This is a genomic window from Neobacillus muris, assembly GCF_943193175.1.
Lineage (GTDB): Bacteria > Bacillota > Bacilli > Bacillales > Cytobacillaceae > Neobacillus > Neobacillus muris.
Window position 1 is genome coordinate 57,672 of the sequence record NZ_CALPDF010000013.1, and the last position, 46,193, is coordinate 103,864.

The 46,193-nt window shown below is 48.2% G+C and carries 49 protein-coding genes and 1 pseudogene (1 of these 50 only partly in view); 44 read left to right on the top strand and 6 right to left on the bottom strand.

The window, feature by feature from the left end; all coding sequences use genetic code 11:
• Both NFS43_RS11165 and NFS43_RS11170 read right to left on the bottom strand, forming a co-directional pair.
• Positions 1 to 111, bottom strand: the 5' portion of a protein-coding gene (locus NFS43_RS11165) for a phospholipase D-like domain-containing protein (protein ID WP_251551748.1). It extends 804 nt beyond the left edge of the window; 111 of the gene's 915 nt are visible here — the first part of the coding sequence; it begins with the start codon at positions 109 to 111; its stop codon lies beyond the left edge, outside the window.
• A 36-nt stretch (positions 112 to 147) separates the two neighbouring features.
• Complete coding sequence (locus NFS43_RS11170; protein ID WP_251551749.1) at positions 148 to 399, bottom strand: hypothetical protein; 252 nt, start codon at positions 397 to 399, stop codon at positions 148 to 150.
• Between the two features lie 180 nt (positions 400 to 579).
• Here NFS43_RS11170 and NFS43_RS11175 point away from each other — a divergent pair, with 180 nt between their 5' ends.
• From NFS43_RS11175 to NFS43_RS11220, 10 genes are all read left to right on the top strand, one after another.
• Complete coding sequence (locus NFS43_RS11175; RefSeq protein WP_251551750.1) at positions 580 to 2,670, top strand: (Fe-S)-binding protein; 2,091 nt, start codon at positions 580 to 582, stop codon at positions 2,668 to 2,670.
• A gap of 284 nt (positions 2,671 to 2,954) precedes the next feature.
• Positions 2,955 to 4,136, top strand: coding sequence for an acetyl-CoA C-acetyltransferase (locus NFS43_RS11180; protein ID WP_251551751.1), 1,182 nt, complete (start codon positions 2,955 to 2,957; stop codon positions 4,134 to 4,136).
• A gap of 3 nt (positions 4,137 to 4,139) precedes the next feature.
• Positions 4,140 to 4,991 (top strand): 3-hydroxybutyryl-CoA dehydrogenase, encoded by an 852-nt coding sequence (locus NFS43_RS11185; RefSeq protein WP_251551752.1) that lies wholly within the window; start codon positions 4,140 to 4,142, stop codon positions 4,989 to 4,991.
• 23 nt (positions 4,992 to 5,014) lie between these two features.
• Positions 5,015 to 6,142, top strand: coding sequence for an acyl-CoA dehydrogenase (locus NFS43_RS11190; protein ID WP_251551753.1), 1,128 nt, complete (start codon positions 5,015 to 5,017; stop codon positions 6,140 to 6,142).
• 261 nt (positions 6,143 to 6,403) lie between these two features.
• A complete protein-coding gene (locus tag NFS43_RS11195; protein WP_251551754.1) occupies positions 6,404 to 7,543 on the top strand; it encodes an acyl-CoA dehydrogenase in 1,140 nt (379 codons plus the stop codon).
• A 40-nt stretch (positions 7,544 to 7,583) separates the two neighbouring features.
• A complete protein-coding gene (locus NFS43_RS11200; protein WP_251551755.1) occupies positions 7,584 to 8,216 on the top strand; it encodes a TetR/AcrR family transcriptional regulator in 633 nt (210 codons plus the stop codon).
• A 5-nt stretch (positions 8,217 to 8,221) separates the two neighbouring features.
• Entirely contained in the window at positions 8,222 to 11,482 is a 3,261-nt protein-coding gene (icmF, locus tag NFS43_RS11205) for a fused isobutyryl-CoA mutase/GTPase IcmF (RefSeq protein WP_251551796.1), read from the top strand.
• Between the two features lie 194 nt (positions 11,483 to 11,676).
• Positions 11,677 to 11,874 (top strand): hypothetical protein, encoded by a 198-nt coding sequence (locus NFS43_RS11210; protein ID WP_251551756.1) that lies wholly within the window; start codon positions 11,677 to 11,679, stop codon positions 11,872 to 11,874.
• A gap of 208 nt (positions 11,875 to 12,082) precedes the next feature.
• Positions 12,083 to 12,673, top strand: a complete 591-nt coding sequence (gene rpoE, locus NFS43_RS11215; RefSeq protein WP_251551757.1) for a DNA-directed RNA polymerase subunit delta — start codon at positions 12,083 to 12,085, stop codon at positions 12,671 to 12,673.
• A gap of 357 nt (positions 12,674 to 13,030) precedes the next feature.
• Entirely contained in the window at positions 13,031 to 14,626 is a 1,596-nt protein-coding gene (locus NFS43_RS11220) for a CTP synthase (protein ID WP_251551758.1), read from the top strand.
• Positions 14,627 to 15,050: 424 nt separating this feature from the next.
• On the opposite strand, the gene NFS43_RS11225 is transcribed toward NFS43_RS11220, so the two are convergent.
• Positions 15,051 to 15,581 (bottom strand): DUF2529 domain-containing protein, encoded by a 531-nt coding sequence (locus NFS43_RS11225; RefSeq protein WP_251551759.1) that lies wholly within the window; start codon positions 15,579 to 15,581, stop codon positions 15,051 to 15,053.
• A gap of 239 nt (positions 15,582 to 15,820) precedes the next feature.
• On the opposite strand from NFS43_RS11225, the gene NFS43_RS11230 reads away from it, so the two are divergent.
• From NFS43_RS11230 to upp, 20 genes are all read left to right on the top strand, one after another.
• Positions 15,821 to 16,204 (top strand): response regulator, encoded by a 384-nt coding sequence (locus tag NFS43_RS11230; RefSeq protein WP_251551760.1) that lies wholly within the window; start codon positions 15,821 to 15,823, stop codon positions 16,202 to 16,204.
• A gap of 228 nt (positions 16,205 to 16,432) precedes the next feature.
• Positions 16,433 to 17,287: a class II fructose-bisphosphate aldolase gene (locus NFS43_RS11235; protein WP_251551761.1), complete on the top strand. Its 855-nt coding sequence runs from the start codon at positions 16,433 to 16,435 to the stop codon at positions 17,285 to 17,287.
• 146 nt (positions 17,288 to 17,433) lie between these two features.
• On the top strand, positions 17,434 to 18,084 hold the full coding sequence (gene fsa, locus NFS43_RS11240; protein ID WP_251551762.1) for a fructose-6-phosphate aldolase: 651 nt from the start codon (positions 17,434 to 17,436) through the stop codon (positions 18,082 to 18,084).
• Positions 18,085 to 18,382: 298 nt separating this feature from the next.
• A complete protein-coding gene (locus NFS43_RS11245) occupies positions 18,383 to 19,669 on the top strand; it encodes a UDP-N-acetylglucosamine 1-carboxyvinyltransferase (protein ID WP_251551763.1) in 1,287 nt (428 codons plus the stop codon).
• 112 nt (positions 19,670 to 19,781) lie between these two features.
• A complete protein-coding gene (gene glpX, locus NFS43_RS11250; RefSeq protein ID WP_251551764.1) occupies positions 19,782 to 20,741 on the top strand; it encodes a class II fructose-bisphosphatase in 960 nt (319 codons plus the stop codon).
• Between the two features lie 322 nt (positions 20,742 to 21,063).
• On the top strand, positions 21,064 to 22,329 hold the full coding sequence (gene rho / locus NFS43_RS11255) for a transcription termination factor Rho (protein WP_251551765.1): 1,266 nt from the start codon (positions 21,064 to 21,066) through the stop codon (positions 22,327 to 22,329).
• Between the two features lie 173 nt (positions 22,330 to 22,502).
• Positions 22,503 to 22,709 carry a 50S ribosomal protein L31 gene (rpmE, locus tag NFS43_RS11260; protein WP_251551766.1) on the top strand — a complete coding sequence of 69 codons (207 nt, stop codon included), beginning with the start codon at positions 22,503 to 22,505 and terminating at the stop codon, positions 22,707 to 22,709.
• 251 nt (positions 22,710 to 22,960) lie between these two features.
• Positions 22,961 to 23,572, top strand: a complete 612-nt coding sequence (locus NFS43_RS11265; RefSeq protein ID WP_251551767.1) for a thymidine kinase — start codon at positions 22,961 to 22,963, stop codon at positions 23,570 to 23,572.
• 106 nt (positions 23,573 to 23,678) lie between these two features.
• Positions 23,679 to 24,182 carry a hypothetical protein gene (locus NFS43_RS11270; RefSeq protein WP_251551768.1) on the top strand — a complete coding sequence of 168 codons (504 nt, stop codon included), beginning with the start codon at positions 23,679 to 23,681 and terminating at the stop codon, positions 24,180 to 24,182.
• A 294-nt stretch (positions 24,183 to 24,476) separates the two neighbouring features.
• Positions 24,477 to 25,550: a peptide chain release factor 1 gene (gene prfA, locus NFS43_RS11275; protein ID WP_251551769.1), complete on the top strand. Its 1,074-nt coding sequence runs from the start codon at positions 24,477 to 24,479 to the stop codon at positions 25,548 to 25,550.
• On the top strand, positions 25,510 to 26,403 hold the full coding sequence (prmC, locus tag NFS43_RS11280) for a peptide chain release factor N(5)-glutamine methyltransferase (RefSeq protein WP_277613936.1): 894 nt from the start codon (positions 25,510 to 25,512) through the stop codon (positions 26,401 to 26,403). Before prfA ends, prmC begins: the two co-directional genes overlap by 41 nt.
• Before the next feature lie 152 nt (positions 26,404 to 26,555).
• Positions 26,556 to 27,356: a stage II sporulation protein R gene (spoIIR, locus tag NFS43_RS11285; RefSeq protein WP_251551770.1), complete on the top strand. Its 801-nt coding sequence runs from the start codon at positions 26,556 to 26,558 to the stop codon at positions 27,354 to 27,356.
• Positions 27,357 to 27,470: 114 nt separating this feature from the next.
• Complete coding sequence (locus tag NFS43_RS11290; protein WP_251551771.1) at positions 27,471 to 27,917, top strand: GNAT family N-acetyltransferase; 447 nt, start codon at positions 27,471 to 27,473, stop codon at positions 27,915 to 27,917.
• A gap of 186 nt (positions 27,918 to 28,103) precedes the next feature.
• Entirely contained in the window at positions 28,104 to 29,147 is a 1,044-nt protein-coding gene (locus NFS43_RS11295; protein WP_251551772.1) for an L-threonylcarbamoyladenylate synthase, read from the top strand.
• Positions 29,148 to 29,407: 260 nt separating this feature from the next.
• Positions 29,408 to 29,965, top strand: coding sequence for a manganese efflux pump MntP (locus NFS43_RS11300; protein WP_251551773.1), 558 nt, complete (start codon positions 29,408 to 29,410; stop codon positions 29,963 to 29,965).
• A 116-nt stretch (positions 29,966 to 30,081) separates the two neighbouring features.
• Positions 30,082 to 30,531: a low molecular weight protein arginine phosphatase gene (locus NFS43_RS11305; RefSeq protein WP_251551774.1), complete on the top strand. Its 450-nt coding sequence runs from the start codon at positions 30,082 to 30,084 to the stop codon at positions 30,529 to 30,531.
• A 136-nt stretch (positions 30,532 to 30,667) separates the two neighbouring features.
• Positions 30,668 to 31,114: a ribose 5-phosphate isomerase B gene (gene rpiB, locus NFS43_RS11310; RefSeq protein WP_251551775.1), complete on the top strand. Its 447-nt coding sequence runs from the start codon at positions 30,668 to 30,670 to the stop codon at positions 31,112 to 31,114.
• 19 nt (positions 31,115 to 31,133) lie between these two features.
• Complete coding sequence (locus NFS43_RS11315; RefSeq protein ID WP_251551776.1) at positions 31,134 to 31,700, top strand: TIGR01440 family protein; 567 nt, start codon at positions 31,134 to 31,136, stop codon at positions 31,698 to 31,700.
• 129 nt (positions 31,701 to 31,829) lie between these two features.
• Entirely contained in the window at positions 31,830 to 33,071 is a 1,242-nt protein-coding gene (gene glyA / locus NFS43_RS11320) for a serine hydroxymethyltransferase (RefSeq protein WP_251551777.1), read from the top strand.
• A gap of 167 nt (positions 33,072 to 33,238) precedes the next feature.
• Entirely contained in the window at positions 33,239 to 33,868 is a 630-nt protein-coding gene (upp, locus tag NFS43_RS11325; RefSeq protein WP_251551778.1) for a uracil phosphoribosyltransferase, read from the top strand.
• A 338-nt stretch (positions 33,869 to 34,206) separates the two neighbouring features.
• Here upp and NFS43_RS24535 read toward each other — a convergent pair whose 3' ends face one another.
• A complete protein-coding gene (locus NFS43_RS24535; RefSeq protein WP_338150602.1) occupies positions 34,207 to 34,419 on the bottom strand; it encodes a hypothetical protein in 213 nt (70 codons plus the stop codon).
• Between the two features lie 162 nt (positions 34,420 to 34,581).
• Here NFS43_RS24535 and NFS43_RS11330 point away from each other — a divergent pair, with 162 nt between their 5' ends.
• From NFS43_RS11330 to atpG, 9 genes are all read left to right on the top strand, one after another.
• Positions 34,582 to 36,366, top strand: coding sequence for a S8 family serine peptidase (locus NFS43_RS11330; RefSeq protein WP_338150601.1), 1,785 nt, complete (start codon positions 34,582 to 34,584; stop codon positions 36,364 to 36,366).
• Between the two features lie 349 nt (positions 36,367 to 36,715).
• Positions 36,716 to 36,940, top strand: coding sequence for an AtpZ/AtpI family protein (locus tag NFS43_RS11335; protein WP_251551780.1), 225 nt, complete (start codon positions 36,716 to 36,718; stop codon positions 36,938 to 36,940).
• A 2-nt stretch (positions 36,941 to 36,942) separates the two neighbouring features.
• Complete coding sequence (locus NFS43_RS11340) at positions 36,943 to 37,317, top strand: ATP synthase subunit I (protein WP_251551781.1); 375 nt, start codon at positions 36,943 to 36,945, stop codon at positions 37,315 to 37,317.
• A 22-nt stretch (positions 37,318 to 37,339) separates the two neighbouring features.
• Positions 37,340 to 38,053 carry a F0F1 ATP synthase subunit A gene (atpB, locus tag NFS43_RS11345; RefSeq protein ID WP_251551782.1) on the top strand — a complete coding sequence of 238 codons (714 nt, stop codon included), beginning with the start codon at positions 37,340 to 37,342 and terminating at the stop codon, positions 38,051 to 38,053.
• 85 nt (positions 38,054 to 38,138) lie between these two features.
• Positions 38,139 to 38,351, top strand: a complete 213-nt coding sequence (atpE, locus tag NFS43_RS11350; protein WP_277613938.1) for a F0F1 ATP synthase subunit C — start codon at positions 38,139 to 38,141, stop codon at positions 38,349 to 38,351.
• Between the two features lie 96 nt (positions 38,352 to 38,447).
• The gene (gene atpF, locus NFS43_RS11355) at positions 38,448 to 38,969 is read left to right on the top strand and encodes a F0F1 ATP synthase subunit B (protein ID WP_251551783.1); all 522 of its coding nucleotides are present in this window, start codon (positions 38,448 to 38,450) and stop codon (positions 38,967 to 38,969) included.
• A complete protein-coding gene (locus NFS43_RS11360) occupies positions 38,969 to 39,508 on the top strand; it encodes a F0F1 ATP synthase subunit delta (RefSeq protein ID WP_251551784.1) in 540 nt (179 codons plus the stop codon). Before atpF ends, NFS43_RS11360 begins: the two co-directional genes overlap by 1 nt.
• Before the next feature lie 23 nt (positions 39,509 to 39,531).
• The gene (gene atpA / locus NFS43_RS11365; protein ID WP_251551785.1) at positions 39,532 to 41,040 is read left to right on the top strand and encodes a F0F1 ATP synthase subunit alpha; all 1,509 of its coding nucleotides are present in this window, start codon (positions 39,532 to 39,534) and stop codon (positions 41,038 to 41,040) included.
• Positions 41,041 to 41,127: 87 nt separating this feature from the next.
• A complete protein-coding gene (gene atpG, locus NFS43_RS11370; RefSeq protein ID WP_251551786.1) occupies positions 41,128 to 41,985 on the top strand; it encodes an ATP synthase F1 subunit gamma in 858 nt (285 codons plus the stop codon).
• Here the strand turns inward: atpG and NFS43_RS11375 are convergent.
• Complete coding sequence (locus tag NFS43_RS11375; protein ID WP_251551787.1) at positions 41,977 to 42,114, bottom strand: hypothetical protein; 138 nt, start codon at positions 42,112 to 42,114, stop codon at positions 41,977 to 41,979. The genes atpG and NFS43_RS11375 overlap by 9 nt on opposite strands.
• A gap of 48 nt (positions 42,115 to 42,162) precedes the next feature.
• On the opposite strand from NFS43_RS11375, the gene atpD reads away from it, so the two are divergent.
• Together atpD and NFS43_RS11385 are read left to right on the top strand one after the other, a co-directional pair.
• Positions 42,163 to 43,584 carry a F0F1 ATP synthase subunit beta gene (atpD, locus tag NFS43_RS11380; protein ID WP_251551788.1) on the top strand — a complete coding sequence of 474 codons (1,422 nt, stop codon included), beginning with the start codon at positions 42,163 to 42,165 and terminating at the stop codon, positions 43,582 to 43,584.
• A gap of 20 nt (positions 43,585 to 43,604) precedes the next feature.
• The gene (locus tag NFS43_RS11385; RefSeq protein ID WP_251551789.1) at positions 43,605 to 44,009 is read left to right on the top strand and encodes a F0F1 ATP synthase subunit epsilon; all 405 of its coding nucleotides are present in this window, start codon (positions 43,605 to 43,607) and stop codon (positions 44,007 to 44,009) included.
• A gap of 44 nt (positions 44,010 to 44,053) precedes the next feature.
• Here the strand turns inward: NFS43_RS11385 and NFS43_RS11390 are convergent, their stop codons facing one another.
• Positions 44,054 to 44,428, bottom strand: a complete 375-nt coding sequence (locus tag NFS43_RS11390) for a hypothetical protein (protein WP_251551790.1) — start codon at positions 44,426 to 44,428, stop codon at positions 44,054 to 44,056.
• A gap of 195 nt (positions 44,429 to 44,623) precedes the next feature.
• Here NFS43_RS11390 and NFS43_RS11395 point away from each other — a divergent pair, with 195 nt between their 5' ends.
• The 3 genes and pseudogenes from NFS43_RS11395 to NFS43_RS11405 form a co-directional block, all read left to right on the top strand.
• Positions 44,624 to 44,998 (top strand): NADH-quinone oxidoreductase subunit A, encoded by a 375-nt coding sequence (locus NFS43_RS11395; protein WP_251551791.1) that lies wholly within the window; start codon positions 44,624 to 44,626, stop codon positions 44,996 to 44,998.
• Positions 44,989 to 45,501 carry a NuoB/complex I 20 kDa subunit family protein gene (locus NFS43_RS11400; RefSeq protein WP_251551792.1) on the top strand — a complete coding sequence of 171 codons (513 nt, stop codon included), beginning with the start codon at positions 44,989 to 44,991 and terminating at the stop codon, positions 45,499 to 45,501. The genes NFS43_RS11395 and NFS43_RS11400 overlap by 10 nt, the downstream gene beginning before the upstream one ends.
• Before the next feature lie 3 nt (positions 45,502 to 45,504).
• Positions 45,505 to 46,193 (top strand): annotated as a pseudogene (locus NFS43_RS11405) (NADH-quinone oxidoreductase subunit C); the annotation flags it as partial.

Here is a 46,193-nt window from a genome sequence, read left to right on the forward strand (position 1 = left end):
CCGGACCTGGTTGCAATAGGCAAACTGGACCCCTGCCTGTGTGAGCGCATGAACCTCGGCTTTTTTTACCTTCAAGCCGCCAAGCCGGTCCACAAGCAGCCGGACCTCCACGCCCTCCCGCGCTTTCTCCTTTAACAGCTGAAAAAATTACAAACTAAATGCGTCATTTTTGATGATATAAAATAGTACATGAACATGATTTTTGGCCGCGCGGATTTCAGCGAAATAGTCCTGGAACAGCTTCTTTCCATGAGGAAAAATCTCCAAATCGCCATGAAGGATTGGGGTCTCCATTTGAGCCGAACAAGCAAGATGCTTCTTTTTTCCTAAGCTATAATCTAGAACAAGCCATATAATGAACAGAAGAATCAGTCCGATTATCGCAAACACAACATTCATTGGAAGCCATCCTCCAGTCTGTTGTAGTTTTTCCTAGAAAAATCATTTCTATAAGTTTGCAAAAATCGTTTGACTGAATGCTCATTCATTTTTATAATATGAGTAAGATGTTCAGAAAATTTATTATTTTCTACAACTTAAAAACAATTGGGGAGAGAAAGAGGAAAGGGGCGTTTCAATGTGAATGGACTCTTATGGGTCAACCTCATTGCGTTTTTAGCTGTAACCGCTTACGCGATCAGCCTATTCGTTTATGTTGTCAAGACTCGCATCGAGTACATCAAGCTCGGCAAAAAGAGCGAGTTTGATAACAATGTGAAAGCACGGCTGGAAAAAATCTGGATCAACGTATTTGGACAAAAGAAGCTGTTGAAGGATAAGAAAAGCGGCACAATGCACGTGATGTTTTTCTACGGCTTTATACTGGTCCAATTCGGAGCCATTGATTTTATTTGGAAAGGGCTCGCGCCGGGGTCCCATCTGCCGCTCGGCCCGCTATATCCAGGCTTTACCTTCTTCCAGGAAATCGTCACCTTAATGATTTTAGTGGCAGTGGTCTGGGCTTTCTACCGCCGCTATATTGAAAAATTGGTCCGGCTAAAACGGAATTTCAAGTCCGGTCTCGTGTTAATTTTTATCGGAGGCCTGATGCTGTCCGTGTTAGTAGGAAATGGCATGGGGATCATCTGGCACGGGGAAGAGACTTCGTGGACGGAGCCGGTTGCCTCGCTGATCGCCGCTATTTTCTCTGGAATCGGCAAAACCGCGGCTGTCTCGATCTTCTATGTGGCCTGGTGGATTCACCTGCTGTTCCTGCTGACATTCTTAGTTTACGTGCCCCAGTCGAAGCACGCCCACTTGATTGCCGGTCCGGCCAACGTCTATTTGAACCGTTTGGAAAAGCCAGGCAAATTGAAAAAGATTGATTTTGAAGATGAATCGCAGGAATCGTTTGGGGTTGGAAAAATTGAAGACTTCACCCAGCTGCAAATGGTCGATTTCTATGCCTGCGTAGAATGCGGCCGCTGCACCAATATGTGTCCAGCGACAGGAACAGGCAAAATGCTGTCACCAATGGATTTGATTGTGAAAATGCGCGATCACTTAACGAATTATGGTGCCTCCGTGACGTCCAAGCAGCCATGGGTGCCGGCCTTTGCATTTGCGAACACAAAAGGCAATCAGCTGGCACTGGCCGCTGCCGGCCAAGGCGCTGAAGAAGCGGCTGCTGCTTCGGTCTATAACCCAAGCTTAATCGGCGATGTCATTACCGAGGAAGAGATTTGGGCCTGTACAACCTGCCGCAACTGTGAGGACCAGTGCCCGGTTATGAACGAGCACGTTGATAAAATTATCGATCTGCGCCGTTATTTAGTTTTAACAGAAGGAAAACTGGATGCCGATGCCCAGCGTGCCATGACCAACATTGAACGCCAGGGCAACCCTTGGGGATTGAACCGCAAAGAGCGCGAGGACTGGCGCGAGCTTCGTGAGGATGTTGAGATTAAAACGGTTAAGGAAATGAACAAGGCAGGTGAAGAGTTCGAATACTTATTCTGGGTCGGCTCGATGGGCTCCTACGACAACCGCTCGCAAAAGATTGCTTTATCTTTCGCCAAGCTGCTGAATGAAGCAGGCGTGAAGTTTGCTATCCTGGGCAACAAGGAGAAAAATTCCGGCGATACCGCCCGCCGCCTTGGCAACGAGTTCTTGTTCCAGGACTTAGCCGCAAAAAATATCGAGGAATTCAAAAAGGCGGAGGTCAAGAAAATTGTTACCATCGACCCGCATGCCTACAATATTTTCAAAAATGAATACCCTGATTTTGGGCTGGAGGCAGAGGTCTACCACCATACCGAGGTTCTCTACCAGCTAGTCAAGGAAGGCCGTCTCGTGCCGAGCCATGAGGTCAACGAAACGATTACGTTCCATGACTCGTGCTACTTAGGCCGCTATAACGACGTCTATGACCCGCCGCGGGAAATTTTAAAATCGATCCCTGGCGTGAAACTGGTGGAAATGGAACGGAACCGCGAAAAAGGCATGTGCTGCGGCGCTGGCGGCGGACTCATGTGGATGGAGGAAGAAACCGGCCACCGCATTAACGTAGCCCGTACCGAACAGGCTTTATCGGTCAGCCCGTCCGTCATCAGCTCCGGCTGTCCATACTGCCTGACCATGCTGACCGACGGAACCAAAGCAAAAGAAGTCGAAGACAAGGTCTCTACCTATGACGTCGCAGAGCTTCTTGAAAAAGCAGTCTGCGGGTGAGGCCGTTTGGCGGTCATTGAGACCGCCAAGCTCCTAACAAACAACAATAGCAGAGTTGAGTTCTTATCATCATAAAATCTGGAAAATTTTATGTAAAAACAATTCAACTTCTGCTATTTTTCATGTAAAATAGAACCATCGATTAAAACGCTTACATTTCCAGTTGAATTGGGCGTGGGCAGCTTATAAGCCTGCGTGCTTTTTTGGATAAGCATCGAGCGAGCGTTCAGTCAGTAAATGCGGCAATAAAATACTGAATATTGGGAAAAGGGAGAGTGGATCGGATGGGGAAAACGGTCATCTTAAGCGGAGTTCGAACACCATTTGGAAAATTTGGCGGTGGATTAAGCAGCTTGAAAGCGGTGGAGCTTGGGGGAATTGCCATCAAGGAGGCATTAAAGCGAGCCGATGTCAGACCTGATGAGGTGGAGGAAATGATTTTTGGAACGGTCCTCCAAGGAGGACAGGGGCAAATTCCGTCCCGCCAGGCTGCACGCCACGCCGGCCTGCCCTGGGAAGTCAAAACGGAAACGATTAACAAGGTGTGCGCCTCCGGTTTGCGCAGTGTCACATTGGCGGACCAAATCATCCGTGCCGGCGATGAGGAAGTGATTGTCGCGGGCGGCATGGAATCGATGAGCAACGCGCCTTATTTTTTGCCAAACGCCAGATGGGGCATGCGGATGAATGATGGGGCTGTGAAGGATTTAATGACTCATGATGGCCTAAGCTGCAGCTTCACCGGCGTGCATATGGGGACATACGGAAACTCAACGGCGGAGGATTTGGAGATCAGCCGGGAGGCCCAGGATGAGTGGGCATATCGCAGTCATCAGCGGGCGATTGCGGCGATTGAAAATGGCAAGCTTGCCGAAGAGATCATTCCAGTCGAGGTGCCGCAGCGCAAAGGGGCCCCAATTGTGGTTGAACAGGACGAAGCGCCGAGGAAGGATACCACGTTGGAAAAATTGGCAAAGCTCGGACCTGCGTTTGGCGGCGGCACTATAACGGCGGGCAACGCGCCAGGGGTCAATGACGGGGCCGGAGCGCTTGTGTTAATGAGTGAAGAGCGCGCCATCCGTGAAGGCCGCTCGATTGAAGCGGTGATTATCGGCCAGGCGGCAGTAGCCGTGGAGGCCAAGGATTTTCCGAAGACGCCTGGGCTGGTCATCAATGAAATTTTACGAAAAACGGGCAAATCGCTAGAGGAAATCGACTTGTTTGAAATTAATGAGGCATTCGCAGCCGTGGCATTGGCAAGCAAGCAGATTGCCGGCCTTGATCCGGAGAAAGTCAATGTCAATGGCGGTGCGGTGGCCCTCGGCCACCCCATTGGAGCAAGCGGTGCACGGATCATCATTACATTGATTCACGAGCTGAAGCGGCGCGGCGGCGGCATCGGCATTGCGGCAATTTGCAGCGGCGGCGGACAGGGCGACGCAATTATGATTAAGGTGGGGGAGTAAAGTATGAAGGTTGAAAAGGTCATGGTGGTTGGAGCCGGTCAGATGGGCTCGGGAATTGCCCAGGTTTGTGCCCAAGCGGGATATCAAGTTGTTCTAAATGATTTGAAACTAGAATTTGTTGAACGGGGATTAGGGATCGTCAGCAAGAATCTTTCGCGCAATGTGGAAAAGGGACGGATGACGGAGGCGCAGAAGCAGCAGGTGTTAGACCGGCTGGCCGCATCCACGGAGCTTAACGATGCAGCTGGAGTCGACCTTGTCATCGAAGCGGCAGTGGAAAACATGGACATCAAGGCGAAGATTTTCGCCCAGCTGGACGAAATCGCCCCGGCACATGCCATCTTAGCAAGCAACACGTCGTCACTGCCAATCACGGAAATTGCGGCGGTGACCAAGCGTCCGGAAAAGGTCATCGGCATGCATTTTATGAATCCGGTCCCAGTGATGAAGCTGGTCGAGGTCATCCGCGGCCTGGCAACATCTGATGAAGTCTATCACGTAATCGAAGACATGGCCAAAACATTGAACAAGGTGCCGGTGGAGGTCAATGACTTTCCAGGATTCGTGGCGAACCGGATTCTGATGCCAATGATCAATGAAGCGATTTATACGCTGTATGAGGGGGTCGCCGCGAAGGAAGCCATTGACGAGGTGATGAAGCTTGGCATGAACCACCCGATGGGACCGTTAACCCTGGCAGATTTTATCGGCCTGGATACCTGTCTTTACATTATGGAGACCTTGCATGAAGGCTTTGGCGACGATAAATACCGCCCTTGCCCGCTATTGCGCAAATACGTCAAGGCCGGCTGGCTCGGCAGGAAAACGGGCCGCGGCTTCTACACATACGAGTAAGTCCTCCAAAGGAGCGAGGAATCATGAATTTTACTGAAGAACAAGTGATGCTGCAAAAAATGGTCCGTGACTTTGCAGCCAGCGAGATTGAGCCGTTTGTGGAAAAAATGGAGCAAGGCAAGTTCCCCCGGGAGATTTTAAAAAAAATGGGGCAGCTGGGGCTGATGGGGATCCCGATTCCGGAAACTTACGGCGGCGCCGGAATGGACTTTATTTCCTATGTGAGCACGATCCATGAATTGTCCAAGGTAAGCGCCACGGTGGGCGTAATCTTGTCGGTTCATACATCGGTTGGCACGAATCCGATTCTTTATTTTGGGACAGAGGAGCAAAAGCAAAAATATATTCCCAAGCTGGCTGCCGGGGAATATCTAGGGGCATTTTGTTTGACGGAAGCAGGCTCGGGCTCCGATGCAGCAAGTCTTAAGACCCGCGCGGTCAGGCAGGGTGACCACTATATCTTGAATGGTGCGAAAATGTTCATTACCAATGGCGGCGAGGCCGACATCTATATCGTGTTTGCCAAGACAAATCCCGATAAAGGGGCGAGAGGCATCTCGGCGTTTATTGTGGAAAAAACGGCACCGGGCTTTGTGGCCGGCAAGGATGAAAAGAAAATGGGGCTTCATGGGTCACGGACGGTCCAGCTGACCTTTGAGGATATGCAAGTCCCTGCGGAAAACCTGTTGGGCCGTGAGGGAGAGGGGTTTAAGATTGCCATGGGCAACCTCGACGTTGGGCGCATTGGGATTGCTGCCCAAGCGCTGGGGATTGCGGAAGCCGCCTTGTCCGCCGCCGCCGCATATGCGAAGGAGCGGCATCAGTTTGGCAAGCCGATAGCTGCCCAGCAGGGGATTGCCTTTAAACTGGCGGATATGGCGACCCATGTGGAAGCAGCGAAACTATTAGTCTATCAAGCCGCGGATTTGCGGAACCGGGGCGAGAAATGCGGCAAGGAAGCTTCGATTGCCAAGCTGTTTGCCTCACGGACAGCGGTCGAGGTGGCAACGGAAGCTGTCCAGGTGTTCGGCGGCTATGGCTATACCAAAGACTACCCGGTCGAGCGGTATTTCCGCGATGCAAAGATTACGGAAATCTATGAGGGCACGAGTGAAATTCAGCGGATGGTGATTAGTAAGCACCTTTTGTAATTTGATTTGTAAATAATATCCTTTTGCGTGGCCAGCTTCCAATTTTTGTAGAATTGTTGCTGGAATTTGTAGAATCTGAGGGTGATTTTGTAGAATCCACTTTAATTTTTGTAGAATCGCCTGCTGGATTTGTAGAAATCCGGAAGCTTTAGCAAATCTTTAAGCCAATTTTTATAAAAAAACCATCCTTTTGACAACGAATCGAACGAAATAAACCGATAAATAGAACGAAATGACCAATCGTAAGGGAGAGACGTACCAATGAACTTTAAACTAACCGAAGAACATGAAATGATCCGAAAAATGGTCCGGGATTTTGCCAGAAACGAGGTCGCGCCAACCGCTGCGGAACGCGATGAGGAAGAACGGTTCGACCGGGAGCTTTTTGAAAAAATGGCCGAACTGGGGCTGACGGGAATCCCGTGGCCGGAGGAATACGGCGGCATCGGCAGCGACTACCTAGCTTACTGCATTGCCGTTGAAGAACTGTCCCGCATCGATTCCTCGATCGGCGTCACCCTGTCGGCCCATACCTCGCTTGCCTCCTGGCCGATCTATAAATTTGGCACAGAGGAGCAAAAGCAAAAGTACCTGCGCCCGCTCGCGGAAGGGTCGAAAATGGGGGCCTATGGCCTGACTGAGCCAGGCAGCGGTTCTGATGCAGGCGGCATGAGGACAACCGCACGGCTGGAGGGTGACCATTATGTGATCAACGGTTCAAAAATTTTCATCACCAATGGCGGCGAGGCCGAAATCTATGTCGTGTTTGCCTTGACCGACCCATCCAGCCGGCAAAAAGGCACGACTGCTTTTATTATCGAAAAAGATTTCCCAGGATTTTCGGTCGGCAAAAAAGAAAAGAAACTCGGCATCAGATCATCCCCTACCACTGAATTAATTTTTGAAGACTGTAAAGTTCCCGTTGAAAACCGGCTGGGAGAAGAAGGGGAAGGATTTAAAATTGCTATGATGACCTTGGACGGCGGCCGCAACGGCATCGCAGCGCAGGCAGTTGGGATTGCTCAGGGGGCGCTTGATGCGGCCGTCGATTATGCGAAGGAACGTCATCAATTCGGCAAGCCCATTGCTGCCAACCAAGGCATCAGCTTCAAGCTAGCCGACATGGCCACCAGCATTGAAGCTGCCAGACTGTTAACCTACCAAGCCGCTTGGCTGGAATCCAATGGCCATCCTTACGGGAAAGAGTCGGCGATGTCGAAACTGTTTGCCGGCGATACAGCAATGAAGGTCACAACAGAAGCGGTGCAAATCTTTGGCGGCTACGGCTATACGAAGGACTATCCGGTTGAGCGGTTCATGCGCGATGCGAAAATTACCCAAATCTATGAAGGCACCCAAGAAATCCAGCGTCTCGTCATTTCGAGAATGCTGACGAAATAAATACGGCGGATCGCTTGACTACGATAAAGGCGGTTGAGATATGAGCAAAAGGGAGGTTCAGGCTTCGGTCAAGGATGAGCGCCTCGTCCAGAAGCGGCGCGACCAAATGATCAAAGGAGCCGTTGCACTTTTTAAACAAAAGGGGTTTCATCGGACGACCACGAGAGAAATTGCCAACGCGGCAGGCTTCAGTATCGGAACGCTGTATGAATACATCCGCACCAAGGAGGATGTCCTTTATTTGGTGTGCGACAGCATCTATGACCATGTCAGCGACCGGCTGCAGAAGGACCTGGAGCTGAAAAAAGGCAGCATTGAAAGCCTGAAACAGGGAATTGCTGACTTCTTTCATGTCATGGATGAAATGCAGGAGGAAATTCTCGTCATGTACCAGGAGGTCAAGTCTTTATCCAAGGACGCCTTGCCCTATGTGCTGAAAAAAGAGACGGAAATGACGGGCATGTTTGAGAGCCTGCTGGTCAAATGTGTGGAAAATGGCGAGCTCGATTTGTCGGAAAAGCAAGTCAAAATCATCGCTCACGATATTTTTGTCCAGGGGCAAATGTGGAGCTTTCGCCGCTGGGCGCTAAGAAAATTATTTACTCTTGATGAATACATTGAACTGCAAACCGATCTGCTGTTATCGGGGATCAAAAAAGGGGGAGAAGGATGAAACCGATGGGAAACTATCAGCCGAAGCATCATATCCGTTTTGTCACGGCATCGAGCCTGTTCGACGGCCACGATGCCTCGATTAATATTATGCGGCGCATCCTCCAATCAAGCGGGGCTGAGGTGATTCACCTTGGCCATAACCGCTCCGTCGAAGAAGTGGTGAATGCCGCAATTCAGGAGGACGCCCAGGGGATTGCCATTTCCTCGTATCAAGGCGGGCATGTCGAGTATTTCAAATACATGTACGATTTATTAAAAGAAAAAGGGGCGCCCCATATCCGGATTTACGGCGGCGGGGGCGGTGTGATTATTCCTAGGGAAATAAACGAACTGCATGAATATGGCATTGCCCGGATTTTTTCTCCCGACGACGGCCGGGAGTTCGGGCTGCAAGGCATGATTGATATCATGATCCGGGAATGTGATTTTTCAACCGTCACAGAGGATATTAGCGGGCAGATTGAAAAACTGCCAGCAGGGGATGTCAACGCCATTGCCAAGCTTATTACATGTGCCGAGCTGCAGGCGGACCAGAATTCCGAGGCGGCGGCCAGTGCTGAATTGGTGCTGGAAAAAGTCAAACAGCTGGAAAAAACGATTCCGGTAGTGGGAATTACGGGAACAGGCGGCGCTGGAAAAAGTTCGTTGACAGACGAACTCATCAGAAGGTTTATCAATGAGTTTCCTGACAAAAAAGTTGCTGTGCTGTCTGTTGACCCGACGAAGCAGAAGACAGGCGGGGCGCTGCTTGGCGACCGGATCCGCATGAATGCGATTTTTTCGCCCAATGTTTATATGCGCTCGCTTGCGACAAGATCCTCGAAGACGGAGCTGTCGCTCGCGATCAAAGACGCTTTAGCCGTCACGAAATCGGCCAACTTTGACCTGATTATTGTGGAAACGAGCGGTATCGGCCAGGGTGACGCTGAAATTACCGAGATTTGCGATGTGGCGATGTATGTGATGACTAGCGAGTTCGGGGCGCCGTCCCAGCTCGAAAAAATCGACATGATTGACTTTGCCGACTTGATTGTGATCAATAAATTTGAGCGCAAAGGCTCAGAGGATGCCAAGCGCCAGGTACAAAAGCAGTATCAGCGCAGCCATATGCTGTTTGAAAAGGACTTGTCTGAAATGCCGGTCTACGGGACAATTGCCAGCCAGTTCCATGATGCCGGCACCAATGCATTGTTTGCGGCCCTGATTGAAAGAATAAACGAGAAAATGGGCACGGATTGGCTGACCGCTTTTTCAAAAAAGGCCGTGGTTGAAAAGCAAAATGTCATTATTCCAACTGACCGCCGTTATTATTTGAGGGAGATCACCGAAACCGTAAGAAATTATCATAAAAGGGCAGAGCAGCAGGCGGATATTGCCCGCAAATTGTTCCAGCTGGAAGGGGCGATGGCGGCTGTCAAAGAGCAGGGCAGCGGGACTCCCGAAGTGCTGGCGGCTTTGGAAGCGATCAAGCAGGAAACAGAGGCCCAATTAACACCAGAGTCTAAACGTATTCTTGATAACTGGGAAAAAACGAAGTCAGCCTATAACGGCGGGCAGTTTGTGACAAGAATCCGAGATAAGGAAATTATTACGGCCTTGACTACTACGAGCCTGTCCGGACTGAAGATTCCGAAGGTTGCCCTGCCGAAGTATAAGGATTATGGGGAAATTCTCCGCTGGGTATATCGTGAAAATGTGCCAGGTTCGTTCCCGTATACAGCAGGGGTGTTCCCGTTCAAACGTGAGGGTGAGGATCCGAAACGCCAGTTTGCCGGCGAAGGCACGCCGGAGCGGACGAACCGCCGCTTCCACTATTTATCCAAGGATGATCCGGCCAAACGGCTGAGTACGGCCTTTGATTCGGTGACCCTTTATGGAGAGGACCCGGATTACCGTCCGGACATTTACGGGAAGGTCGGTGAGAGCGGAGTCAGCGTTTGTACGTTGGATGACATGAAAAAACTGTACGCCGGGTTTGATTTGTGCCATCCGTCCACGTCTGTGTCGATGACGATCAATGGCCCGGCTCCGATTATTTTGGCAATGTTTATGAATACGGCGATCGAACAGCAGGTGAAGAAGAAGGAAGCTGAGCTGGGGCGGGTGCTGACCGTAGAAGAGTTTGCTGAAGTGAAGGCCTATACGCTGCGGACCGTCCGCGGTACGGTGCAGGCGGATATTTTAAAAGAAGATCAGGGCCAGAACACGTGCATTTTTTCAACGGAATTTGCGCTAAGGATGATGGGGGACATCCAGCAGTATTTCATTGACCATAAGGTGCGCAACTATTATTCGGTGTCGATTTCCGGCTACCATATTGCGGAGGCGGGAGCGAATCCGATTTCCCAGCTGGCGTTTACTTTGTCAAACGGGTTTACCTATGTGGAGTACTACTTGAGCCGGGGCATGAACATTGATGATTTTGCGCCGAACCTGTCGTTCTTTTTCTCCAATGGACTGGATCCTGAATATACGGTGATTGGCCGGGTAGCGCGGCGGATTTGGGCGGCGGTGATGCGTGAGAAGTACGGCGCCAATGAACGCAGCCAAAAGCTGAAATACCATGTTCAGACCTCTGGGCGCTCGCTGCATGCCCAGGAAATCGACTTTAATGATATCCGCACCACGCTGCAGGCGTTAATGGCTCTGCATGATAATTGCAACTCGCTTCATACTAATGCATATGATGAAGCGATCACGACACCGACGGAAGAATCGGTGCGCCGGGCGATGGCGATTCAAATGATCATCACAAAGGAGCATGGCTTGACGAAAAATGAAAATCCGCTTCAAGGCTCGTTTATTGTGGAGGAGCTTACGGATTTAGTGGAAGAAGCGGTATTGCAGGAGTTTGACCGACTGAATGACCGCGGCGGGGTGCTTGGGGCAATGGAGACCCAGTATCAGCGCGGCAAAATTCAGGATGAGTCGATGTACTATGAGATGAAAAAACATACGGGTGAACTACCGATCATTGGCGTGAATACCTACTTGAACCCGAATCCTCCTTCCCAAGAGGAAGTCAACAACATGGAGCTGGCCAGGGCAGCCAAGGAAGAAAAAGAACTCCAAATCGCCAATTTGCGCGCCTTCCAAGCCGCTCACGCTGAACAGGCGCCAGCTGCATTAAACAGGCTAAAACAAACAGCCACAGGCGGCGGCAACATCTTCGCCGAACTCATGGAAACCGTCAAAGTCGCCAGCCTCGGCCAAATCACCAAAGCCCTATACGAAGTCGGCGGCCAATACCGCCGAAATATGTAATAGAGGGAATAGTGGGGACAGTCCCCCGGCATGGCAACGCGGTAAAGTGCTGGGGGACTGTCCCCCAGCTTGTTAACGCAGTAAAGCAGTGGGAGGAAGTTCCAAAAATATTTTTGGCGGATGTGTTCCAAATATTGTTTTTTCTTATATAATCTATCTTGAGTGTGAACTTCTGTGTTGGGCGGGTGTCAGCGATGAAGGGTATTCAGATTGTATTATTTTTGGTTGTTATGGCCTGGCCGTTGTATTACCTTTATGAGCGGCAGCTTGGAGCGATTTCGTTTCTTGTGCTGGCGATTTTTTTTGGCGTGATTTCGTATAAGGAGACCAAAAAGCTTAAGGAACAGGACAAATGTGGCGGGAAGAACGGAAAACGGGAAAAAATCAAGTAAAACCGTTGCTGGAACTAGCATAAACGGGAAGAATTTGTTTATAATGAAGAATATGGTTTTCTAGCGGGTGGAGTTTGATCCGGCGCATGGGCGCGCGGTTATGCCGCAGCAATGAACTTATATCATTTTTTATACATAACCATACGCAAGAGAAATGTCCGTTAACCACTCTAATTAGGGTGTCAAATAGAGAAAGGAAGTGCCGATATTGAGTTTAGCACAGTACTCAAAAGAGGAGTTACAAGACCTAGCCCTCATCGAAATCGCATATGAATATTTGAAAAATAGCAAGCAGCCGATTGGCTTCCAGGATTTAGTCAATGAAATTGCATCAGCTTTAGGACTTTCCGAACAGGAAATACGCTCTCGCTTGGCACAATTTTATACAGACATCAATATCGATGGCCGGTTCTTGTCCTTAGGTGAAAACCGCTGGGGCCTTCGCACGTGGTACCCAGTTGATACGGCTGAGGAAGACGTGGTTAGTGCTGTGAAGCCGAAGAAGAAAAAGGCCAAAAAGGTTGTCGATGAAGAAGAGCTCGATGATTTCGATGAAATCGAAGAGGACGATTTTGATGACCTTGATGACTTTGACGATGAAGAGGACGTCTTAGATGATGAGGAAATCTTTGAAGACGAGCTCGATGATGAAATTGATGAGTTCGATGAAGAAGAAGAAGTCATAGAAGAAGACGAAGACTTCGATCTCGATGAGGACGAAGAATTGGAAGACGACCTTGAGACAGAATTGGAAGAAGACGAAGATTTAGCGATCGATGAAGAAGAGGAAGACCTATAAGCGTACTTGGCAAGTCCAAAAAAGCAGTTGACTTTTTGGGCGGTACCTTGTATTATCTTGTTTGGGCTCCTTAAAAAAGGACGATACAAATAGTTAATGTAATGCGCTCCCCTTACACAGCGTAAGAGGAGCGCTTTTTATTTTTGGTCCGGCAAAAAATGAACTGGCTGCCGCGCTGGCGGAAGCTCGGGGTAAACCGAAAGAACTCCGTCGCAGTGGGGTTTTTTCATTTTTAGGAACAAAGCATTTGAGTGGACCCCCTATTGCAAATTGGGTGGATATTTGCCAAAAGAAATTTTTAAAAAATCCATTAACAATCTAAATAATGCACAAACTGTATTTGAGGGGGAATTATTGATGACGAAGTATATTTTTGTGACTGGCGGTGTGGTTTCATCGCTGGGAAAAGGAATTACCGCTGCATCCTTAGGAAGATTATTAAAAAATCGCGGATTGAACGTGACGATCCAAAAATTTGATCCTTATATTAACGTCGATCCAGGGACAATGAGCCCCTATCAGCACGGTGAAGTATTCGTAACCGATGATGGCGCTGAAACTGACTTGGACCTTGGCCACTATGAGCGCTTTATTGATATTAATTTAAACAAGTACAGCAACGTGACAACAGGGAAAGTCTACTCTACGGTCCTCCGCAAAGAGCGCCGCGGCGATTATTTGGGCGGAACGGTTCAGGTTATTCCGCATATTACCAATGAAATAAAGGACCGCGTTTTCCGCTCTGGCAAGGAAACTAATGCAGATGTTGTGATTACCGAAATTGGCGGAACGGTTGGTGATATCGAATCGCTGCCATTTTTAGAAGCGATCCGCCAAATTAAAAGTGATATTGGCAGTGACAATGTTATGTACATTCACTGTACCCTGATTCCTTATATTAAAGCAGCTGGGGAAATGAAAACAAAGCCGACCCAGCACAGCGTCAAAGAATTGCGCAGTCTAGGCATTCAGCCAAATATTATCGTTGTCCGTACGGAAATGCCAGTCTCCCAGGATATGAAGGATAAAATTGCCTTGTTCTGTGATATTGATGCTAAGGCAGTTATCGAATGCCGGGATGCTGATACGCTTTACTCGATTCCGCTTGCCCTGCAGGAGCAAAACATGGATCAGATCGTTTGCGACCATTTGAAATTGGTGACTCCAGAAGCAGACATGACCGAGTGGCAGCAGCTGGTTGACCGTGTCCTTCATCTTTCTAAGAAAACACGGATCGGCCTTGTCGGAAAATATGTGGAGCTTCAGGATGCTTACATTTCCGTTGTGGAAGCAATGAAGCATGCCGGTTACAATTTTGATGCAGACGTGGAAGTGAAGTGGATCAACTCTGAGCATGTGACACGCGAGAATGTAGCGGAGCTGTTGAATGATGTTGATGGCGTGCTTGTTCCTGGCGGCTTTGGTGACCGCGGGATTGAAGGGAAAATTGAAGCGACCCGCTATGCCCGTGAAACGAAGAAGCCATTCTTGGGCATTTGTTTAGGCATGCAGCTGGCGACGATTGAGTTTGCCCGCAATGTGCTTGGCTACGGGGATGCTCATTCATCCGAATTTGTTCCAGACACGCAGCATCCGATTATCGATCTGCTTCCTGAGCAAAAGGATGTAGAGAATTTGGGAGGCACGCTTCGTTTAGGCTTGTATCCTTGCCGCTTGGTGGAAGGAACCAAAGCGTTTGAAGCTTATGCGGAAGAAGTGATTTATGAGCGCCACCGCCACCGCTATGAATTCAACAATCATTATCGCCAGCAGATGGAAGAGGCCGGCTTTGTATTCTCAGGCACAAGCCCAGACGGACGATTGGTGGAAATTATTGAGCTGAAGGACCATCCATGGTTTGTAGCTTCCCAGTTCCATCCGGAATTTGTCTCAAGACCAACGCGCCCGCAGGCCTTATTCCGTGAATTTATTAAAGCAACGATTGATCAATAAACTGAAGAAATCAGAGTTAGGAGCTGCACCCGAATTGTTAGAAACAACAAACAATTCGGGGTGCAGTTTTTTTATGAAAAAAATCATTTGAATAAAAACTAGAGGCAGCTATTGAAGACAAAAAGTTGATGAAAAAGGCTAAAACTGTCTTTAAGAGCCTGGATAAAAGACAGTTGTAAAGGAAATAGAACTCGAACTGTCTTCAAGGGCCTGGATAAGAGACAGTTGTAAAGGAAATAGAACTCGAACTGTCTTCAAGAGCCTGGATAAAAGACACTTTCAAAGGGGATTACACATGAACTGTCCACAAGAGCGGTTATGGAAGACAACTATTCTGTTTGAGAAAACCAAACTGTCTACAAGCCCCGAAGAAACATAAACCCAGTGAAAACCCTGAAGCTTAAGCCCCGCAGCAGCAGGAATCCTACTCCTCATACTCCGCCAAAATCTCATCAATCGTAAACTTTAACCCGTAATAAACAAACAAAGCCGCCATAGAGGATGGGACACCGAACCGGCCGCCTGCCTCATCGGGGAGCAGCCCCTTGGTCAGCCGTAAATCAATATGGACATCCGCCATCTCAGCCAATCTTCCTGTCCCGTCATCGATATTCGAAGAAACCGCCACAAACGGGATATCTTGTTCCAGCAAAGCATCCGCCAGCGCCAGCGCCTCGCTATCATCTGAAGTCCGGGTGAACAACAGAACCCTGTCAGCATCCGTGAGCTCGGAAAGATTCGCAGTTGTCAGCTCTTTGGCCGAACCCATGGCCTCCGCACCCTCCAATGCCTCAGCAGGGACTGCCTTCATTTCTTTGGCGCCAAAAATATAAATGAAGCCATCGCCGGCAGCTGCCTGGGCCAACAGCCGCGCCCCGTCCTCAAAAGAGAACTCCTCATTCTCCGCTATCTTTTTAAACACACCCGACAATTGGGTAGTGAACATTTTTAACATAAATATCCTCCTTAACTAAACCCAAGCAAATGGCCTTTCAAAGCGGCACCAGCCGCAGCTGATCGCGCCGGAAACCCGCTTGCCGTACTAAATATTATAATCTTTTTCAGCAAAATACAAAAATGTGAGAGTTTCCACAAAATTACACATATACAGCAGGATTTTTTTTCTTTAAAGTAGAAGTAATACAAGGCATATAAAATCGTAAATAAAAACTCTATGAGGGTTGGGGTGGAAGTATGAAAGAGAAGATTTTGATTGTGGATGACCAATTTGGCATTCGAATATTACTGAATGAAGTGTTCAACAAAGAAGGATATCAAACCTTTCAGGCGGCCAATGGGATTCAGGCCCTCGATATTGTAAAAAAACATGCACCAGACCTTGTTCTGCTGGATATGAAAATTCCAGGCATGGACGGGATAGAAATTTTAAAACGAATGAAGGTCATTGATCCGGACATCCGCGTCATCATCATGACCGCTTACGGGGAATTGGACATGATCCAAGAGGCCAAAAACCTTGGGGCGATCACCCATTTTGCCAAACCATTTGATATTGATGACATTCGGGCGGCAGTCCGCAAAAATATGCCGCAAAAACCAACAATAGGGAAAAATTAACAAACAGTTAAAGGATAACGTTGGTTGCGCTTCCAATATGACAGTTTATAAAACACTGCGTCTTTATTAGCATTTCTCCTTTTGTTTTGATATGATACATATGTACTTTTGACTAGTTGGCTGTCTTTTTTGCACACGATACATAATCAGGAATAATGAGGGAAAAATGGTATGGAAAATCCCTTGTTTTAAAAAAAAGATGGCAACTGAATTTAAGGAGGAATAGAAATGCCTTTAGTTTCAATGACAGAAATGTTGAAAAAAGCGAAAGCAGAAGGCTACGCTGTTGGGCAATTCAATATTAATAACTTGGAATTTACCCAGGCTATTTTACAGGCAGCCCAAGAAGAAAATTCACCAGTAATTCTTGGTGTATCTGAAGGGGCAGGCCGTTATATGTCCGGCTTCAAAACAATTGTAAAAATGGTAGAGGGCTTAATGGAAGACTTAAACATCACCGTGCCTGTTGCCATTCACCTAGATCATGGTTCAAGCTTTGAAAAATGTAAAGAAGCGGTTGACGCTGGATTCACTTCCGTTATGATCGATGCTTCACACCATCCATTTGAAGAAAACGTAGCAATTACTTCTAAAGTAGTGGAATATGCTCATTCAAAAGGTGTTTCTGTTGAAGCGGAATTAGGAACAGTTGGCGGTCAAGAAGACGACGTTTCCGGCAGCATTATCTATGCTGATGCACAAGAGTGCGTAGAGCTTGTAAAACGCACGGGCATTGATACCCTTGCTCCTGCATTGGGATCTGTCCATGGCCCTTACAAAGGCGAGCCAAACTTGGGTTTCAAAGAAATGGAAGAAATCGGCAAACTAACAGGCCTTCCATTAGTACTTCACGGCGGAACTGGAATCCCAACAAAAGATATCCAAAAAGCCATTTCTTTAGGAACTTCTAAAATCAATGTCAATACTGAAAACCAAATTGTTTCTGCAAAGGTTGTCCGTCAAGTATTGGCTGAAAAACCAAACGAATATGATCCTCGTAAATACTTAGGACCAGCTCGCGATGCCATCAAAGAAACTGTGATCGGCAAAATCCGTGAATTCGGTTCTAACGGCAAGGCTTAATCTGCCTAACAGCATCTGACAAAAGCGACAACTGCTTTTGTCAGGTTTCTACAATGAAGATACTAGTAAACCGCCCTCTTTAAGGGGCGGTTTCAGTATGTTATCAGCTGACTGAAAATTTAGTCGAATTAGCAGGAGGGATTTTCGTGAAATTTTTTATCGATACTGCGAATTTGGAAGAAATTAAAGAGGCGTATGAACTTGGCTTGTTAGCAGGGGTTACTACAAACCCATCTCTTGTGGCAAAAGAAAAGGGAGTGTCCTTCCACGACCGCTTAAAAGAAATTACGGACCTTGTACCTGGTTCTGTCAGTGCGGAAGTCATCGCCCTTGATGCGGCAGGCATGATTAAAGAAGGAAAAGAGCTGGCTGCCATTGCGCCAAACATCACCGTTAAAATCCCGATGACCCCGGATGGCTTAAAAGCCGTTCATGCTTTATCACAAGAAGGAATCCAAACCAATGTGACGCTTATTTTTAACGCCAATCAAGCATTGCTGGCGGCGAGAGCTGGTGCAGCCTATGTTTCTCCATTCCTTGGCAGATTGGATGATATCGGCCAAAACGGCTTGGAATTAATTTCTACCATCGCTGAAATCTTTAACGTCCATGGTATTGAAACCGAAATCATTGCGGCCTCCATCCGCCATCCGATGCATGTAACAGAGGCGGCATTGCGGGGAGCCCATATTGCCACCATCCCATATAAAGTGTTGATGGGGTTGACGAAGCATCCGCTGACGGATAAAGGGATTGAAGCGTTCCTAAACGACTGGAAGTCCCGGGCAGAAGCTTAAATCCGTTAGTTTTTCCATTTTTGTGTAAATTTTTGTATGGGGGTACATGAAAATAAGGTTTTCGTGTAAACTATAAATTAGACATTCTGTCGGAATTTGGCCGTAAATGTTTGAAAAATTTACCTAAACTCTTCGCGGATTTGGCAATTTTTTAAAAAAAGCAATGGGCCCGGTTTGGAAGACGTATAGTTCATGTTCAAGTAGCCTATGATGAAAATAGATACAGCGCTTACTTGATAAGTAAGACGACCCATTCCAATCATTCATGATGCACACAGGCCATAGAAGGGAGTCGAAAATGGAAAAGCTAAAAATAGCGGGCGGATATCCGTTAAAGGGAACGGTCCGAATCAGCGGCGCCAAAAATAGTGCGGTCGCCTTGATTCCCGCCACCATTCTTGCAGAGTCACCGGTTACGATTGAGGGATTGCCGCATATCTCGGATGTGGAGATTTTAAAAGACCTTCTTGAAGAAATCGGCGGAAACGTACAGATTACAGAGGATGAAATGACGGTGGACCCGTCCACTATGATTTCCATGCCGCTGCCGAACGGTAAAGTGAAAAAATTGCGCGCCTCCTATTATTTAATGGGAGCGATGCTGGGACGGTTTAAAAAAGCAGTCATCGGACTGCCGGGCGGCTGCCATTTAGGGCCGCGGCCAATCGACCAGCATATTAAAGGCTTTGAAGCCTTGGGAGCCCAGATCACCAATGAACAGGGCGCGATTTATTTAAGGGCGGACGAGCTTCGCGGCGCAAGAATTTACCTGGATGTGGTCAGCGTAGGGGCGACCATCAATATAATGCTGGCAGCTGTCAGGGCCAAAGGGCGGACAATTATTGAAAATGCCGCAAAAGAACCGGAAATTATCGATGTGGCTACGCTGCTGACCAATATGGGGGCGAAAATCAAGGGTGCCGGAACGGATGTCATTCGGATTGACGGGGTCGACAGCCTGCATGGCTGCCGGCACACGATTATCCCGGACCGGATTGAGGCCGGAACCTATATGATTCTCGGCGCCGCCATGGGAGAGGGCGTGCTGATTGATAACGTGATTCCGCAGCATTTAGAATCATTGATTGCCAAGCTTCGGGAAATGGGCGTCCCAGTGGAAACGGCGGATGACCAAGTGTTCGTTGGCGGTGCCCAAAAGCTGAAATCGGTTGATATTAAAACACTGGTGTACCCTGGATTCCCAACGGACCTCCAGCAGCCGTTCACGACGCTTCTGACAAGGGCAGAAGGCTCCAGTGTCGTTACCGACACGATATATGGCGCCCGATTTAAACATATCGATGAGCTAAGGCGGATGAACGCGAATATCAAAGTCGAAGGACGATCGGCGATTATTAACGGTCCGGTTCAGCTTCAGGGAGCCAAGGTGAAGGCCAGCGACCTGCGGGCGGGGGCGGCACTGTTCATTGCCGGGCTGATGGCGGAAGGCGTTACCGAAGTGACGGGCCTTGAGCACATCGACCGCGGCTACAGCGATCTTGTCGAAAAATTAAATGGCCTCGGAGCGACCGTATGGCGGGAAGATCTCACAAAAGAAGAGGTTGAACAATTAAAAAACACCTAAGAATGCCGGGCTGATGGCGGCGCGACTGCATAGAACTGGACAAGCCAAAGAGATAGATAGAATCAGCATGTGGAGAGAACTGTTTGCAAAAGAGAAACGGGAGATGACACAAATGGAACGAAGTTTATCAATGGAGCTCATCCGGGTAACTGAGGGGGCAGCCCTTGCTTCTGCCAGGTGGATGGGCCGCGGGAAAAAGGACGAAGCGGACGGAGCAGCTACAACAGCGATGAGGAATGTATTTGATACCATTCCTATGAAAGGAACGGTCGTAATCGGTGAAGGGGAAATGGATGAGGCCCCGATGCTCTATATTGGGGAAAAACTTGGAAATGGTTATGGCCCCCGTGTGGATGTAGCAGTGGACCCGCTTGAGGGCACCAATATCTTAGCCTCCGGCGGCTGGAATGCGTTAGCGGTTGTGGCTGTTGCTGACCATGGAAACCTTCTCCATGCTCCAGATATGTATATGGAAAAAATCGCAGTCGGCCCTGAAGCGGTCGGCCAAGTGGATATCAATGCGTCTGTGCTCGATAATTTAAAAGCGGTTGCGAAGGCAAAAAACAAGGATATTGAAGATGTGGTGGCGATTGTGCTGAACCGCCCGCGCCATGAGCATATCATTCAGCAGCTTCGCGAAGCAGGGGCACGGATTAAGCTGATCAATGACGGTGATGTGGCAGGTGCCATCAATACGGCATTCGATAACACAGGCGTCGATATTCTATTTGGTTCCGGCGGTGCGCCAGAAGGGGTTCTTTCGGCTGTTGCCCTGAAATGCCTTGGCGGTGAAATCCTCGGGAAATTGCTGCCGCAAAGCGATGCCGAATTGGAACGATGCAAAAAAATGGGCTTGGATGTGAACCGGATCCTTCGAATGGAGGACTTGGTCAAAGGGGACGATGCGATTTTTGCGGCAACCGGCGTAACGGATGGCGAATTGCTGCGTGGTGTCCAGTTTAAAGGTTCGTACGGAACCACCCATTCGCTTGTTATGCGGGCCAAATCCGGTACCGTCCGGTTTATTGAAGGCCGCCACAGCTTGAATAAGAAACCTAATTTAGTATTATAGAAGATCAGGGTGTCGGGGGATTTGATCAGGTCCCCCCTGGTGCCCTGCTAAATGGTATATAGATACCCAAAGTTCAAACTCCCAAATCTCCCAGAGGAATCCCTTCGGAAATAATTTCCATCGAACAGAATCGGAAAAAATTTTGTTGATTATTTTTTTACTAAGAGGGTACAATAGAAATTGTTTTTATTATGCATCTTTTCTGCTATTTTATTCATTTCTTTTTCAACTTCTATCCCTCCTCTATTAAACAAACCTACATCATCTCCGGCTCAATGAAACAAGCGGATATGACGGAAAAATTTTAAGGCGTGGTGTACACATGGAATTGACAATTTCAAGTTTAGAAAATATGAAGCTGAAGGAGCTTTATGAGCTGGCGCGCGAGTATAAAGTGACCTATTACAGCAAATTGACCAAAAAAGAACTTATTTTCGCGATTTTAAAATCACGGGCAGAACAGCAAGGGTATTTCTTTATGGAAGGCGTCTTGGAGATCATCCAATCGGAGGGCTTTGGTTTCCTGCGCCCGATTAACTATTCTCCAAGTTCTGAGGATATTTATATTTCCGCATCGCAAATCCGCCGTTTCGACTTGCGCAACGGGGACAAGGTGTCTGGAAAAGTGCGTCCTCCAAAAGAAAATGAACGGTATTTCGGTCTGCTTCATGTTGAGGCCGTAAACGGGGAGGACCCGGAGTCAGCGAAGGAACGGGTTTATTTCCCGGCATTAACGCCGCTTTATCCAAACCGGATGATGAAATTGGAAACTACTCGGGAGAAGCTTTCTACCCGAATTATGGATTTGGTGGCGCCGGTCGGCTTTGGCCAGCGCGGATTGATCGTGGCGCCGCCTAAGGCTGGTAAAACGATGCTGTTAAAAGAAATTGCCAACAGCATTACGACCAACCATCCGGAAGTGGAGTTGATCATGCTGTTGATCGATGAGCGTCCGGAAGAGGTGACCGATATCGAACGGTCTGTTGCCGGCGATGTGGTCAGCTCAACGTTTGACGAGGTTCCGGAAAACCATATTAAGGTGGCGGAGCTCGTGTTAGACCGGGCGATGCGTTTGGTCGAACACAAGCGTGATGTCGTTATTCTGATGGATAGTATCACACGTTTGGCTCGTGCGTATAACCTGGTTATTCCGCCAAGCGGACGTACACTGTCTGGCGGTATTGACCCAGCGGCGTTCCACCGTCCGAAGCGTTTCTTTGGGGCGGCCCGGAATATTGAAGAGGGCGGCAGCTTGACGATTTTAGCGACGGCATTGGTTGATACGGGCTCACGGATGGATGACGTCATTTACGAAGAATTTAAAGGGACCGGCAACATGGAGCTTCATTTGGATCGTACACTCGCTGAGCGCCGGATTTTCCCTGCACTCGATATCCGCCGTTCTGGTACGCGGAAAGAGGAGCTGCTGATTCCGAAGGATCATCTGGATAAATTATGGGCCATGCGTAAATCAATGTCAGATTCTCCAGATTTTGCCGAGCGTTTCTTGAAAAAATTAAGACAAACGAAGTCGAATCAGGATTTCTTTGACCAAATCGGTGAAGAATTAAAAATGCGACGGTCTTAAGCGCCAAATAAAACGGGTATTCCTATAAATCCCAGCTTGAAAATGGCAGGGCACCCTGTTATAATGGGGTCAGTGTGTTTTTAGTTTTTTGATACCAAGTGCCTGTTTTTAAGACATGCACTTCACGATAACTCTGTTTCGAACATGATTCAGGGCGGAAGGAGATGAAAAGAATGAAAGCAGGAATTCATCCAAATTATAAAACAGTAACGGTGAGTTGCGCATGCGGCAACACTTTCGAAAGCGGATCAGTGAAAAACGAAATCCGTGTAGAAACTTGCTCTGAGTGCCATCCGTTCTATACTGGTCGTCAAAAATTCGCTGAAGCTGGCGGACGTGTTGACCGATTTAACAAAAAATACGGCCTTAAACAGCAATAATTGCGATAGAAACAGGCAAGCAGAAACCTACTTGCCTGTTTTTTATTTTGTGTGGGGAACAGGCCTACAGTGCAGTAACGCTTTACTCTGGCGGGGGACAGGCCCCCGCCAGAGTAAAGCGTTGCCGTAATGGGGGACAGGCCCCATACATGCTTTTGGGCCTAATCGATCATGATAAACTTATATGCGCAGCATACGATAAAATACTTAGAAAATTGTTAAGGGTTCGTAAGAGGAAGGAGACGCCGTTTATGTATTTAATGAAGCAAACTGGATGGGTCGAAGTTATCTGCGGCAGTATGTTTTCTGGCAAATCGGAGGAACTGATCCGCCGTGTTAAACGAGCACAATTTGCCAAGCAAAAAATTGCTGTGTTTAAGCCGAAAATTGATAATCGCTACAGCGATCAGTCTGTTGTATCCCATAATGGATCTTCCTTTCATGCGAGACCTATTTCCCATTCCATCGAGATTCTTCACCATGTAGAGGCGGAAACGGATATTATCGCAATAGATGAAGCGCAGTTTTTCGATGAGGGAATTGTCAGGGTTGTGCAGCAGCTGGCCAACAGCGGGCATCGGGTGATTCTGGCGGGACTCGACCAGGATTTCCGTGGCGAGCCGTTTGGACAAATGCCAGCCTTGATGGCGATTGCTGAATCAGTGACCAAACTGCAGGCGGTATGTACGGTGTGCGGCTCCCCGGCAAGCCGGACCCAGCGCCTGATTGACGGGCGTCCGGCATCCTACCATGACCCGGTCATTTTGGTAGGGGCTTCGGAAGCGTACGAACCGCGCTGCCGCCACCATCACGAGGTACCGCAAACTGCAGCCTATCGGCAGGCGGTCGAGGAAAACGTGTAGTTTAAAATGAGGTATCAGGATTATTTCTGATATCTTTTTTGTTGGAAAAATTTCACTGGAGCGGCAGGCGGCAGTTGCGGGCAAGATAGTAATGGAGGTGTAACGATTGAAAAAGTGGAGACTTTTCATGTTTTTCTTGCTATTGTTTGCAGCTGCCGGCTGCCAGGGAGATAAATCGGCGGACAATTCACTTTATGATTACCGCAACAATAACGAAAGTGCGCCGAAAATAAAAAACCGTGAGGACAATTCCGGAGTCCGTGATTTTACAAATGACCGCGGGAAAAATGAACAGCACCAAGTTGAAAATGATATGACGAACCAAAATCCAAACTTTCTTGACCTCAATCGAACAGGAAGCGGCAGCGAGGCCGGTGGAACGAACGAAGGAAACGACATCAACCAGGCAAAGCGGGTGATTGCCGATACAAATGAGTTTGTTACGGATTCTGTCTGGATCAATGGGGATAGAATGTGGGTGAAGGTTTATAAAAAAGGCATGCTGACAGACCGCCAAAAGGATGATGCTGAAGCGCGCCTGCACCGCAAACTTGTCCAAGCGCTGCCCCGCTACAATATTGAAGTAAAGGTCCAGGAAGACCGCCGATAAGCATGCTCTGTTTACCCAGGGCATGTTTTTTGTTGGAGGCTGCACTAAGATGCGGCTGATTTCCTGATATATGAAAATTTTTCCCGATATATGTCCGAAATTTCCTGATATAATGACTTTTTTGCTGATAAATTGGAATTTTTCCTGATATCCGATCTCAGAAGGCCCAAAAATTTTTTCTGCGAATTGGTTTTGACCTTGAAATGTTCCTATACTATAATTAGAATGTTATGGACTAAAAAAAGAACGTTTTTTTTTAACATAGATAAGCAAAAAAATATGAGGTGAAGAACTGTGTTCGATCGTTTGCAATCGGTCGAGGACCGCTACGAAAGATTGAATGAGCTTTTAAGCGATCCGGAGATCATCAATGATTCCAAAAAACTGCGTGAATACTCAAAAGAGCAGGCAGACCTACAAGAAACGGTAGCGGCGTACCGTGAATACAAGGATGCCAAATCCCAGCTTCAGGATGCCAAAGCGATGCTCGAGGAAAAGCTGGATGCGGAAATGCGCGAAATGGTAAAAGAAGAAATGCACGAACTGGAAGCGCAAATCGAAGAGCTGGAAGAGCGATTAAAGCTGCTTCTTATCCCGAAAGATCCGAACGATGACAAAAACGTTATCATGGAAATCCGCGGCGCAGCAGGCGGAGAAGAGGCCGCGTTGTTTGCGGGCACACTTTACCGGATGTACAGCCGCTATGCCGAAGCGCAGGGCTGGAAAACCGAAGTGATTGATGCTAATGAAACCGGTCTAGGCGGCTACAAGGAAATTATTTTTATGATTACCGGCCAAGGCGCGTTCTCTAAATTGAAGTATGAAAATGGCGCCCACCGTGTGCAGCGCGTACCGGAAACCGAGTCAGGCGGCCGGATCCATACATCCACAGCAACAGTGGCAGCCCTGCCGGAAGTGGAAGAATTCGATATTGAAATCAATGACAAAGATATCCGTTTCGATACGTTTGCATCGAGCGGCGCCGGCGGACAGAGCGTTAACACGACGATGTCAGCGGTCCGGTTGACCCATATTCCGACTGGCATTGTCGCAACCAGCCAGGACGAACGGTCCCAGCATAAGAACAAAGATAAAGCAATGAAGATCCTGCGTGCCCGGATTTACGACAAGTTCCAGCAGGAAGCCCAGGCGGAATACGATGAAGTCCGGAAATCAGCGGTTGGCTCCGGTGACCGTTCAGAGCGGATCCGTACCTACAACTATCCGCAAAACCGGGTAACCGACCACCGCATCGGCTTAACGATCCAAAAACTTGACCAAATCATCGAGGGCAAGCTGGATGAAATTATTGAGGCGCTGATTCTCGATGACCAAGCGAAACGATTGGAAAATGCCTCAAATGAGTAAAAAAGTGTTCGAAGCTCTGAAATGGGCTTCTTCTTTTTTAAAGGAACACGGCCGGGATGAGAATGCGGGGGAATTGCTGCTGCGGCATTTCTCCGGCATGCCGCGGGCCCAGCTGTTTGCGAATGTCCGCGAGGAGCTGGAAGCGCCGGTGTGGGAGTCGTTTGAGGCGGCTGTCCATGAACATGTCAGGGGGGTGCCGGTCCAATATATCATCGGCACGGAAGAGTTTTATGGGCGGACCTTTTCCGTCAATCCAGCGGTTTTGATTCCAAGGCCGGAAACGGAAGAGCTCGTTTATGGAGCCTTGCAAAGGATTGAGCGGCTTTTTGGGCAGCAGCAATTGAAGCTGGCCGACATTGGCACGGGCAGCGGGGCGATTGCGATATCGATGAAGCTGGAGGCTGCGTTTCTGGAGGTTTCGGGGACCGATATTGCTGAGGAGTCGCTGGCGGTGGCCCGCAGGAATGCGGAACAGTTGGGGGCAGATGTCCGCTGGATACAGGGGGATTTGCTGCAGCCGTTTATCGCAAGCGGAGAGAAACTGGAGATCGTAATGTCCAATCCGCCTTATATTCCTGTGGCGGACAAGTCTTGGATGTCAGAGGTTGTGACGGAGCATGAACCGCATCGGGCCCTGTTTGCGGGTGCTGACGGACTGGATTTTTACCGCCGGTTCATGATTGAATTGCCACAGGTTCTTGCTTCCCAATCCCTTGTTTGTTTCGAAATTGGTGCCGGGCAGGGGGAGGCGGCCGCTGAGCTGTTGCGCGGTACGTTTCCGAACGCAAAAGTGGAAGTAGTCAATGATATTAATGGCAAGGACCGGATGGTGTTTGCGGAGATCGGTTTTTAAAAAAGGATGGATGCAGGGTGTCCATTCTTTTTTTATAACGGAGATGCTGGTATCGAAATTTCTCGCCTCCCATTTGAAAAATAGTAAAATTTAATAGTTTAAGATTCTGGCATTCTGTCCACAATGAGGATAGGGAAGGGACGGTGCTAGAAATGAAAAGTAAAATGATTGTTTGGGCTTATTTAGTAGTTTTATCTTTTGCCACAATGGTAAATTTATATATGCCGAAAACCGAAGCCGCAGCAAAGGAGTCGATTGTCATTCCTGGGGAGGCCATCCGGCTGCGGATTTTGGCCAATAGTGATTTAGAGGAAGACCAACAACTCAAACGGAAGGTCCGCGATGCTGTAAACGCGCAAATCTCATTGTGGGTGCAAGACTTAACCTCGATGGAGCAAGCGAGATCGGTTATCCAATCGAAGCTGCCGGAAATCCAAGGAATTGCCGAAAATGTTGTCCGTGAGCAAAGGTCAGAGCAATCGGTGAATGTAGAGTTTGGCAAAGTGCAATTTCCAACAAAATTATATGGGCAATATTTATATCCAGCAGGCAAGTATCAGGCGATTTTAATTACATTGGGAAAAGGGGAAGGCGCCAACTGGTGGTGCGTCTTGTATCCTCCATTATGCTTCCTTGATTTCTCAAATGGGGTAGCAGTCGGCAAGGGCTTTGAAGAAAAAGAAACCGCTAAGGCCAAAAAGAAAGAGGAAGGCTCCGAAGCGCTAGCCAAACTAGTGGAAAAACAAGAGGAAAAAGAAAAGGATAAGGCAAAACAAGTAGAGAAGCTAACCAAAGCATCAAAAGAAAAAGAGTCAGACAAAGGAGAAACCAAAGCAGACAAAAAAACAGAGACCTCAAGCAAAAAGAAAGACCAGCCAGTATATGTCGCAGAAGACGAACAGCCGGTAAAAGTAAAATTCTTTATCGTCGACATGTGGAAGAAAATATTTTAACAGATTAAAGCGCTGGGGGACAGGCCCCCGCGCTTTAATCTGTTATAAAGGTTCTCATTCTCTCATTTCTATCATATTCATAGAGTAAAGTAGATTTGAATGGGGGAGTGCGGGATGCATCGGCTGATTCGCTGGGCGAGGCGGGATGATTTGGAGGGGGTAAGAGACTTTTTGACAAGGGCAAACCTCGGGACAGAGGGGCTAAATGAGGAAACGGCGGAAGGTTTTTTATTGATGGAGGATGAAAGCGGGAGATTAAAGGGAATATTAGGGATGGAAGTGTTTGAAGAGGAGGGGCTGCTGCGGTCGTTAGTCATTTCGCAAGGACAAGCTGAGCAGGACCTCTTCATTTTAATGGAACAAATGGTGAAGCTGGCAGCAGAAAAAGGCTTGAACAGCTTATTTCTAGCCACCAATAAACACGCAGCTATACCATTTTTTGAATGGATCGGTTTTCAACAGGTAGAGCAGGAAGAGTTGCCGCTCGAGTTATCCCGCTCCGAGCATATTCGACACTTACTCAGTGTGGATAACTCCTTGTTTTTGAAATATAAGCTCTAAGTTGTGGATATATTATCAAAGTTATCCACTTTTTCCATGAGTTTATACACAATTTGTGGATAAAACTTGTATTTATCCCCTGCTTCTTTTATACTTTCAAACGTACAAGGTGAAATAATAGAGTCAATAAGCCTAAATTCGTCATTTTTCGACTTATTGATTTTGGAATCAGTAAGGTGGATAACTATGAACACAAAAGTCTGGAAAGTGGATAACTATGTGGATAAATTGGAAAGTAATCCACAAATTGTGGATGCGGCAAGATTTTTGCAGGATAATGAAGTCGTCGCGATGCCAACGGAAACGGTATATGGTTTGGCGGGTAATGCAGAAAGCGACGCTGCTGTAAGCAAAATTTATGAGGCAAAAGGCCGTCCTGGGGATAACCCGTTAATTATTCATATAGCAGAGAAACAACAGCTCGAACCATTTGTTTTGGAGGTTCCAGAGAAGGCAGAGGCATTAATGGATGCGTTTTGGCCAGGACCCTTGACGATAATTTTTAAAAAGAAGCAAGGGGCTTTGTCGAAGACGGCGACAGCGGGACTTGATACGGTGGCGGTCAGGATGCCAAATCACCCGGTGGCTTTGGCGCTCCTGAAAAGGTGCGGACTGCCGATTGCGGCGCCGAGCGCCAATAGTTCGGGGAAACCGAGCCCGACGACAGCCAAGCATGTGTTGGATGATTTGCAAGGGAAAATCGCTGGTGTGCTGGATGGCGGAGCGACAGGTGTCGGTGTGGAGTCTACGGTTATTGACTGTACTGAACGGATTCCGGTGATTTTGCGGCCAGGCGGCGTGACTAAGGAACAGCTGGAAGCCGTGGTCGGAGAGGTATGGGTTGACCGGGCCTTGACCGATGAGCATGAAAAACCGAAGGCGCCGGGAATGAAATACACGCACTATGCGCCAAACGCACCGCTGTATTTAGTTTCAGGCACAAGGTCCTTTATCCAGCGGCTTGTGGACGAAAAGCAGCAAGCGGGATTGCGGGTTGGGATCCTGACGACGGAGGAGCATAAGGAAGAGTTTGCAGCTGACTTTGTGCTGGCCTGCGGGAAGCGGGCTGATCTTGAGACGATAGCGGCAGCTCTATATGACACCCTCCGCCGGTTCAACCAAATGGAAGTGGACATCATCTACAGCGAAATGTTCCCAACCGAAGGCGTCGGCCACGCCATCATGAACCGCCTGCAAAAAGCAGCCGGAAACAAAATCATCACCCAATAAGCGCCATCCCTCGTAAATGGGGGAACTGGTGCTTTTTTTGTGCAGGGAGCAAAGGGGGAAGTGGGGCCTGTCCCCCGCTAAATTAGCGCATTAACGTACCGGGGGACAGGCCCCCGCTGAAATGACGCATTAACGCACTGAGGGACAGGCCCCTGCTAAATGAATGCATTAACGCACCGGGGGACTGTCCCCAATTGGCGCTTCTAATTTGAGTTGGACGTGCATATGCTGAATTAGTTAGTCCAAGGGGGCGAGAGTGCATGTCTGATGTGATTGGAGAAGTTGTGACGTTGATGGTTATGGCAGCAGCACTGGGGATGGATGCGTTCTCGGTAGGTCTTGGAATGGGGATGTATAAGCTCCGGCTTAAGAGGATTTTTGTGATTGGCTTATCAATCGGGCTTTTTCATGTATTGATGCCGCTCGCTGGAATTTCTGCAGGGAAGTTTCTCTCTGAAAAATTCGGTTCATTTGCCTCGCTCATTGGCGGCTTGCTGCTCATCCTGTTAGGGCTGCAAATGATTTGGTCCAGTTTCAAGAGCGAGGAAGAAAAAGTGATAACCCCGGTGGGCTTTGGTCTGCTGATATTCGCCCTCAGCGTCAGCCTTGACAGCTTTTCGGTCGGATTGACGTTAGGGATATACGGGACAAAAACCGTTTTAGTCTTACTTTGCTTTGGAATCGCCGCCACCACGCTGACATGGGCCGGCCTGCTGCTCGGAAAAAAAGTGCGCGGCTGGATGGGGGTCTACAGCGAAGCGCTCGGCGGGGCAATCCTGCTCGCTTTTGGCATCAAATTGATGGCAATTTTATGGTAAAAACAAATAAAACTCCTCCACCTCCTATTCACCAGAAAATCTAAAAAAATGGGATGCATGGAACGATTAATATTTCAGCCAATTGTTATAAAATAAAGGAAAGGGAGGAAGATACCATGCAGCATATATTGTTCGTATGTACAGGAAACACATGCAGAAGTCCCATGGCAGAGGCCATTTTAAAAAACAAGAACATCAACGGCATTGAAGTAAAGTCCGCTGGCATTTATGCCGCAACCGGCAGTGATGCCTCCCCAAACGCCAAGCAGGTGCTGGCAAAAAATAAGATTGACCATCAACATCGATCCACCCTGCTGTCGAAGGCGGAGGCAGACTGGGCAGATCTCATTTTAACCATGACCACATCCCACAAATTTGCCATTCAGCAGCAATATCCCGAAGCCATTCACAAGGTTTATACCTTAAAGGAATTCACCGGTGCGGATTTCAACCAGGATGTCATAGACCCTTTTGGCGGCTCCGTAGAAGTGTACGAGAAAACCTTTCAAGAGCTGAACCGGCTAATCGACAAGGCGCTGGAAAAAATAGCTGGCGAAAAAGCATAATCTAAAAAAGCAGTAGAAACCTGCCAAATTCAAGCTCTCTTTCAATAGAGGGCTTTTTTGTTTGCATTTAACTTTATATTTTGATAAGGGTATGTCAAAATTAAAGGCAGATTGTACTTGTTGAGGAGGATTTTACATGAAAGTGGCTTTAGCTTCTGACCATGGCGGCGTGAATATCCGCAAGGAAATCGCCAGCCTGATGGATGAATTAAACATTGAATACGTCGATTTTGGCTGTGACTGCACTACCTCTGTTGATTACCCGGATTACGCTCTGCCTGTTGCTGAAAAAGTAGCCAGCGGCGAGTTCGACCGGGGCATCTTAATTTGCGGCACCGGAATCGGCATGACAATTGCGGCGAACAAAGTAAAGGGCATCCGCTGCGCGCTCTGCCATGATACTTTTAGCGCAAAAATGACCCGCGCCCACAATGACTCAAACATCCTGGCGATGGGCGAACGCGTCATTGGACCGGGACTTGCCAGAGAGATCGCCCAGATTTGGCTGACCGAAGAATTCGAAGGCGGCCGTCATGCCAATCGTGTCGGCAAAATCTCCGACTACGAGGAAAAGCACCTATAGAAAGCCAGGTGGATGAAACATGATTCACGAATGGGAAAAACAATTGCAAGCCGTGTTAACCGAATTTAATGAGCAGGCATCTTTAAGGCCAGGCCAGCTGCTGGTAGTGGGCTGCAGCACGAGCGAAGTAGCTGGAGCAAAGATTGGAACTGCTGGAACGATGGAAGCAGCCGAAATGATTTTTAAAGGCTTAAAAAAATTTCAGGCAGAAACAGGGATCCAGCTTGCCTTTCAGTGCTGCGAGCATTTGAATCGTGCCCTCGTGATCGAACGTTCCGTTGCCGAGCAGCGCGGCTATGAAGAGGTGACGGTGGTTCCCGTTCGAAACGCAGGCGGGGCTATGGCCGCCTATGCCTACCGCCATATGGCCGAGGCCGCCGTGGTGGAAACGATTAAGGCGGACGCCGGCATCGATATCGGCAGCACTTTGATTGGCATGCATCTGAAACCTGTTGCCGTTCCGGTCCGTGCCAAGCAGAAAACTGTCGGCGGGGCTTACGTGACCTTGGCGAAGTCAAGACCGAAACTTATTGGGGGTTCACGGGCAGTTTATATGGTTAATGACGAAAATTCTAGCTGTAACTAGCTTAGAATGTTCGGTTTTTAGTTTAAATCTGAATTTTCTGTCATCGCTATTTTTCGGAAAAACATGCTACAATAAAAAAGGAAATTTTCAAATAGTTTCGGATGCGAACATACTTAAAGGGGGATTACCATGAAGCATTTGTCACAGATGGACGAGCAAGTTTTTCAAGCAATTCAACAAGAACTAGGCCGTCAGCGTGCTAAAATCGAACTAATTGCCTCAGAAAACTTTGTCAGTGAAGCAGTAATGGAGGCCCAGGGCTCCGTTTTAACGAACAAATATGCAGAAGGTTATCCGGGACGCCGTTATTATGGCGGCTGTGAATACGTGGACGTGGTCGAGGATTTGGCCCGTGACCGTGCCAAACAAATTTTTGGAGCAGAGCATGTCAATGTGCAGCCTCATTCCGGTGCCCAGGCCAATATGGCGGTTTACTTTACCATTCTAGAGCAGGGTGACACCGTCCTCGGCATGAATTTATCTCATGGCGGCCACTTGACCCATGGCAGCCCCGTAAACTTTAGCGGTGTTCAATATAACTTTGTGGAGTATGGCGTCGATCAAGAAACGCACCGCATTGATTATGAAGATGTACGCGCCAAAGCGCTTGAGCACAAGCCAAAGCTGATCGTAGCCGGTGCCAGCGCCTACCCGCGTGAAATTGATTTCGCCAAGTTCCGCGAGATTGCCGATGAGGTTGGCGCCTGCCTTATGGTTGATATGGCCCACATTGCAGGGCTGGTTGCCGCAGGCTTGCATCAAAGCCCGGTTCCTTACGCTGATTTTGTCACCACCACGACGCATAAAACATTGCGTGGACCGCGCGGCGGCATGATTTTATGCAAAGAAGAGTTCGGCAAAAAAATCGATAAAGCCATTTTCCCTGGCATCCAAGGCGGCCCATTGATGCATGTGATCGCTGGAAAAGCGGTGGCCTTCGGTGAGGCATTAACCGAGGAATTTAAAGAATATGCCGGAAAAATTGTCGCTAACGCGAAACGTTTGGCGGAGAGCCTGCAAAAAGAGGGCATTACGCTTGTTTCCGGCGGCACGGATAATCACTTGCTGTTAATCGACTTGCAAACTCTTGGCCTAACAGGAAAAGTGGCTGAAAAAGTGCTTGATGATATCGGCATCACAGTGAACAAGAATACCATTCCATACGATCCGCAAAGCCCATTCATTACCAGTGGCATCCGGATTGGCACGGCTGCTGTTACGACCCGCGGCTTCGGGTTAGAGGAAATGGACGAAATTGCGTCAATCATCGCATTTACGCTGAAGAATCATGAAGACGAGGCGAAATTGGACCAAGCCCGCGCCCGTGTGGATGCGTTAACGAGCAAATTTCAATTATACCCTGAATATTAGAATAATCCATCAAAGAATCGGTCTTACTAGAGGGTAGGGCCGATTTTTTTGAAAAATGAAACTTGTGGAAAGATGCGTTGTCTTTAGTTGCTCTATGTGGCGTTTTTCTGTAAAATGAGACGAAGTGTAATTGTGGGTAAAATTTTTTATAAAAAGGGGCGATCATTTTGGCAAAGGTATACGTCTTTGACCATCCGCTGATCCAGCATAAACTGACTTACATACGTGATAAGCATACGGGAACAAAGGATTTCCGTGAATTGGTTGATGAAGTGGCAACTTTGATGGCGTTCGAAATCACACGGGACATGCCGCTTGAGGAAACGGAAATTGAAACACCTGTCAGTGTAACGAAATCGAGGGTTCTGTCCGGGAAAAAGATCGGTATCGTGCCGATTCTTCGTGCCGGCATCGGCATGGTGGATGGCATTTTAAAATTAATCCCGGCTGCGAAGGTGGGCCATATCGGTTTGTACCGTGATCCGGAAACCCTGCAACCGGTGGAATATTATGTGAAGCTCCCTAGCGATGTGGAAGAGCGTGATTTCATCGTGGTAGACCCGATGCTGGCAACAGGCGGTTCTGCGATTGAAGCGATTCATGGCTTGAAGAAGCGCGGCGCGAAAAATATCAAATTTATGTGTTTGATTGCGGCTCCAGAGGGTGTGGAAGCTGTTAAAACGGCTCATCCGGATGTGGATATTTATATTGCGGCATTGGATGAGAAATTAAATGATCACGGCTATATTGTCCCAGGATTGGGCGATGCCGGCGACCGGTTGTTTGGAACAAAATAGCGATACTTTGAGCCAGGCTTGATGCCTGGCTTTTTGTATGGAATTTAGAGGAAGTGCCGGTAAAAGGGGGAAAACGGTTGATAAAGGTTGTACAAGTGCCGGAAAACCCAGATAAAGCGCCGATAAAATTGTGAACTCCGCCGGTAAATGAGTAAAAATGTTGATAGTCCAAATAGTCAACATCGCTTCTTAAAAATTCCCCCGCATACTTTCCTATAGAGTGGAAAACCCTAAACAAAAAGGGGAATTTTCGCATGAAACTGTTACTGGCAATCATACTTGCTCTCCAAACGGCAAACCTCGCTGCCATCAACCCGCCCATCTCCATAAAAAAACCCTTAGTCCACCCGCCCATTCCCAAACAAACGAAGGACACCGTCGCCATCATCACACTCGACAGGCCCCAATCCGAGCAGGCCATCCAGCAGCTCATCAAACCCTATAAAAACATCAAACTGCGCCGGGTCTTCCGAGAAGCCATCGACGGCTTCTCCGTCCAAGGCCCGCCAGACGCCATAGCACAACTCGCTGGCCAAAAGCCCATCCTTCATGTTTCACCAGTCAACGAATACAAGGCTGAAGCCGAGGAAAGCGTCAAAATCATTGGGGGCGAAACCGTCCGCGGCTTTTTCGACCAAAACAACCAACGGCTGACCGGAAGAGGCGTAACCGTCGCCGTCATCGACACCGGTGTCGACTACACCCATCCCGACCTGAAACGGAACTATGGCGGCGGCCATGACCTCGTCGATAACGACCAGGATCCGATGGAAACCCTCACCCCTGGAAGAGCCACCCTCCACGGCACCCATGTGGCCGGCATCATCGCTGCCAATGGTAAAATAAAAGGCGTGGCACCCGAGGCCAAAATTATTGCCTACCGGGCGCTCGGACCGGGCGGCGCGGGCTCCACGGAGCAAGTCCTCGCCGCCATCGAACAGGCGATCAAAGACAAGGTCGATATCATGAATCTCTCACTCGGCAACAGCGTCAATGGCCCCGATCTCCCGATAAGCATGGCGTTGAACCGCGCCGTTGAAAGAGGAATCGTGGCTGTGGCAGCATCAGGGAATTCCGGCCCCGACATTTGGACCGTCGGCTCACCAGGCACAGCCTCCAAAGCCATATCCGTCGGGGCCTCCACCCCCGTGCAGAAAATCCCGTTCTTGAAAGTGGCAGGGATTCGCGAAAAATTCCGGATTCAGCCGTTGGAAGGTTCGGACGACTGGCAGCTGGACCGCTCCTTGGACCTCGTAGACGGGGGGATCGGCCGAAAAGAGGATATTCCCAATGCCGAAGGGAAAATGGTCCTGATCAGGCGGGGGACATTGACTTTTTCTGAAAAAGCGGAAAACGCCCGCAAGGCAGGGGCGCGGGCTGTCATCATCTACAATAATTTAGGCGGCAGCTTCATCGGAAACCTCGAATCACCCGTGGCCATTCCAGTCGGGGCCCTTTCAAAGCGTGACGGGGAATACCTCCACAAACGTCTCGCCAAGCAGGGTGCCGTTGCGAGAGTGGAAGTAGCCGAGGAACAGGATTTGATGGCAGAATTCAGTTCCCGCGGCCCGGTCACCGATAGCTGGGAAATTAAGCCAGACATTGTGGCGCCAGGGGTGGCGATCCAATCGACCATCCCGGGCGGCTACCTATCGCTGCAGGGCACAAGCATGGCGGCGCCGCATATTGCCGGGGCATGCGCGTTAATCAAGCAAGCCCACCCGGACTGGCGTCCTGAACAAGTCAAGGCGGCACTCATGAATACGGCCAAGCCCCTGATCAAAAGCGGCAGCAACGAGGAAAAAAGCAGGCATGCAGAAGGCGCCGTGTACCACACCTACGAGCAGGGAGCGGGCCGCGTTCAAGTCGATCGCGCTGTTCGAACGGCGTCCCTTGTCACGCCTGGCAGCCTGCGATTCGGCAAGTTTTCCGATGAAAAACACTTGCGGAGCGCAAAAGTGAAGGTGGAAAATGTCAGCGGCAAGATCCAGAGGTATACATTTTTCATTCCGCCAAAGGAAGACGGACTCTATTGGAAGCTGCCGCTGTCCTTTTCGCTGAAACCGCACGAGTCCAAGGAGGTTGCCATCGAATTAACGGTGGACCCGAAGGAGTTTAAGAGAAAGCTTCATGATGGCTATTTAACGCTAAATGCTGGCGGAACCGATATTCATATCCCCTATTTATATGTCTTGGAGGAACCTGGTTATCCAAGGGTCATGGGATTTGATTTCGCTCAAGGCGACCAGCCGGGGCATTATCATTACGAGGTGTATCTGCCGGGAGGAGCGGACGAATTTGGCATCGCCTTATTCGACCCAGGTGATTACCGGTTTATGGGATTTCTGGAAACCCGGACAAATGTCGATAAGGGATTAATCCGTATGGATCTCCCCCCTGACAGGCTGCCTGATGCAGGGACCTATCTTGTGAAGGTGTTTGCCAAAAAAGCAGGCAAGGAGGATTTTACGGAAGGCATGATTACGATCGAAAAATAAATGGCGGCCCCCCGTGTGAAGGGGCCGCCATTTATTTTTTTCTTCTATAATAAAAGTTCATAAAATTGTACCATTTGTACAATCGAAACGTTCACAAAATGGACACAAATTAAACATAATTTCTTCACAGAATAAAATACAATAAAAGTGTAAAATAAAAGGATTAATTGGAAAAGAATGCTGTTTAATTGCCCCAAATTCATTGACATTGACAGGGGGCTATTGTATGCTTACATGGGGTGTAAATGATAAGGTTTTCAATGGAAAAAATCTTTATCTAAACATAGTTTTTTCATGCCCTAAGTGTGTACTTTTTTAGCATTCTCTCATGGTGAGGATGTGATGGGAAATGCAACAAAATAACCGCAATCCTTTCCAAGCGATGGCACTTATGTCCGCCATTGTCTCCCAATTAGTAGGTTCCATTCTGATAGGTATTTTCTCTGGGAGATGGCTTGATCGGCACTGGGGAACAGAACCAATTTTCTTAATAATCGGACTGCTCGCCGGTCTTGCTGCAGGTACATATTCTATGCTCCGTACAATCCGCCATTTTTATTCAGGAGAAAAATAATAATGCCAGATTTCAGAACAATGTTCAACAGGCAGCGCAAATGGATGTTTTACCTAATGTCCATTTACGTCCTTGGCTGGGGGTTCACATCTTATCAAACAATCTTCCTAGGATTAATTCTTGGGACATGCTTCGGTTACCTGAATCTATGGATGCTGGTGAGAAAGACTGAGAGTTTTGATAAAAAGGTTTCGCAGGGCAAAAAACCCCGTTCCCTTGGATCGCTCTCGAGAATGGCCATGGCTGGCATTGCCGCCCTGATTGCCTTAAGGTATCCCGATCAATTTAATATGATTAGTTTAGTAATAGGACTAATGACATCCTATATTGTCATTATGATAGATTATTTTTATCACGCAGTGAATCAACATAAGTGATTGGGAAGAGAGGTGAGTATACATGAATCACGAAGCTCCAGTGGTAGAATTTTTGGGTCTATATTTTAACCTTGCTAATGTCTTGATGATCACAGTGGCAAGTGCCATTGTTTTTCTGATTGCCGTCCTTTCCACCCGCAAACTCGCTTTGCAGCCTGCAGGAATGCAGAACTTCATGGAATGGGTGATGGACTTTGTCAAAGGGGTCATCAACAGCACCATGGATTGGAAAGAAGGCGGGAGATTCCATATTCTTGGACTGACACTGATAATGTATATTTTTGTATCCAATATGTTAGGCCTACCGTTTGCTGTTGTGCTTGATGGCAATCTATGGTGGAAATCGCCAACGGCCGATCCGACCATAACATTGACCTTAGCCGTTATGATTTTAGGATTGACCCATTATTATGGAATCAAACTAAAAGGCACAAAAGAGTATACCGCAGGATTCTTTAGTCCAATGAAGTTCTTGTTCCCATTGAAAATCATCGAGGAATTCGCCAATCCGCTGACGCTTGGTTTGCGTCTTTACGGAAACATTTATGCCGGTGAACTTTTGCTTTCATTATTAGCAGGGGGATTAGCGCACCAAGGGATTGTTGGCACCATTGCCGCCATTCCGCTGACGCTGGCATGGCAGGGATTTTCTATTTTCGTAGGCACGATCCAAGCCTACATATTCACTATGTTAACAATGGTTTATATGGCTCATAAAGTGAGTCACGACCATTAATAAAACCGTTCATTCTTATGAACAATTTTTAAAAAAATATATATTTTTATACATTTAAGGAGGAAAACAAGTAATGACAGGTTCAATTGGTATTTTAGCAGCAGCAATCGCAATCGGTTTAGCAGCAGTAGGAGCAGGTATTGGTAACGGTTTGATCGTAGGACGCACAGTAGAAGGAATTGCTCGTCAGCCTGAAGCTCGCGGCTTGCTTCAAACAACAATGTTCATCGGGGTTGCGTTAGTTGAAGCATTACCGATTATCGGTGTAGTTATCGCGTTCATGGTATTAAACCGATAGAATCAGAAAAACTCCAGGTGGCGATGATTACGAGTCCTCGCCATTCATTTATGCATTTTTCCAGCGTAAGCAACTCTTGAAAGGAGTGAACCCGAGGTGTTAACAAGCAGTCTTGTCCTAGGTGCAGCAGAACATGCCAGTATCAATACTGGTGATATCGTGTTTCAGCTGCTCATGTTTATCATATTGCTGGCCTTGCTGAAAAAGTTCGCATGGGGCCCATTAATGGGCATTATGAAACAGCGGGAAGAGCATATCAGCACTGAAATCCAGTCCGCAGAGAACAGCCGGAAAGAAGCTGAAAAGATTCTGCAGGAGCAAAGAAATCTAATCAAAGAAGCACGCAATGAAGCAGCAAGCTTAATTGAAAGTGCAAGAAAACAAGGCGATATCCAGCGGGAGGAAATCATTACGACTGCCCGTTCGGAAGCAGAGCGCATTAAAGAGGCTGCCAAGCTTGAAATTGAGCAGCAGAAAGAAAAAGCAGTGGCAGCGATCCGCGAACAAGTCGCATCCTTGTCTGTCTTAATTGCCTCTAAGGTGATTGAAAAGAACTTAAATGCAGAAGACCAAGACAAGCTTATTAACGAATATATTCAAGAGGCAGGAGATTTGTGATGAGTAACTCTTTAGCAGCGAAGCGTTACGCGTTAGCGCTATTACAAATTGCAAAAGAACAACAGCTTCTTGAAGTGTTCAAAGAAGAACTCCGTGTGGTGAAAGAGGTTATCCAGTATACGCCGGAATTATCCGCCGCGTTAAAATCCTCCAGACTGACATTGGAGCAAAAAAAGCAGCTGATTACCACAGCGTTTGCCCAAGTAAACGTCTATGTGCTGAATACGTTATTAATCTTGATTGAACGCCATCGTGAAGGAATCATTACCGAGTTGGCCAATGAGTTTTTGGATTTGGCCAATGAAGAAATGGGGATCGCTGATGCGGAAGTGTATAGCACACGGCCATTAAGCGATGCGGAGCGTGAAGCGTTATCAGCGGTTTATGCTGCGAAAATCGGCAAAAAATCATTAAATATTGAAAATATCGTAGATTCCAATCTTCTCGGCGGCGTCAAGCTGAGGATTGGAAATCGTATATATGACGGTTCATTACGCGGAAAGCTTGACCGCTTAGAGCGTAAATTGTTGTTAAGCTAAGATTTGTAGATAGGGGTGAAACCATGAGCATCAAAGCTGAAGAAATCAGTTCCCTGATAAAAAAGCAGATTGAAAACTATCAGGCAGAAATACAAGTGACAGATGTCGGTACAGTTATCTCTGTTGGTGACGGTATCGCGCGTGTTCACGGCCTAGACAATTGTATGTCTGGAGAGCTTGTTGAATTCTCAAACGGCGTTATGGGTATGGCTCAAAACCTTGAGGAAAATAACGTCGGTATCATCATTCTTGGACCTTTCACTGAAATTCGTGAAGGTGACGAGGTTCGCCGCACAGGACGCATCATGGAGGTTCCGGTTGGCGAGGAACTTATTGGACGTGTTGTAAACCCATTAGGACAGCCTGTTGATGGCATGGGTCCAATTAATACCAGCAAAACCCGCCCGGTTGAGGTTGTCGCACCAGGCGTTATGAGCCGTAAATCGGTTCATGAGCCGCTGCAAACCGGTATCAAGGCGATTGACGCGCTTGTGCCAATCGGCCGCGGCCAGCGTGAGTTGATCATTGGTGACCGTCAAACAGGTAAAACATCTGTTGCGATTGACACCATCCTGAACCAAAAAGGCCAAAACATGATTTGTATCTATGTGGCCATCGGACAAAAAGAGTCCACGGTACGTAACGCCGTTGAGACGCTTCGTAAGTTTGGCGCTCTTGACTACTCCATCGTTGTCACAGCGTCTGCATCACAGCCGGCTCCATTATTGTACCTGGCTCCATATGCAGGGGTTTCCATGGCGGAAGAATTCATGTACCAAGGCAAGCATGTCTTGATCGTATATGATGACTTATCCAAGCAGGCCGCTGCTTACCGTGAGCTTTCCCTCTTGCTTCGCCGTCCTCCGGGCCGTGAAGCGTACCCAGGGGATGTCTTCTACTTGCACAGCCGTTTATTAGAGCGTGCCGCTAAGTTGAGTGACGCCTTAGGCGCCGGTTCGATTACCGCGCTGCCATTTATCGAAACACAAGCAGGTGACGTTTCTGCTTATATCCCAACAAACGTTATCTCCATCACTGATGGACAGATTTTCTTGCAGTCTGACCTGTTCTTCTCTGGCGTGCGTCCAGCGATTAACGCCGGTCTTTCTGTATCCCGTGTAGGGGGTTCTGCGCAAATCAAGGCAATGAAGAAGGTTGCTGGTACATTGCGTCTAGACCTTGCTTCATACCGTGAATTGGAGGCATTCTCCCAATTCGGTTCTGACTTGGATAAAGCAACCCAAGCGAAGCTTGCCCGCGGTGCCCGTACGGTTGAAGTTCTAAAACAGGACCTTAACAAGCCAATCGCAGTTGAAAAGCAAGTTATGATCCTATACGCTTTGACACGCGGCTTCTTGGATGATATTCCAGTAGAGGATATCCGCCGCTTTGAAAATGACTTCTATACTTGGTTAGACCACAACCGCAAGGAATTGTTAGACCAAATCACGACTACGAAGGATCTTCCTGCTGATGAGGACATGGCAGAAGCCATCAATGCTTTCAAGAAGACTTTCGCTGTTACGGAGTAATATTTAGGTCCAACAATTAGAATGGCTAAAGCCGCCGTGCGGCCGCGCTTTAGCCATACATTCTTTGAATGAGGGTGGTGAAAACCTATGGCTTCTTTAAACGATATAAAAAATCGGATTAATTCGACGAAAAAAACCAGTCAAATTACCAAAGCAATGGAAATGACCTCCGCTGCCAAATGGAACCGCGGCGTGATGAATGCGAAAGCATTCGTGCCGTACATGGAAAAAATCCAGGAAGTCACCGCTTCGATCGCGATCGGCTCCGGCGGCGTGAACCATCCGATGCTCAAACACCGTCCGATCAAGAAGACAGGCTATATTGTCATTACCTCTGACAGTGGGCTTGCCGGTGCGTTCAACAGTAACGTCATCCGAAAGGTCCATCAAACAATCCAAAAAAATCATAAATCCAATGATGAATTTGCGATTATTGCCATCGGCCGGGTAGGGCGCGACTTCTTTGTGAAGCGGGGCTACAACGTGGTGCTTGACATTGTTGGGATTTCTGCCCAGCCAAGCTTCGTGGATATTAAAGACATTACCAGCACAACCGTTGGCATGTTCTCCGATGAAACATTTGATGAACTCTATATATACTACAACCATTATATTAGCGCCATTTCTCAAGAGGTTACCGAGAAGAAGCTGCTGCCATTGTCGGATCTGAGTACGTCACACAAACTGATTTCATATGAGTTTGAACCGTCAGCAGAAGAAATCCTCGATGTCCTGCTGCCGCAATACGCGGAAAGCTTGATCTACGGTGCACTGCTTGACAGCAAAGCGAGCGAGCATGCTGCGCGGATGACCGCAATGAGAAACGCAACAGATAATGCGCATGAATTAATCCGTAACTACACATTAATGTACAACCGTGCCCGCCAGGCGGCAATTACCCAGGAAATCACAGAAATTGTCGGCGGTGCGGCGGCGTTAGAATAATTTTTTAAAAAGCTTGCCTTGTCCGGTGTTCGAGACCCGTTTTGCACCTGCTATCTGATTCTCGTTTGCGGACTCAGGATACATGCCGCTGTAACGGGCGGCGAACACGATACAAGGTTCGTTTTTCAAAAATACAGTTCGGTTAAACAGTTTGCAACATTGTTAGGAGGGAAAACGATGAACAAAGGACGCGTTGTTCAGGTTATGGGTCCGGTTGTTGACGTTAAGTTCGAGAACGGTCAGCTGCCTGAGATTTATAATGCATTGAGAATTAAAACAGAAGCGCGTAGTCAAGCAGAAGTTGCGATGGACTTAACTCTTGAAGTAGCCCTTCATTTAGGTGATGATACGGTTCGTACCATCGCGATGTCTTCCACTGACGGTTTAACCCGCGGTGTGGAAGTAGAAGATACAGGTGCGCCGATTTCGGTGCCGGTTGGAGATACGACGCTTGGCCGCGTGTTCAACGTACTTGGTGAAGCGATTGACTTGAAAGAGGATGTTCCAGCCAGTGCCCGCCGTGATGCGATTCACCGCGAAGCACCAACGTTTGAAAATCTTTCTACGGAAGTAGAAATCTTGGAAACAGGCATTAAGGTAGTAGACTTGCTTGCCCCATATATCAAGGGCGGTAAGATCGGTCTCTTCGGTGGTGCTGGTGTTGGTAAAACGGTATTAATCCAGGAGTTAATCAATAACATCGCGCAGGAGCACGGCGGTATTTCGGTATTCGCTGGTGTCGGTGAGCGTACTCGTGAAGGGAACGACCTTTACCACGAGATGACGGATTCAGGTGTTATCAAGAAAACGGCGATGGTATTCGGTCAGATGAATGAGCCGCCAGGTGCACGTATGCGTGTTGCCTTGACTGGTTTGACGATGGCTGAATATTTCCGTGATGAGCAAGGACAGGACGTGCTGTTCTTCATGGACAACATCTTCCGTTTCACACAGGCAGGTTCTGAGGTTTCCGCGCTGCTTGGCCGTATGCCATCTGCCGTAGGTTACCAGCCAACTCTTGCTACTGAAATGGGTAAATTGCAGGAGCGGATTACGTCTACGAATAAAGGTTCTGTTACATCGATCCAAGCGATCTACGTACCAGCCGATGACTATACGGACCCGGCTCCGGCTACGACTTTCGCTCACTTAGATGCAACAACGAACCTGGAGCGTAAGCTTTCTGAGATGGGGATCTACCCAGCGGTGGACCCGCTTGCTTCGACTTCTCGTGCGTTGTCGCCTGATATCGTGGGCGAAGAGCACTATAATGTCGCTCGTCAAGTACAGGCTACTTTGCAGCGTTATCGTGAATTGCAGGATATCATCGCCATCCTAGGTATGGACGAGTTATCGGATGAGGATAAGTTAGTGGTTGCCCGTGCACGCCGGATTCAAAACTTCTTATCGCAAAACTTCCACGTGGCTGAGCAGTTCACTGGCCAGCCTGGTTCGTATGTGCCGGTTAAGGAAACGGTCCGCGGATTTAAGGAGATCCTTGAAGGGAAATATGACCATCTTCCAGAGGATGCTTTCCGACTTGTCGGCCCGATTGAAGATGTGGTTGAGGCTGCAAAACGTATGGGTGTAGAGGCCTAATACCGCCAGGAGGGTAAAAAATGAAGACGATTAAAGTCAGTGTTGTTACTCCTGATGGCCCGGTTTTCGATGATGATGTGGAAATGGTGAGTACCAAGGCGAAAACGGGTGAGCTTGGCATTTTGCCGGGCCACATTCCAATGGTGGCTCCGCTTGAAATTGGGGCTGTGCGCCTGAAGAAGGACAACAAAACGGAATATGTCGCGGTGAGCGGCGGGTTTTTGGAGGTTCGTCCGGAGCAGGTGACGATTTTGGCACAGGCTGCTGAGAAATCAGAGGATATTGATGTGGAGCGTGCCCTGAGAGCGAAGGAACGTGCTGAGCAGCGTTTGCGCGATCAGAAGGCGGAGCATTATGATTTCCGCCGCGCTGAGTCTGCGTTGCGCCGCGCCATCAATCGCCTTTCTGTTGCGGAGAGAAGATAGCTTTATATAAATGTTTGATGGGGACCCCTTTGGGCTGCTAGGTTTTAGCGGCTTGGAGGGGTTTTTTGTTGGCTGGCATGATATAGAAGTATTGCCGGTAAAAAGGGGAAAACGGTTGATAAGAGGTGGAGAAACGCCGGTAAAGTGTAAAATGTGCCGATAAAATGGTGAACTTGGCCGGTAAAACAGCTCAAAACTGCAGGTAATCCGGAAATCGACTCATAAAATAGAACAGTAAGATCAAATTTATGACGGAAAGCACCTATCAAAGACCAAAACGGTTTGTTTAGCACCCTAACTGTCAGGAAAACTCCAGTGATTTTATTAAAATCCGAATGAAAAGCTGTCCATAGAATAGGATAGTTGTAGGAAGCTATCGGCTGATAATTCTGAGTGGAAACCGCAGATCGAACAAACATAATAATATCCTCCAGTTTCCAGTTCGATTTGACCATTTTTTAGGAATATCGTAGTGGAATTTCCAACTGCGAATATTTTTCCAATTTTAATACCGCGGGTTTGTCGACACAGGTTTGTAACAATGCTATAATGAATTCGGTTACAATATTCACTAGTTAGAAATATGAAAATATTCAACATTGGAGGGGATAGACATGGAACTTTTAAATGTATATCAGAATAATTATCTGATAGTCTTTGTGTTCCTATGTCTCGGTATTTTGCTGCCGGTTGTGGCGTTATATTTAGGTAAGCTTCTGCGTCCTTTTAAGCCTAGTGAGGCGAAGTATACCACATATGAGAGCGGTGTTGAGCCATTTCACGATTCACGTGTACAGTTCAATGTCCGCTATTATATTTTTGCCCTGATGTTTGTAATTTTTGATGTAGAAACAGTGTTTTTATATCCATGGGCCGTCGCCTATGACAAACTAGGTATCTTTGCATTAGTAGAAATGGTAATTTTCGTGATTTTACTGTTAATTGGCTTGGTGTATGCCTGGAAAAAGAAGGTGCTACGATGGATCTAAATCTAGAAGGTGTAACGACTCAAGAAATGGAAGAATTAAAACGGAATGTATTTATGACAACGCTGGAGCAGGTGAAGGGATGGGCGCGAAGCAGCTCGATTTATCCCGTAACATTTGGTCTGGCTTGTTGTGCAATTGAAATGATGGGCGTCGGTGCAGCACACTATGACTTGGACCGGTTGGGCTCATTTTTCCGTCCGTCGCCAAGGCAATCGGACTGTATGATCGTGTCCGGTACCGTGACAAAGAAAATGGCGCCGCTCCTCCGCAGAATCTATGACCAAATGCCGGAGCCCAAATGGGTAATTGCCATGGGTTCATGTGCAACAGCAGGCGGACCGTATGTGAAGTCGTACTCCGTCGTAAAAGGGGTCGACCAAATCGTGCCGGTTGATGTGTATATCCCGGGCTGCCCTCCAAACCCGGCCGCATTAATCTATGGAATCAATAAACTAAAGGAAAAAATTCGATACGAAGCGAAGACTGGGAAGAAGGTGATCTAGTCCATGAGCGGGGAGAAAGATCTCGAACAATTAAAGCGGGAGGCGGCGGAAAAAGCCAAGGCGGCAGCGCTGGCAAAACGCCAGGCCAAGCAGGCGGGTGAAGCAGCGCCAAAGCAGGATGAACCTGCCAAGCCTGAGCCGCCTAAAGAGGAGCAAGCTCCAGCACAAGCCGCAGCATCAGCAGGAGATGCGGATGATTTAGCGAAGAAAAAGGCAGCGGCAGCAGCGAAAGCCAAAGCGGCGGCATTAGCAAAGAAGAAGCGGGAAGGCATCGCGGATGAGGAACCGCCAGCCGAAGCGGCCAGCGAAGCCCCGGCAGACCCAGCCGCCGGATCCGACTCGGATGATTTAGCGAAGAAAAAGGCAGCGGCAGCAGCGAAAGCCAAAGCGGCGGCATTAGCAAAGAAGAAGCGGGAAGGCATCGCGGATGAGGAACCGCCAGCCGAAGCGGCCAGCGAAGCCCCGGCAGACCCAGCCGCCGGATCCGACTCGGATGATTTAGCGAAGAAAAAGGCAGCGGCAGCAGCGAAAGCCAAAGCGGCGGCATTAGCAAAGAAGAAGCGGGAAGGCATCGCGGATGAGGAACCGCCAGCTGAAACGGCCAGCGAAGCCCCGGCAGACCCAGCCGCCGGATCCGACTCGGATGATTTAGCGAAGAAAAAGGCAGCGGCAGCAGCGAAAGCCAAAGCGGC

Excerpts from the sequence above, each read along its gene's own strand:
- NFS43_RS11170 (WP_251551749.1), bottom strand. The coding sequence starts at position 399 with ATGAATGTTGTGTTTGCGATAATCGGACTGATTCTTCTGTTCATTATA.
- NFS43_RS11180 (WP_251551751.1), top strand. The coding sequence starts at position 2,955 with ATGGGGAAAACGGTCATCTTAAGCGGAGTTCGAACACCATTTGGAAAA.
- NFS43_RS11185 (WP_251551752.1), top strand. The coding sequence starts at position 4,140 with ATGAAGGTTGAAAAGGTCATGGTGGTTGGAGCCGGTCAGATGGGCTCG.
- NFS43_RS11190 (WP_251551753.1), top strand. The coding sequence starts at position 5,015 with ATGAATTTTACTGAAGAACAAGTGATGCTGCAAAAAATGGTCCGTGAC.
- NFS43_RS11195 (WP_251551754.1), top strand. The coding sequence starts at position 6,404 with ATGAACTTTAAACTAACCGAAGAACATGAAATGATCCGAAAAATGGTC.
- NFS43_RS11200 (WP_251551755.1), top strand. The coding sequence starts at position 7,584 with ATGAGCAAAAGGGAGGTTCAGGCTTCGGTCAAGGATGAGCGCCTCGTC.
- icmF (WP_251551796.1), top strand. The coding sequence starts at position 8,222 with ATGGGAAACTATCAGCCGAAGCATCATATCCGTTTTGTCACGGCATCG.
- NFS43_RS11210 (WP_251551756.1), top strand. The coding sequence starts at position 11,677 with ATGAAGGGTATTCAGATTGTATTATTTTTGGTTGTTATGGCCTGGCCG.
- NFS43_RS11220 (WP_251551758.1), top strand. The coding sequence starts at position 13,031 with ATGACGAAGTATATTTTTGTGACTGGCGGTGTGGTTTCATCGCTGGGA.
- NFS43_RS11225 (WP_251551759.1), bottom strand. The coding sequence starts at position 15,581 with ATGTTAAAAATGTTCACTACCCAATTGTCGGGTGTGTTTAAAAAGATA.
- NFS43_RS11230 (WP_251551760.1), top strand. The coding sequence starts at position 15,821 with ATGAAAGAGAAGATTTTGATTGTGGATGACCAATTTGGCATTCGAATA.
- NFS43_RS11235 (WP_251551761.1), top strand. The coding sequence starts at position 16,433 with ATGCCTTTAGTTTCAATGACAGAAATGTTGAAAAAAGCGAAAGCAGAA.
- NFS43_RS11245 (WP_251551763.1), top strand. The coding sequence starts at position 18,383 with ATGGAAAAGCTAAAAATAGCGGGCGGATATCCGTTAAAGGGAACGGTC.
- glpX (WP_251551764.1), top strand. The coding sequence starts at position 19,782 with ATGGAACGAAGTTTATCAATGGAGCTCATCCGGGTAACTGAGGGGGCA.
- rho (WP_251551765.1), top strand. The coding sequence starts at position 21,064 with ATGGAATTGACAATTTCAAGTTTAGAAAATATGAAGCTGAAGGAGCTT.
- rpmE (WP_251551766.1), top strand. The coding sequence starts at position 22,503 with ATGAAAGCAGGAATTCATCCAAATTATAAAACAGTAACGGTGAGTTGC.
- NFS43_RS11265 (WP_251551767.1), top strand. The coding sequence starts at position 22,961 with ATGTATTTAATGAAGCAAACTGGATGGGTCGAAGTTATCTGCGGCAGT.
- prmC (WP_277613936.1), top strand. The coding sequence starts at position 25,510 with ATGACCAAGCGAAACGATTGGAAAATGCCTCAAATGAGTAAAAAAGTG.
- spoIIR (WP_251551770.1), top strand. The coding sequence starts at position 26,556 with ATGAAAAGTAAAATGATTGTTTGGGCTTATTTAGTAGTTTTATCTTTT.
- NFS43_RS11290 (WP_251551771.1), top strand. The coding sequence starts at position 27,471 with ATGCATCGGCTGATTCGCTGGGCGAGGCGGGATGATTTGGAGGGGGTA.
- NFS43_RS11295 (WP_251551772.1), top strand. The coding sequence starts at position 28,104 with ATGAACACAAAAGTCTGGAAAGTGGATAACTATGTGGATAAATTGGAA.
- NFS43_RS11300 (WP_251551773.1), top strand. The coding sequence starts at position 29,408 with ATGTCTGATGTGATTGGAGAAGTTGTGACGTTGATGGTTATGGCAGCA.
- NFS43_RS11305 (WP_251551774.1), top strand. The coding sequence starts at position 30,082 with ATGCAGCATATATTGTTCGTATGTACAGGAAACACATGCAGAAGTCCC.
- rpiB (WP_251551775.1), top strand. The coding sequence starts at position 30,668 with ATGAAAGTGGCTTTAGCTTCTGACCATGGCGGCGTGAATATCCGCAAG.
- NFS43_RS11315 (WP_251551776.1), top strand. The coding sequence starts at position 31,134 with ATGATTCACGAATGGGAAAAACAATTGCAAGCCGTGTTAACCGAATTT.
- glyA (WP_251551777.1), top strand. The coding sequence starts at position 31,830 with ATGAAGCATTTGTCACAGATGGACGAGCAAGTTTTTCAAGCAATTCAA.
- NFS43_RS24535 (WP_338150602.1), bottom strand. The coding sequence starts at position 34,419 with ATGAAGGATGGGCTTTTGGCCAGCGAGTTGTGCTATGGCGTCTGGCGG.
- NFS43_RS11335 (WP_251551780.1), top strand. The coding sequence starts at position 36,716 with ATGCAACAAAATAACCGCAATCCTTTCCAAGCGATGGCACTTATGTCC.
- NFS43_RS11340 (WP_251551781.1), top strand. The coding sequence starts at position 36,943 with ATGCCAGATTTCAGAACAATGTTCAACAGGCAGCGCAAATGGATGTTT.
- atpB (WP_251551782.1), top strand. The coding sequence starts at position 37,340 with ATGAATCACGAAGCTCCAGTGGTAGAATTTTTGGGTCTATATTTTAAC.
- NFS43_RS11360 (WP_251551784.1), top strand. The coding sequence starts at position 38,969 with ATGAGTAACTCTTTAGCAGCGAAGCGTTACGCGTTAGCGCTATTACAA.
- atpA (WP_251551785.1), top strand. The coding sequence starts at position 39,532 with ATGAGCATCAAAGCTGAAGAAATCAGTTCCCTGATAAAAAAGCAGATT.
- atpG (WP_251551786.1), top strand. The coding sequence starts at position 41,128 with ATGGCTTCTTTAAACGATATAAAAAATCGGATTAATTCGACGAAAAAA.
- atpD (WP_251551788.1), top strand. The coding sequence starts at position 42,163 with ATGAACAAAGGACGCGTTGTTCAGGTTATGGGTCCGGTTGTTGACGTT.
- NFS43_RS11385 (WP_251551789.1), top strand. The coding sequence starts at position 43,605 with ATGAAGACGATTAAAGTCAGTGTTGTTACTCCTGATGGCCCGGTTTTC.
- NFS43_RS11390 (WP_251551790.1), bottom strand. The coding sequence starts at position 44,428 with ATGTTTGTTCGATCTGCGGTTTCCACTCAGAATTATCAGCCGATAGCT.
- NFS43_RS11395 (WP_251551791.1), top strand. The coding sequence starts at position 44,624 with ATGGAACTTTTAAATGTATATCAGAATAATTATCTGATAGTCTTTGTG.
- NFS43_RS11400 (WP_251551792.1), top strand. The coding sequence starts at position 44,989 with ATGGATCTAAATCTAGAAGGTGTAACGACTCAAGAAATGGAAGAATTA.